Source organism: Embleya hyalina, assembly GCF_003967355.1.
GTDB classification, from domain to species: domain Bacteria; phylum Actinomycetota; class Actinomycetes; order Streptomycetales; family Streptomycetaceae; genus Embleya; species Embleya hyalina.
Window position 1 is genome coordinate 1 of sequence record NZ_BIFH01000029.1, and the last position, 56,583, is coordinate 56,583.

Here is a 56,583-nt window from a genome sequence, read left to right on the forward strand (position 1 = left end):
GGCGGCCGCCTCGACCACCCGGGCCACCGGCACGCCACGCGCCGCCACGGTCGCCGACATCCGGGGCGGCGCGCCAGGGGCGGTCCGTGCGGGCGGTCGATTCGGGTCAGGCCTGGTCGGTCGCGACCACTCGGGCGACCACCTCGACCGCTCGGGAGGCCGGTACGCCGAGTGCCACCAACGCCGCCACCGCCTGGTCCTCGGCGGTTACCACGATGTCCGTCTCGGCCGCCTGGAGGAGCGCGACGCACATCCCCTCCAGCGCGAGCGCCAGCACCGAAGCGGGCAGATGGTCCGCGAATACGCCGCTGCGCTGACCGGCCGCGATCAGCTCGATCGAGCGCTCCCGGACCGGCGCCAGCATGGCCGGGATCCCACCGTCCTCCAGGTTGCGCTGGGCGAAGCTGATCAGCAGCCGATAGCGCTCCCCGCCCTCCCACGCGGCGAGATCGAACCGCGCCACCGCCTCCTCGGGCGAGTCGCCCGCACGCCGCGCGCCCTCGACCGCGGCGAGGATGTCCCGTCGCGCCTCCTCCGCGAGTCCCGCGATCAGCGCCTCCCGGCTCGGGAAGTGCCCGTACACGGTGCGCCGCACCACTCCCGCCGCGCGGGCGATGTCGTCCATCGACGCGTCGGCGTCGCGGATCAGTTCGCTACGGGCCACCGCCAGGATCCGCTCCCGGTTCGACTGCGCGTTGCGCCGACGCGGCGGCGTACTCACGGCGGCGGCCGCCGCGGGCGCGGCCGCGGCACCGACCGCTGCGGCGTCGGCCGGACTCCGTGCGGCACCCGGTTTCGTCTCCATCGCGCGTTCCTCCCTGGGGTGACCTGGAGCCTGCCAGAGATCGGGCCCGTCGGCACCGACACTCCGCTCCGGCGCAGCGAATAGCCCGATTCACCCGACTCGTTCCCCAATATTTGCACAGCCATGTGCAATCAACTACGTTGCACATCGTTGTGCAATTACTGCGGCTGCGCCGGCCGCCTGCCCCGAAAGGCGTTCGATGTCCGTCTTCGCCACCACGCCGGTCGATCGCATGGACCGGCCGTACACCCGCCGCTGGTGGGCCCTGGGCGTGCTCTGCCTGAGCCTGCTGATCATCGTCATGGCCAACACCTCGCTGATCGTGGCGGCCCCCGACATGACCCGCGACCTGGGCCTGTCCAGCCGCGACCTGCAATGGGTGATCGACGCCTACACCGTCCCGTACGCGGCGCTGATGCTCGTGCTCGGCGCGGTCGGCGACAAGTACAGCCGCCGCGGCGCGCTCATCACCGGCCTGGTGGTGTTCGCCGCGGGCTCCGTCGCCGGTTCCCTGGTGCACTCGACCAGCGGCGTGATCATCGCCCGCGCGGTGATGGGCCTGGGCGCCGCGGTGATCATGCCCGCGACCCTGTCCCTGCTGGTCGCCTCCTTCCCGCGCAGCGAACGGGCCAAGGCGATCACCGCGTGGACCGCGACCTCGGGCCTGGCGATCGCACTCGGTCCGCTGATCGCCGGCTGGCTCCTGGAGCGCCACGCGTGGGGTTCGACCTTCCTGATCAACGTGCCCGTCGCGCTGATCGCCCTGGTCGCCGCGCTGTTCGTGGTCCCGCCGTCGAAGGCGCACGACTACGGCCGGCTCGACCTGGTCGGGGGCGCGCTGTCCATCGTCACGCTCGGCTCGCTGGTGTACGCGATCATCGAGGGCCCGCACTTCGGCTGGGGCGCGGGCCCGGTGACCGCGCTGGTCCTCTTCGTCCTGGGGCTTGGCTCGTTCATCGGCTGGGAACTGCGGCACCCGCGCCCGATCTTCGACCTGCGCAAGTTCGGCGAGCGGGTCTTCTCCGGGTCGATGCTCGCCGTACTGCTGTTCTTCCTGGGCACCTTCGGCGCGATCTACTTCCTCACCCAGCACCTCCAGTTCGTGCTCGGCTACACCCCGCTGGAGACCGGCGTACGACTGCTGCCGCTGGCCGGCGCGGTCTGCCTGGGAGCGATCGCCACCGGGCAGCTCACCCCGCGGCTCGGCATGCGGGTCACGGTGACCGGCGGGATGGCCCTCGGCACGCTCGGGGTATTGCTGATGACCCGGGTCTCGGACGGCTCCGGCTACACCGACTTCCTCGCCCCGCTGCTCCTGCTCGGCCTTGCGATCGGGCTGAGCGTGTCGCCCTGCACGGAGGCGATCATGGGCTCGTTCCCGGAGAACGAATTGGGCGCGGGAGGCGGCGTCAACGACACTGCGGTGGAACTCGGCGGCGCCCTCGGGATCGCGATCCTGGGCTCGGTACTGGCCACCTCGTACGAGTCGGAGCTGACCAAGGCCGTCGACGGCAAGCTGCCGCCGGAGGCGATGAGCGTGGCGCAGGACTCGATCGGCGGCGCCCTGGCCGCAGCGGAACAGGTCGGCCACGTCGCCGGCCCCCAACAGGCCCAGGCCCTGGTCCAAGCCGCCGATCACGCCTTCACCCAGGCGGTGGCCCACACCAGCCTGATCGGCGGAATCATCCTGGCGACAGGCACGATCCTGGTCGCCCTGATCCTCCCGAACCGCACCAGGGCAAGCCAACAGCAGGAGGCCCCTCGGGAACCCCAAACCCCCAGGCCCACCAAGCAGCCGGTGGCCTGACTCCCAGGCGACTCGCCACCGTGAGGCGGCGGCCCGGTGCGGCGGAGGAACCGGTGCGGCGGGGAACCGGTGCGGCGGGGAACCGGCTGGAAGCCGGGGTCACACGGGGAGGGGGTCGAGGAGGCCGGCACCGCAACGCGAGCGAGGTGGAGGGGCGAAGGCCCGGGCGGACGACCGGAGTCGCGAGGTGGGTCCGAGGGAGGACCGGAGTCGCGAGGCGAGCGGGGCGGGGAGGCGGGGGGTATGGCGAGCGGGGCGGGGAAGCGGAGTCGCAACGCGAGCGAAGCAGGGAAGCCGAGACGCAACGCGAGCGAAGCAGGCAAGCCGAGACGCAACGCGAGCGAAGCAGGCAAGCCGAGACGCAACGCGAGCGAAGCAGGCAAGCCGAGACGCAACGCGAGCGAAGCAGGCAAGCCGAGACGCAACGCGAGCGAAGCAGGCAAGCCGAGACGCAACGCGAGCGAAGCAGGGAGGCGGAGTCGTGTCGGCGGCGTTGCTTTTTGTTGGGCGCTCCGCGCCGGCTCGCGAGGGACCACTCTTTTCTCTCCCCCGCTTCGCTCCTCCGAGAAAAGAGCGGCCCCTCGCTCGGGGCCGGCTGTCCCTCCGCTTCGCTCCGGGCCATCCGACCCACACTTCGCGGCTCCGCCGCTCTCCGCGCTTCGCGCGTCGATCGCGTGGGCGGCCTGGGGCGGGGGCGCTGACGCGCCACGGGGGGCATGAGGTGGTCCGGGGCGTGGGTGTTGACGCGCTACGGGGTGGGGTGGTGGGGGAGTTGCTTGGCTTTGGCCGGGGGGGGTGTGCCGGTGCTTTCGAACGTCAGCGGGTTCGTCTGGGGTAACGGGTGGGGCGGGTGGGTGTGCCTGCCCGACTCGGTCCAGGCGCCGCTGCGGCGCAACCGCCCGCAACGGGCGTGCCGAAGCCCGAGTCGGACCGCGAGCCCGGTGCGCTCATGTGCGTGTCAGTGTTCTGACTGCCCGCCCGACCCATGCCTCGAAGCGTTGCCATTCGACGATCTCGTCGTTTGTTCGAGGCTCCGGCCAATCCAGTAGCGCGTCGCCCGCGTCGAGTAGGTCCCAGTACGGATGGTGTTCCTCCGGGCGGCCGGAGGCCTTCGCGTACGCGGGCAGGAACTCCTCCGCGACGGCCACGCCGTGGGTGAGTGCCAGGTTGAGCCGCATCCGGGCCAGGTCCACGCCGCGCGGACCGACACAGCCGGTGGTCCAGTCGACCACGCCGCCGATCTCCTCGCCCAGCCACAGCAGTTGCTCGGCGTGGAAGTCCCGGTGGATGAACCCGGGTACGGCCGGCGGCGGTTCCTCGGCGAGCGCGGCGAACATGCGCTGCCACACGTGCGGCCGGGTGCTCCACGCCGGTACCGTCCGCGCCCCGTCGACGGCCGGGTCGTAGTAGGTGGCGTATTCCACCGGGTCCGCTCCGCTCGCGTCGACCGCGTGGATCGCCGCCAACACCTCGGCCGCCCGGTCCAGCAGGACGGCCGGGTCCGCCGGCGGCTCCGGCGTGCCGGGCACCCGTGTGGTCAACAGCGCCGGCTCCGCGCCCGCCAAGCGCGCCGCGACCAACTCCGGTGCGGCAACCGGGGTTTCGGCGAGCAAACGCAGTGTGCGGGCCTCCTGCTCGGGGCGGTACCACGGGTCCCGGGCCAGCCGTTCCGTGTCGTGGAAGACCCGCAGGACCAGATCGCCGACCGTGTAGAGCCGGTTGGCGCCGACCCCCATGGGCTCGACCGGCAGGTCACCGACGATCTCCCGCAGCCAGGCGAGGGTTTCGGCATTCGGCTTCGGCACGGACACGAATCGCACTCCTGTTCGGCGACGGTTCGCTCACCGGCGCTCACCGGCGCGCCGCCGCCCGACGACAAGCCTGCCAGGTACGGCCGCCCCTCTTGAACTTCACACATGTTGACTTCAAGGACGTGCCTCGACAGGATGACTTAGGCAAGCCTTACTTCGCCACGATCCCGGGGGTGGCCGCATGGCCGACAACGCACGTGCGGATACCGCCGCCGGCGCCACGCGTCCGACCGACTCCGACGAAAACTCGCGACTGGTGCTGATCCTGGTCACCGTCGCCTCGGTGCTCCTGGTCGTGGACATCACCATGGTCTCGGTCGGACTGCCCCGCATCCAGGACGACCTCAACGGCTCGCTGGCCGGCCTGCAATGGGTGATCGTGGCCTACTCACTGACCTTCGGCGCGTTCCTGCAGACCGCCGGCAGCGTGTCCGACCGGATCGGCCGGCGCCCGGTGTTCCTGGCCGGCATCGCCCTGTTCACGCTGTCCTCGCTCGCCTGTGGGCTGGCCCCGAACATCCTGGTCCTGGACGGGTTTCGCGGCCTCCAGGGCATCGGCGCGGCGATGTTGCTCGCCACCGGACTGCCGTTGATCGCCCAGGCGTATCGGGGCCAACGCCGCAACATGGCCATCGCGACGTGGGGTTCCACCCTGGGCGCGTGCGCGGCGGTGGCCCCGCTGCTCGGCGGTCTGCTCGTGGACGTGGCGAACTGGCGTTGGATGTTCCTGGTCAACGTCCCGATCGGGATCGTCGCGTTCGCCCTGGCCGCGGCGAGGCTGCCCCGGGATCGGCCCGCGCCGTCGGCCGGGCCGATCGACCGGGCGGGCGCGGTCGCGCTCGTGTTCATGTGGGGGCTGCTGAACCTGACCGTCACGCGCGGCGACGCGGTGGGCTGGACGGCCCCCGCGACCCTGGGCGGTTTCGTCGGCGTCGCACTCCTGCTGACCGGGTTCGTCCTGGTCGAACGGCGGGCGGCGGCGCCGATGTTGGACCTGACCCTGTTCCGGATCCCGACCTTCGTCGGCGCGTTGTCGATCTCGTTCCTGTCCCGCTTCGTGACGGTCGGCTCGTCCGTGTACTTCCTGCTCTACTTCCAGGGCGCGCTGGACCTGTCGCCGCTGGAGTCCGGACTGCTCCTGCTGCCGATCTTCGTCCCGCAGTTGTGCCTGGGCCTGGTCGCCGGCCGGTTGCAGGGCCGCTTCGCGGCGGCGCACGTCATCGCGGCGGGCTTCGCCGGGCTCGCGCTGGGCGCGCTGCTGATGGGTCTGGCGTTCGGCCCCGACGCGTCCTGGCCCGCGCTGCTGCCGGGTCTTTTCGTCTGGGGCGTCGGCGGTGGCATCGCGTCGAGTCCGGTGATGTCGATCGCGGTGAACACGGTGCCCGTCGAGCGCGCCGGAATGGCCTCCGGGACCGCGAACGGACTGTTCCCGATCGGCGCGGCGGTGGGCATCGCGGTACTCGGCGTGCCGTTCTCGGCCCGATTCGACGCGGAGTTCGGCGCACGGGCAGGTGTGCCGGACCCGATCCGCGCCGAGATCGTGGCCGCCGCGCGCAACGGGGACACCGACCGGATCCGCGAGGCGACGCCGGCCCGAAACGGCGACGCGGTATCGACGGCGATCGACCACGCGTACGCGGCGGGCGCCTCGACGGTGATGTACACCGTGGCCGCCCTCGCCCTCACCACCGCCGCCCTCGCCCTGGTCCTGGTCCGACAGCGCGATCTGCACCCCGTCGACGACGCGCGAGAGCAACAGGAATAGCCCGCGGGGACGGGCGAGCGCCGCCGCCTATTCTGGCCCCATGTCCACCGGACCCACCCGCAAGCGCCCCACCCATCGCGGCGGGCGGCCCACCCTCACCCGCGAGGGCATCGGCCGCGCCGCGCTGGAACTGGTCGCGCGCGACGGCGGGGCCGAGTTGACCATGCGCTCGCTCGCGGCGCACCTGGGCGTGTCGCCGCGCGCGCTGTACAACTACGCCGCCGACCGCCGCGCCGTGCTCGAACTGGCCGCGCTGGCCTGGCAGTCCGACTGGCGGGTCCCGCCCCTGGACCCGGCCCGCCCCGCCGACGGCGTACGGGAGCTGTGTGCCGCGATGCGCGCGTGGTACCGCCTGCACCCGCGCGCGGTGACCATCGCCGTCGACGAGAACCTGACCGCCGCCGTGCACCCCCGCACGCTGCGCAACAACGAGGCGATCCTGACCTTCCTGGTCGCCATCGGCCTGGATCCGGCGACCGCGAACCGGATCTTCCGCGAACTGGTCCTGCGCGTCGCGGCCTTCGTCCGGCTCAACGACGCCTGGCACGACGCGCCGCCGGCCGACCTCGACCCACCGACCTGGGACGGCGCCCCCGCCGCCTGGCTCCCGACGGACCCGCCCGCCGACCTGCCCACCACCACCCGCATCGCCGCGGCGGCCCCGGTGGACTCGGTCGACGAACAGTTCGCCTTCACGATCGACCTGCTCGTACAGAACATCGAAACGTTGCTCCGCCGAGCGCGGTGAGCGGATCCTAGGCGGAAAGCGCGTCCGGATCCGGGAGCGCGCACACCGCGGCGACCTCGTCCAGCGACAGTCCCAGTTCCAGGGCCAGTGCCGCGATCGTGAAGAACGCGGGGGTCGGCGCCCGGCCGGTCTCGATCTTGCGCAGCGTCTCCGGCGACAGTCCGGCCGCGATGGCGACGTGGCCGATGCTGCGCTCGCCGCGCGCGCCGCGCAGGAGCGCGCCCAGTTGCAGGCCGCGCGCTCGTTCCAGTGGGGTCAGTGGGGTTCGCACCATGACCGTGATACTAATACCGGTATAAGAATTGGTCGAGGAGGGGACCCGTGGTCGAAATCAAGACCCGAGCCGAAATCGCCGCGATGCGCGAGGCCGGGAGAGTCGTGGGACAGGCCCTGGAGGCGACCCGCAAGGCCGCCGCCATCGGCGTGTCACTGAAGGAACTGGACGAGGTCGCGCACACGATCCTGCGCGAGGCCGGGGCCACGTCCCCGTTCCTGGGCTACCGGCCGTCGTTCGCACCCGTACCGTTCCCGGGCGTGATCTGCGCGTCGGTCAACGACGCCGTGGTGCACGGCATCCCGACCGACTACCGGCTGCGCGACGGCGACCTGGTCAGCATCGACTGCGGTGCGACCCTGCGCGGTTGGACCGGCGACGCCGCGATCACGTTCACCGTCGGCACGCCGCGCCCGCAGGACCTGACGCTGATCGCCGACACCCGGCGCGCACTCGAAGCGGGCATCGCGGCGGCCGTACCCGGCGGCCGGCTGAGCGACATCTCCGCCGCGATCGGCGCGGTCGCCCGCGGGGCCGGCTACGGCATGCCGCGCGACTGGGGCGGCCACGGCATCGGCCGCACGATGCACGAGGACCCGCACGTACAGAACGAGGGCCGTCCCGGACGCGGCATGCCGCTGCGCGCCGGCCTGACCCTGGCCCTGGAGCCGATGTTGCTCGCCGGCGGCAAGGACGCGTGCTACACCGCCCGGGACGGCTGGACGTTCCACACCGCCGACGGCTCCCGCGCCGCGCACATCGAACACACCATCGCGATCACCGAGGACGGCCCGCACATCCTGACCCTGCCCTGAACCACGCCCCGGCCGGAGCCCTCGGCCCCCGCCCGGGGGCTCCCGCCCGACCCGGGGCCTACCCCACCCGAACCGTGCGCCCCTCGCGCCGGGACACCACACACGCCTCGGCCACGGCCTGCGCCGCGAGCGCGTCGGCGCCCGGACAGGGGCTGGCGGCGCGACCGGCGGCCATCGCCACGAACGCGGCCAGTTCCGCGCGGTAGGCGTCGCCGAAGCGGGCCAGGAAGTCGCCCTCGGTGACGCCGCCGCACGCGTGGGTCCCGGCGGTGCCGGCCACCTCCAGCCGCACGTCGTAGCCCGGCTCGTGCCGCCGACCCGCGTGCGCGGTACCGAGCGTGCCGTCGGCGAGCCGGAACAGCACCGCCGACACGTCGACGTCGTCGTGCTCCCGAAACACCGCCGCGCCGCGGTTCGCCCCGATCGCGGTCACCTCGACGATCGGCACACCCGTCACCCACGGCACGATGTCGAAGTCGTGGATGTGCGTGTCCCGATAGATACCGCCCGAGGTCGGCACGAACGCGGCCGGCGGCGGCCGGCGATCCACGCTCACCGCGTGCACCCGGGTCACCGTGCCGAGTCCGCCGGCCTCGACCGCCGCCCGCGCCGCGACGTACATCGGGTCGAATCGGCGCTGGAAGCCCACCTGCAGCCCGGCGCCGCGCGCCTCCACGTACGCCACCGCCTCGCGCGCGACGATCGGGTCGAGCGCGATCGGCTTCTCGCACAGGATCGGCAACCTCGCGTCCGCCGCCGCCCGCAGCAACTCGACGTGCGCCGAGGTCGGCGCGGCGATCACCACGGCGTCCACCGCCGCGAACACCTCGTCGAGCCCGACCGCCGCGACCCCGGCCGCCCGGGCGAACTCCTCGGCCCGTCCCCGATCCACATCCGCGACCACGACCCGCTCGACCGCCGCGATCCCACCCAACGCCCGGGCGTGAAACCCCCCGATCCGCCCGACCCCGACCACTCCGACCCGCATACCGTCCCTTTCCACGCCCACACCAGCGCACCCGCGTCACCCGGCCACCCACGCCGGCCGGGCCGACCCGACCACCAAAACCCAACCACACCCGCACCACGCCCACCATCGAGTGACCCCGAACACCACGACCGAGTGGCACCCGCGAACACACCGCCCGCGCTGCCCGAATGACTCGCCCGAATGGGGTAGTCGTGGAGGAATGACCATCCCCCGCCGCTCGCTCTTCCTGACCATCCCGGCCGCACTGGCCCCCTCCGGCCCGCCCTCGGCGCGGAACGCCGCCGCCGGCGCCCCGGATTCCGCCGCGACGCCCCCGACCGCCCCGGCCCGAACCGGCGTTGCCCTCCCCGCCGCCATCGGCGCCCGCCTCGCGGCGGAAATCCCGCCCGAGACCGCCCAGTTGCTGCTGGTCGTCGGCGACGACCGGAACGCGGCCTCCGGCACCGCCTCGTTCTGGACGCGCGAGTCCGACGGCTGGCGGGCCCGCGACGTGTGGCCCGCGCACAACGGCCGGGAGGGCTGGACGTTCGACCACCACGAGAGCGACCTCCGCTCGCCGATCGGCGTGTACACCCTGACCGACGCCGGCGGTCTGCGCCCCGATCCCGGCACCCGGCTGTCCTACGACCGCTCCGACGACTTCGCCATCGACGACACCGGCTTCGCCGGCGAGCCCCTTGCCGGCACCTTCGACCACGTGATCGCGATCGACTACAACCGGGTGCCCGGGACCTCGCCACTGGACCCGGTCCGCCCGCGCGGCGACGCGTTCGGCGGCGACATCTGGCTGCACATCGACCACGGCGGCGCCACCCACGGCTGCGTGACCCTGCCCCCCGAGGCGCTGGTGTCGCTGCTGCGCGTCCTGGACCCGGCCGCGCACCCGGTCGCGGTGCTCGGCGACGGCCCGGCGCTGGCCCAGGACGGCCCCGCTTCCTGACCCCGCGGCAAGGCTCTTACCCTGTCCGGGTGACCTCCGCCAAGCTCCGTCCGCTGCCCGCCGAAGTGATCACCCTGCTGGATCAACTCACCCCCTGCCCCCGCCTGGTCGAACACCTGCGCATCGTGCACGACGTCGCGTGCCGGCTGTGCGACTGGGTCGCGGCGACCTTCCCGGACCTGGCCTTCGACCGCGACGCGGTGCTGTTCGGCGCCGCCACCCACGACATCGGCAAGACCCTGCACCCGGAGGAGTTGTCCGGGCCGGGTTCGTGTCACGAGCAGGCCGGCTACGACCTGCTCACCGCCCAGGGGGTATCCCCGTCCCGGGCCCGCTTCGCCCGCACCCACGCGGCCTGGAACCCGAACGATCCGGACGAACTCCTGGTCAGCCTGTCCGACAAGGTCTGGAAGGGAAAACGGGTGGCCGCCCTGGAACAGGACCTGATCACGCTCCTCGCGGCCGCCTCGGGCCGCCCGGAGTGGGAAATCTTCCAGGCCCTCGACGACTTCGTGACCACGATCGAAACCGACTCGCTCCCGTTCTGACCCGCCGACCCCGCCCCACCGACCCCACACCCCACCGACACGACGCTCCGCCCCCGCGCAACGCGCCACCCGCCGCTCAGCGCGGCAACCGCCGCCACAGCGCCCGAGGCAGCACCCGCATCCCGGCGAACACCGGCCGCAGCGTGCCCGGCACCCACACCTCGCCCCGGCCCCGCACCAGCGCCCGCACGGTCGCGTCCGCCACCTGCTCCGGCGTGCTGGACAGCGGCGCCGGCGACATGCCCCGGGTCATCCGACCCACCACGAACCCGGGCCGGACCAGCAACAGCCGTACCCCGCTGCCCGCGAGCGCGTCGGCCAGACCGCTCGCGAAGCCGTCCAGACCGGCCTTGGCCGAGCCGTACACGTAGTTCGCGCGCCGCACCCGGACCCCGGCCACCGACGAGAAGACCACCAACCGGCCGTACCCCTGCGCGCGCAACACGGCGGCGAGGTGGGTCAGCACGCTCACGTGCGCGGTGTAGTCGGTGTGCACCACCGCGACCGCGTGCGCCGCGTCGACCTCGGCCCGCCGCTGATCGCCCAGGATGCCGAACGCGGTGACCACGACGTCCAGGGCACCGTGCCGGGCGATCACCTCGTCCAACAGCGGCCGATGCGTGGCGAGGTCGTCCGCGTCGAACTCGACCCGGTCCACCCGCCGGGCGCCGGCCTTGAGCAGCCGCGCCTCCTCCTCGTCGAGGTCGTGACTGCGCCGCGCCGCCAGCACGACGGTTCGCGCCCCGCGGGCGATCAGCCGCTCCGCGACCGCCACCCCGATCTCACTGCGGCCTCCGAGGACCAAAACGGTTCCACTCACGGGAACAGTCTGCCGGATTCCCGGCCCGGGCCCGCTCCCCGTACTCGGCGCCGACTCAATAGCCTTGTCCGCGTGACGCCGAACCCGAACCCGAACCAGGCCGCGCGCACCGACCCGGCCCCGGACCCCCGACCCGTCGTGCTGCGCGGAGCCGAGGCCGCCGCGTCCGCGGTCGAACCGCTGCGGGCGATCCTGGCCGAGCTGATCCGCGACGGCGCCGCACTCGGCTGGGTGAATCCGCCGGACCTCGCCGAGGTGCGCGACCTGCTCGGCGGCCTCGCCGAGGCGCAGCGGTCGGGCGACGCCGCGCTGCGGTTCGCGTACATGGGCGAGGAACTGCTCGGGTTCGGCTACTGGCGGCGCTACACCCGGCCGACCCATCGGCCCAACGCCGACCTGGAGAAGCTCGCGGTGGCACTGCCCGCGCACGGTCGCGGCATCGGCCGGCTGCTCACCCGGGCGTTGCTCGACGACGCGCGGGCCGCGGCGGTCGAGATCCTCACCCTCGACGCCCGGGGCGACAACGTCGGCGCGCTGCGTCTGTATCGCTCGCTCGGCTTCGTCGAGTACGGCCGGCTGCACGACTTCGTCGCGGTCGGCGCGCGCCGCTACGACAAGTACTTCTACTCGATCGACCTGCGCGCCCCCGTCGCGTGATCGGCCGCCGACGGGGCCGCCGGGCCGAGATGAGCGCGGAACCGGGCCACCCGCGTCCGCAACCACCACCCGCCACGCCCACGACGGTGCCGGACGTCGCGGCGCCGCTGCGCGCGGACGAGCCGGCGGCGGCCTGGGTCGCGGCGTTGACCGGGGCCGAGGTCGACACCCGGATCGAAGTCGAGCTGCCGGCCGGCGACCGGCTCGCCGCGGTGCTCCTGGACCTGTCCGTCCCGCACGAGGACGTCAACGAACTGCTGTCCGCCCGGTCCGCGCTGCTCGCCGATCCGGTGCTGCGCGAGTTGTTCGAGCGGGCCGTCCGGGTGCTGGTGGCCGACATGGGCACGCCGACGCGGCGCCGCCCCGTCCCGCCGCTGCCGGCCGGGACGGGCGCGGCGGGCCGGTGGTTCCACGTGTACGTGTACATCGCCGCGCGTCCGCACGTACTGGCCTACCACCACGGACTCGGCATCCCGCCCGAGGTGTCCCGCCGCACTCTCGCCGACCTGGGCCGGCACATGGCGCTGCATCGGCGCGGGCACGGCTCCGGTGGGCTGAGCGCGCGGCATTGGCCCGGCTACCACTTCCGCGGCGAGCTGTACCAGCTCGGCCGGTTCCAGTTCCAGCGTTCGACGATGCGCGATCGGGCGGCGGCGAGCGCCACGGCGCTCGGGCTCGACCACGGGCCCGAGGATCCCGCGCTGGAGCTGCACATCCCGGATTTCCTCGGCCCGATGTCCCCGGCGACGTGCGACGAGTCGTTGGACCTCGCCCGCGCGTTCTTCCCGCGTCACTACCCGGGGGAGCACTACGCGGTCGCGGTGTGCGGTTCGTGGCTGCTCGACCCGCAGTTGCGCGACTATCTGCCGCCCGAGTCCAACATCATCCGCTTCCAACGCCGCTTCCACCTCTACCACGACCCGACCGGACCGCTCCCGGAGGACACCGCGCCGATCGGCTTCGTCTTCGGCGATCCCGGCCTGCCCGTGGCGTCCCTGCCCCGGGACACGTCCCTGCAACGCGCGATCGGCGACCACCTGCGCGCCGGCCGGCACTGGCACGTACGCACCGGCTGGTTCGAGCTGTGAACCGTCGCGCCCGGAAAAATCCGCCGGCGGGCGACCCGCCTTTCGGGTGAGGATGCCGGGATGAGGGACGATCTTCGACGTCGCTTCGCGGCGTACACCCGGGAACCGGTCACCGACGGCATGTCCGGGGCGGGGGTGTACCGGCTGCGCGGCCGTGGCGGCGAGGAGCTGTATCTCAAGATCGGCACGGCCAACGAGCACCCGGACTCCGGCTTCCACGTGTCCGCCGAGGTGGCCCGCGGCATCTGGGCGGCGAAACAGGGGCTGCCGGTCGCCGAGATCCTGGACCACGACGTGGACGACGCCGGCGGTTGGCTGCTCACCCGGGCCGTGCCCGGCCGCTCGGCCGCCGACGCGTGGCCGGCCGAGCAGCGCGACGCGGTCGTGGACGCGCTCGCCGACCTGGCCCGCGACCTGCACCGACTGCCCGTCGCCGACTGCCCGTTCGACCGCGGACTCGCGGTCACCGTGCCGGCCGCCGAGCAGGCCATCGCGGCCGGCCTGGTCGATCTCGACGACCTGGACGAGGAACGGGCGGGCCGCACCGGTCCCGAACTCCTCGCCGAGTTGCTCGCGACCGTCCCGCCCACCGAGGACCTCGTGGTCGGCCACGGCGACTACTGCCCGCCCAATGTGCTCCTCGACCCGGACACCGCGCGGGTGACCGGCCTGATCGACCTCGGCCGCCTGGGTCGCACCGACCGGCACGCCGACCCGGCCCTGCTCACCCGCAGCCTCCTCGACGACGACCACGGCCGGTACTCCGCCGAGCACGCGGCCCGCTTCCTCGCCCGCTACGACCCCGACGGCACCCTCGACCCACGACGGTTGCGGTTCTACCGCCTGCTCGACGAGTTCTGCTGATCCCGACCCCGGCCGCTCAGCCTTCGGCGCCGACCCGGAACAGCGCGGCCAGGCGCGGCAGGCGTCGGCGCATCTCCGCGTCGTCGTCGAAGTCGAAGTCCTCCCCCGCCGGATACGGCCCGACGCCGCCGGCGCGGGTCGGGGGCCGCAGCGCCCACGCCCGGTCGAACGCCTCCTCGTCACCGGTCAGTCGCTCGAACGCCCCCATGGCGCAGTAGTTGGCGTCCTCGTCGAAGATCGCCTCGTCGCCCCCGGCGCGCGCCTCGGCGAGCACGACGGGGAGCCCGGCCAGGCCGTCCGGATCGCGCGACGCGTCCTCGTACGCCTCCCGTCCCAGGGCGATCAGTCCCGCACGGAAGTCCATGAAGGCGTCGTCGGAGCAGCCGCCCCCGATCAGGTGGGCCGCGGCCCACAGATCCCATCGGTAGAGCGCGTCGCGCGCCTCGTGAAAGCGATCGTCGTAGTCGAGGATCCGCTCCGGCGGGTGCGCGGCGAGTATGTCGACCAGCGCCGGCGCGTACGGCCCGTCGGCGGCGCGAGCGGCCTCCACCAGAGCCCAAAAGTCGTCCATGTCCATGGCACGGCACCATGGCCGACGGAACCGACATCAGGTGGCGCCGTCGGGCGTGGCGGCCGGGTCGTCCCGTACGAAGACCCCGGCGCGCGCCGCCGCCTCCGCCGCGTCGGCCGCGCGTCGTGCCTGTCCGGCGTCGACCGGCTCGCGCGTGATGAACAGCCGGTAGTACAGCGCGCCGACGGCCGTGCGCACCACCTCGCCCGCATCGGTGCCCACCGGCAACTCCCCGCGCCCGACCGCCCGTTGTACCACCACCTCGGCCTGGGCGAGCCGACCGACCAAAAAGCCGTGCAGCGCCGCGCCCGTGGTCGGATCCCGTACTGCCGCCCCCACGAGCGCCCGTGCGATCGGCCCGCGCCCGGGGTCCTCGAAACCCGACACCACCATCGCGGTGATCGCCCGCAGATCGTCCCGGAGCACACCGGTGTCGGGCAGCGGCCACGGCTCCTCCGCCGCGAGGTCGAGCGCGTCGGCGGCCAGCCCGGCCGCGTTGCGCCAGCGCCGGTACACCGTCGTCTTGTGCACGCCCGAGCGCACGGCGACCGCCTCCACGGTCAGCCCGTCGAAGCCCTTGTCCGCCAACTCGGCCAGCGTCGCCCGCCGCACCGCGTCCCGGGTCCGCGCGGTGCGCCCCCCGGGCCGCGCCTCACCCACACCACTCACCCGACACCCCGAAAGCAACCCGATTGCATGAGCGATCCCCTGTCCGCCATACTCATTCTAACGCAACATTGTTGCATTTACTCACCCACAAACACTCGCCCACCCACACCCGCCCGCGTCGCCCCGAACGAGAGAAGGCCCGGATGACCACCCCCACCGCGACCACCGGATTCCCGGTCGCCGACCGCGAGTCCGGCCCGTACTCGATCGCCGTCGGCCCGGACGGCGCACTGTGGTTCACCCTGGTGCACGCCGGTCGCGTCGGCCGACTGGACCCCGCCTCCGGGCAGACCACGATCCACGATCTCGGCGACCCGTCCTGCGGCCCGACCGTGCTGGTCGCGGGCCCCGACGACGCGCTGTGGTTCACCGAGTACAGGGCCCACCGCATCGGCCGGATCGACCCGACCGGCACGGTGACCCACTTCGACCTGCCCACCGCCGATTCCGGGCCGTACGGGATCACCCGCGGCCCCGACGGCGCTCTCTGGTTCACCGAGACCGCCGCGAACCGCATCGGCCGGATCGATCCGGTCGGCGCGGTCACCACGTTCGACCTGCCGGTCCCGGCCGCGTTCCCGTCGGCGATCACCACCGGCGCCGACGGCGCGCTGTGGTTCACCCTCAACGCGGCGAACGCGCTCGGTCGGATCACCACGACCGGCGCGGTGACCGTGTACCCGCTGCCCACTCCGGGCGCGGCCCCGGTCGGGATCACGGCCGGCCCCGACGGCTCCGTGTGGTTCGCCGAGATCGGCGCGGGCGCGATCGGTCGCCGCGCGGCGTCCGGCGAGTTCACCGAATTCCCGCTGCCGGACCGGGAGTCTCGCCCGCACGCGGTGGCGCTGGACGCGACCGGCCACTGCTGGTTCACCGAATGGGCCACGAACCGGGTCGGCCGACTCGCCCGGGAGGGCACTCTGACGGAGTACGACTTGCCCGGAGTCGCCGCCGAACCGCACGGCCTCACCCAGGGCCCCGACGGCGCGATCTGGGTCGCCCAGGAAATCGGCGCACTGGCCCGCGTCGAACCCTGAGTCGTCCGAATAACCGCTGGTGAACGCCGATTCGCCGGCCCGAATCGCCGACCGACCCCGGATTCGACCCATCGGCGAACACTCCCCCGCGCGCCCCCCGAACGCGCCCGCGCGCACCACACGCACGCACAAGGAACGCCGGTCGACACCAATTGCGAAATGGTGCAAAGCTCGACAAAAAGTGCCTATGGTCGTGCCACGGGGGCGTCGTCGAGCCCGGCGATTGAAGTCACGACGAGGGAGCACCCGATGCTTACTCAACACGTTCGTCAGTCCACGCCGGTTCACGCCGGTACCGTCGCGACGCTCATGATCGAGGAGGAGACGACCATCAGCGATGCACCGCTTTACGTGCCGGAAGACTTCGGCGCGGGTGTGCTGCTCGCCGGTCTGCTCCTGTCGCCGAAGCCCCCGAAGGAACGGTGATTCGGACCAATCGTCCGTGACGGCACCGATTTCGATGGAAAGTTGATCACCACCATGCCCTTCGCCGGCACCTCGCCACACGAGGACTACACGGCGGCGGTCGAGCGAGTGGCAGGCCAGGCCCTCGGCGTCCTCATGGACGCCGGGGGCGCGGTCGTCCCCGCCGGATTCGCCGTCGCCGACCTGCACGCGGCGCAAACCCGCGACCCCGACGCCGACTTGCCCGGCCTGCGGGTCCTGGGTTCGGACGCACTCGCCCCCCACGTCCTGCGCGGCACCCCCGTACCGAGCGATCGGGCCGAGGCCGCCGCCAGGGCGTTCGCCGTTTTCCCGCCCGACGCGGTGGGCGCCTCGCCCGACACCGCGTGGATCGTCACCTGGCGCGACTGGGCGACGGCGCGCACGCTGACCCGCTGCGGCCTGGCCCTGGACGTACCGGCCCCCGGCGACGGTGCCCAGGTCGCCGACGCGACGTCCTGGCAGACCTGGTCGGTGCGGATGGCCCAGCTCTCCTCCCTGGCCCTGCCCGGCCTGGACGGTCCGATCCACGCCGCCGCGCGCGAGGGCGCCGAAGCCCTGTCCCGGGGGCTGGTCCGGTCGATGTTGCGCCGCGACTACCGCACCGCCGCCCGGATCGCCCGCTGGATCGCGTGGGTGGCGGCCGACGGCGTCGCCGTGCCGCTGGACCTCGCGCCACTGTTGCGCCACGTCCGGGTGTTCGGCGGCGGCAGCACCCGTACCGTGCTCGACACCCGCATCGCCCAACACGTGACCGGGCTGGAGGGCTCATGAACGCCGATGTGCTCAAGACTGCCCACACCATCGGCTCGCGGGCGCTGCGCTGGCTGCACGACAACGCCGATTTCGGCACCCTGCCCACGCACACCGTCGTCGACTTCAACGACCGCGACGGCGCGTACAAACCCCTCGGCGAGGCCGCGTTGGCCACCTCGCTCATGTTGCGCGAGCGGGTCGCCGGGCCGGGCGACCTGGCCATCGCGCGCGACCTGATCGACTTCGCCTGGGGGCAGTTCCAGTCCGGGAACTTCCTCTACGAGCGCCAGGTCCGGCATCCGCTGATCACCGACCCGCTGGAGACCTACGCGCACTTCACCCGGGCGGGCCTGCGGCACGAACAGATGGACCGATTGCAGGAGCACCTGGCCGAACTGCGCTCGGTGCACGGGATCGAACTGATGCCCAACCGGCGGCTCGCGGTGGCCAACGCGAGCCGGGTCGCCGGCGTGAGCCGCCGCTTCGACTGGGCCGCGCTCGCCGCCGACACCTGGTTGGGCATGACTCCCGAGCCGTGGGTGATCGACTGGATGACCGCGTACTGCATGACCCACACGGTGTTCCACGTCACCGACTGGGGCGCGCATCCCGAACTGTTGCCCGCCGACATCCGGGACTATCTGCGGATCTGGCTGCCGGTCTGGGTGGACATCTGGGCCGAGGTCGCGCAATTCGACCTGGTGGGCGAATTGTTGGCGGTCGACGCGTGCCTGCCGGAGCCGGTGTGCGACGCGCAGGGCTGGCAGCGGCTCGCGGCGGCGCAGCGCGAGGACGGACTGCTGCCGCGCGACGCGGACCCGATCGACGAGGACCCGAAGCAGGCGTTCAAGGACCACGAGCACACCGCCGTGGTCGCGATCGTGGCCGGCACCATCACGCTGGCGCGCTCCCTGGGTACCACAACGGTCTCCGTGCCCGCGTGAGCGAGTCGTCCGCACGGTTGTTGGCGCCGCTGTTGCGGACCGTGCCCTCGGCCGGCGCGCTGGTCGTGGGCACGGTCCGGGCGGGCGAGTCGTCGGTGGTGTGCCGAGGGCCCGCGGTGGACGCCGACGCCCGGTTCGAACTGGGCTCGGTGACCAAGACGTTCACGGCGCTGCTGCTGGCCGACGCGGTGGCGCGCGGTGAGGCCCGCCTCGACGATCCGCTGATCACCTACCTGCCGCCCGGCGCCCGGCCGCGCTGGTCCTCGGACGTGACCCTGCTGCATCTGGCCACGCACACCTCCGGGTTGCCCCGACTGCCGGCCGGCACGCTGCGCACGGCGTTGCCCGCCTGGTACTCGAACCCGTACGCGGGCTACACCGAACAGCGCCTGTTCGCCCTGCTCGGCCGGACCCGGCCGCACGCGCGGCCGGGCACCCGGGTGCTGTACTCCAACCTGGGTGTGGCGCTGCTCGGACACGCGCTCGCGCGCGCCGCCGGCATGCCCTATCCGGACCTGGTGGTCGCCCGGCTCGGGGTGCCGCTGGGGCTGACGATGACCACGTGCGACCCGAACGGGCCGCAGGTGACGGGGTATCTGCGCGGTCGGCCCCGGCCGCCGTGGGACATGCCGGGGCTGCCCGCCGCGGGGGCGCTGCGCAGCAGCGGGACGGACGTGACCCGGTACCTGGCCGCGCACCTGGATCCGTCCGGTGTGCGACCCGCCTCGCTCGCCCGCGCGTTGGTGGACGTCCGGCGGCCTCGGCTGATCTGTCCCGGCGGCGGTGATCGGCTGTGCCTGGTGTGGAACCTGCGGGTGCGTCGGGGGCACGATCTGATCTTCCACGGCGGCGCGACGCGCGGGTTCACCACGTTCGTGGGCTTCAGCCCGCAGACCGGGGTCGGCCTCGCCGCGCTGGTGAACCGGGCGACGGGGGATCGGGGGCCCTTCATCCAGGTCGCGTACGACACCCTGCGAGCGCTCGCGGACGACGCGGACGGCGCTTAGGGCCCACACGGGGTGCCGCGGCCGGATTCGGGCCGCGGCACCCCGTGCGGCGGTGGTGTCCTACTCGTCCTCCGCGTCCAGGGCGTCGGCGACCGCGCGGAGCCAGATCACCACCGCCTCCGCGCCCGGGTCGACCGTGCCGATCGCCCGGTCGCCGAGGTAGCTGCTGCGGCCTCGGCGGGCGCTGTGGGTCGCCGTCTCCTCGGTGCCGGCGGCGGCCGCGTCGATCGCCTCGGCCAGGCTCGCGCCGCCGACCAGGGCCTCACCGGCGGGTACCAGGGCGTCCAGCATGGTGCGGTCGCCGACCCGGGCGCCGCCGAGTTCGCCGATCGCCCGAGCGCCGGCGGCCATGGCCTCGCGCCACCCGCGCGGTGACGGGTCCGCCTCCACCGTGCCCGCCGCGCGCAGCAGGAGCACCGAGTACAGCGGCCCGGAGGTACCGCCGAGCGCGCGCCGTACGGTGTCGGCGAGCCCGCGCAGCACGGCGGCCGGGTCACCGCCGCCGTAGCCGGGCAACTCGCGCCGGATGGCCTCGGCGCCGCGCGCCAGGCTGATGCCCAGGTCGCCGTCGCCGACGATCCGGTCCAGTTCGGTCAGGTGCGGCTCGGCCTCGGTCAGCGCCGCGCACGCCGCCTCGACGGCCCGGGTGAGCGGCGTCGGCCCGGTCAGCGCGGTGCCGGCGTCGGCGGTGCCGGGAGCGGGGACGGCCGGCAGCACGGTGACCCGGCCCACCCGGCCCACCACCGGCGTCGGCCACGCGGGCGCGGAGGTCGCCGCGTCGAGGCGGGCGAGCCGGGCGTCGTCGACCCGGACTACGGACAGCGAGACGCCGGCCATCTCCAGGGCGGTCAGGAACGAGCCGCGCCAGGCCCGTTCCAGGACCAGACCCCGGCCGGCCAGGTCGCGCACGGCGCCGCGCAGCACGATGTCCAGTTCCATCGTCGGGGTGCCGCCGAGGTTGTTGACCAGCAGCGCGACCCGGTCGCCGACGCCGAGGCCCTTCTCCGTCACGATCCGGTCCAGGAGTTCGGCCACGAACGTGTCGGCGGGCGCGATCTTGTCCCGGCGCACCCCCGCCTCGCCGTGGATGCCCAGGCCCAACTCGACCTCGTCCTCGCCGAGTTCGAAGCCGGGCTGCCCGGCGGCCGGCACCGTGCACGGGCTGAGCGCGACGCCCATCGTGCCGATCGCGCGGGCCGCCGCCTCGGCCTCCGCCCGGACCTCGGCCAGCGTCGCGCCCGCCTCCGCCGCCGCTCCCGCGACCTTGTGCACGAACACGGTGCCGGCGATCCCGCGCCGACCGGCGGTGCCCTCCCCCGCGGCCAGCGCCACGTCGTCGGCGACCACCACCACCTCGACCGCGATCCCCTCGGCCCGGGCCAGCTCGGCGGCGAGGCCGAAGTTGAGCCGGTCGCCGGTGTACGACTTGACCACGAGCAGCACCCCGGCCGGGCCGGCGACGGTGCGGATCGCGGCCAGGATCGTGTCGGTGGCCGGCGAGGTGAACACGTCCCCCGACACGGCGGCGGTCAACATCCCGGGCCCGACGTATCCCGCGTGCGCGGGCTCGTGGCCGGCGCCGCCGCCGGAGATCACCGCGACCCGACCGCTCTGCGCGTACGCCCGCGCGTCCGCGCGCAACGCGACGTTCGCGCCGTCGAGCAGGGCGATGCCGGGGTTGGCCAGTGCCAGTCCCTCCAACATCTCGGGGACGACGTCGCGGGCGGAATTGATCAGCTTCTTCATGGCTGCATCTCTACCTGGCCGAGCCTCGAACGAATCCACCGGGCCGGCCCGAATCATGGGCAACCGGACGGGCGGGACACGCGTGTCGCTCATCGGGACCGATGGTCCCGGGGCGCGGTGGATCGCCGTCCGGCGGTCGTACCGCCCGGCGCGTGGCGGGAGTGGTTCCTCCTCAGGACTTCCGCCACGAGCCGGACTCCCCGGTCGGTGCGGCGGCACTCACCCGTCCGCGGGCACCGACTCGCGGATCTTGCGGCCCGCGCCCGGACGCGGTACGCCGTCCACGGACACACAGATCCCGTAGACGCGGGCGTACGAGGTCCAGCCGTTGGTCCGGCCGCGATTGTTGCTGATCTGCACGCGCGAACGGGTGACATCCAGCGCGGAGACCAGGTGCAGGTACATCTTTCCCGCGACCCTGGCCAAGACGATGTCACCGAGAGCGAGACGGGCCGGGTCCACCGGCGCGACGGTCACGAGTTGGCGACTGCGAATAAGCGGGGCCATGGAGGTCCCGCGCGGGCGAAACTCGACGGTGGCGCCGCGCGCCACCTTGGCGGCCATGCTGTCCATCATTCCCATCGCGGAACAGGATGACGGATGAACGCCGAACCGGCCACGGGTTTTTTTCCGCCCGCCGGCCGGCCCGACGATCGACCCTCGACGACCCACCCGAAAGGCCACGGATGAGCACCCGACCGCATCACTACCGATTCGCCCACGTGGTCTTCCGCTCGATCGCGCTGCGCAACGCCGCCGGGCTGCTCGCCGCGCCGCTCGACGAACTGAACACGCGGACCGCGGACCTGTGGGTCGGCGTCGGCGGCGAGCTGCCCGAGGAGCAGCGACTGCCCGCCGACGGACTGGCCCTGTCGCACGTGCCGCTGGGCGCCGGGACCGCCCTGCTGGTGCGCTTCCCGCCCGCGCTGCATCCGCCGGAGGCGCACTTCGCCCTGCTCCTGGGGCCGGATGTGGTCGGCGAACCGCGCTACTTCGTCCTGGAGGAGAGCCTCGACATGTTCACCCGCGCGCGCGTCACGGTGCTCGGCGCCTGGAACACGGACACCCACCTCAACCTCGGTCCGGGCCCGGCCCCGGAGGCGGACGCCTTCGTCGCGGCGGTCGAGGCGCGGTTGGGGTAGGGGTAGGGCGGTCGGGTCGGGGCGGTCGGCGTCGCGCGGGTCAGCGGGCCCGGCGGTCGGCGGTGGTCGCCCGCCAGGGGGCGGTCAACGTCTCCCGGTCGGCGTCGGACATCAGGTGTGGCGCGCCGAGCGCCATCGCGGCGTGCAGCAGCGGGTCCAACGCGTGCGACCACGGCTCGGCCATCACCTCCTCGCTCGTCCCGTCCTCGTCGTCGTATTCCGTCTCGAACGCCGTCGGGCCGCCGCGTTCGCGCGCGGCGGCCAGGACCGCGGCGGACACCGCGAGGAAGCCCTTGCCGATCGGCGAATCGGCCGGGCCCGCGCCGGGGACGGCGAGGGTGTCGCAGTGGTCGCGGTCGAGGTAGGGCACGGCGTTCGGCTCACCGGTGAGCCAGTGCTTCCAGGCCGCGCCGTAGCGGGCGGCGGCGCCCGGGATCGAGGCCGCGGCGAGCCGGGCGGCGAGCCTCGGGGTGAGCGCGCGGGCCGCGTCGAGGACGTCCACCACCGCCGTGCCGTGCGGTCCGAACAACGCGGACGCGGGCAGTTCGGCGAGCACGTCCACCGTGAACGCCCTGATGTACGCGGCGGGTTGGCGCAGCGCCTCGTTGGCCTCCGTCAGCGCCGCGCGCTCGGCGTCCGTCTCGGGCGGGGGCACCGCGACCCGGTACAGCCGACCCGGCCACCCGGCGACGATCACGGTCGACAACTCCCGGTCGACCACGATGCACGGCGGCTCGAAGTCCGCCTTGGCGATCCGGCGCCCGACGGCCGCGCCGGCCATCGGCCCGGGGCTCGCCTCGCGTACGAAGACGAAGCCTTCCTCGGGAGGGTCGGTGCGGATCATCCGCCCAGCGTAGTCCCGGCTTTCGGACCGCCGGCCCCGTGCCGCCGGCCGAGGCACGCCCTAGGCTTGCCGCAGACATCAGGGGGAGGGGTCCGTGACCAAGGTCGTATTCGTCCACGGCGTCGGCAAGCAGTACCTGAGCGAGGACTCGCTCGCTCGTGACGTGGTGCCCGAACTGCGGGGCGGGACCCGCTTGGCCGACGGACCGGTGCCGACGGCCGAGGAGGTCGGGGTCGCCTTCTACGGCGACCTGTTCCGACCGGCGGGGACCCGGTCGGCGGGGGACGAGCCCTTCGACGCGGCCGACGTGGTGGACGACGACGAGTTCGACCTGCTGATGGCGTGGTGGGCGGAGGCCGCGCGGGTCGATCCGGGGGTGCCGGGTCCGGACTCCGGCGGTACGCGCGGTGTGGCCGGCGCGGTCGGCGCGCGGGCGGTACGGCTGAAGACGGTGCGCGCGGCCCTGGACGCGTTGACCGGCGCGCGCTTCCTGACCGGCGTGCTGGATCGGGCGCTGATCGGCGATCTGAAGCAGATGGTCCGCTATCTCACCGACGAGGACGTCCGGGCGCGGGCCCGGGCCCGGGTCGCGGCGCGGATCACCCCGAAGACCCGGGTGGTGGTGGCCCATTCGCTCGGGTCGGTGGTGGCCTACGAAACGCTGTGCAACACCTCGCACCGGGTGGACACGCTGGTCACCCTCGGTTCGCCGCTGGGGATGCGCGCGTTGGTGCACGACCGGCTGCGACCGGCCCCGATCGAGGGCATGGGGTGGTGGCCGCAGGGCCTGCGGGCCTGGACCAACATCGCCGACTCGGGCGATGTCGTGGCCGTGGTACGCGAGTTGCGGCACACCTTCGGTGAGCGGGTGACGGACGTGGTGGTCGACAACGGCAGCCACATGCACGACGCGACGCGCTACCTGACGGCGGTGGAGACGGGGACGGCGATCGCGGCCGGGTTGCGCGCGGACGAGTCGGACCGGTTCGACGCGCGGGCCGAGGCGCTGCGGTGGGCGGCGGGCGGCACCGGGTCGGGCGAGTGAGCGGACCGCGCCGATATCTGATCGCGGCCGGAACGCGGCACTATCGCGAACTCGGCGAACTGGACGGCGTGGACGAGGATGTCGCGCGGATCGTGGCGCTGTTCGCGACGATGGGCTACGAGCGGGTGTTGACCGACGTGTCGGACGACCCGGACGCCGGCGGGTTCGAGTACGCGCTGGCGGCCTGGTGCGCGGGCGGTGGGTTGGCGGCGGGCGATGTCGTGGTGGTCTACTACGCGGGGCATGGCGACCAGCCGACCGCCGGGCCCTATCGGTTGGCCTGCGCGGGATCCACGGCGATGCATCCGCGCTCCTGGCTCTCCCTGGACAACCTGGCGGCGATCCTGGCCGAATCGCCGGTCCGGGACGTGTTGTTCATCGTCGACGCGTGCAACGCAGGTCTGGGCGCCGACGAACTCGGCGCGGTGACCGCCGCGTTCGGGAAAGCCCGGGGCGGCGAGGATCCGGCATCGGGCACCTGGGTGCTCGCCTCCGCCCGGCGTCGCGAACGTGCCTGGGACAAAGGCCACTTCACCCGGGAACTCGCCCGCGCGTACACCACGGGCGACGGCCCCTCTCAGCGCCGGTTGTCCCCAGCCGTGCTCACCGACCGCATCAACCGGGCCTTCGTCACGGCCGGGCGCGCGCAACGCGCCGTATGCTCCGTCACCGACCAGTCGGTCCAGCCCCCGTTCTTCCCGAACCCGGCCTTCGACCCGGCGGCGGAGATCGGTCCGGACGGCCGGGCGGAGGGTGAGGCCGGGGATCTGACCGCCCACTTCGAGCCGCGCGGGCGCGGAGTGGAACACGTGCACGACCCGGGCTCGTACTTCACCGGCCGCGCGCATGCCCTCGACGTGGTCCGCACCCGTCTGGCCGGCCCGGGTGGACGCGGGCCGCTGGCCGTCACCGGCGCGCCGGGCTCGGGCAAATCGGCGCTGCTCGGCCGGATCGTGCTCGAAGGCGACACCTCCGGCGGCACACCGCCGATCGACGTGTCGATCAACGCCCGGCATCAGACCATCGACGCGCTGATCGGCCGCCTGGCCGGCGCGGCGGACGTGCGCGCGTCGAGTGTGGACGCGCTGTTGGCGGCGCTGGCGGGTCGGCAGGCGCCGTATCGCGTGGTGGTCGACTCGCTGGACGAGGCGGGCCCGGGCCACGACATCGTCGAGGCGCGCCGGATCGCGTGGGAACTGCTGCGGCCACTGGGCGACGTCCCGTGTGTGCGGTTGGTGGTGGGGTCGCGGCGCGAACTGCTGAGCGACTGGTGCAAGCACGCCCCGATCGTGGATCTGGACGCCGACGCCTACGCGGACGACACGAACGTCGCCGACTACGTCGAGCGCATCCTGGCCGATGGGCGGTCGCCGTACGCGGACACCCCGGACACGGCGCGCGTCATCGCGCGGGCGGTGGCCCGACGGGCGGGACGCTGCTTCCTCGTCGCCCGGATGACGGCGAGCGCGCTGGTCCGGCAGGAGCCGGTGGACGTGACGGCGCCGGGCTGGGCCGACACACTCCCCTCCGACGTCGACGGCGCGTTCCGGGCCTACCTGGAGCGCCTGCCGTCCGCGCGCCGCGCCACGGCACTGACCCTGCTCACGACCCTGGCCTTCGCCGAGGGTCACGGCCTGCCGCGCGCGGGCGTGTGGACGGAGGCGGCGTCCCGGCTGTCGGGCGCGACGGTATGCGAGCGCGACATCGACGAGTTGGTGGACGAGGAAGGCTCCTACCTCACCTCGGTCGACGTGGGCGGCCACCGCTATTTCCGCCTCTACCACCAGGAGTTGACCGACCACCTGCGCGAACGGGCACTGGCCTCCCGGGATTTGGCGGACATCCAGGCGTGCTTCGTTGCGACGCTTCTGGGTCTGACGCCTCGCCTACCCAACGGCACGAGTCCGGACTGGGCGAGGGCGCGCCCCTACGTCCGCTACCACCTGGCCACCCACTCGGCTGCAGCGGGCACCATTGGCGAATTGCTCACCGACCCGGGCTTCGTCCTGGCGGCGGGCACCGCGGACCTGCTGCGCGCGGTACGACGCAGCGTCGGCACGTCGATGCTGCCGCTGGTGATCGAGCGCTGCGCCGAGGTGCTGCGAAACCGGGGCCCGGATCGCGCCGCGCAGTTGGCCTTCGTGGCTCGGGCGATCGGCGAACACAGGTTCGCTGACCGGGCCCTGGCGTTGTCCGCGTCCACTGAGCGGGTGTCGTTGGAAGCCCGATCGGTCACCCCGCATCGGATTGTCGGACACCACAGCGCAGGTGGGTTCTCGGTAAACGTGATCAACATGGGCTGGTGGATCGAGGAGGTGCGGTCACGGGATCGTTCCTTGGTGTTGGCGCTCCCACCGGCCGCGAGTTGCGTACACGTTTGGGTCCCGGACGACCCGGCAGCGGGCGGGATCCTGCCGCATCCGAATCCTGTACGCAGTGCTGCCGCCTTCGTGGACGCACATGGGCGACCCGTGGCGATCACGCTCGATGGCCAGGGGTGTATTCGTATGTGGGATGTTGACGACGCAACATCGACAATATGCCCCCACAATCCCCCATACGAGCGCATTCTCGACGCAGGTGTCCTGAACGACGGAACATGCGTTGTGGCCTGCACGGGATGGGACGGCGTGGATGTTCTGGAGACGACCACCGGGCGGGTGGTCCTACACGTGGAAGACCTCGCGCCCGACGACTCACACCCGATCGCGGGCCGCCTGATCCACACCCCGGGTGCCGGCCTCGGACTGGCCGTCTTCCACACGGCCTCAGGAGTCGTCGCGCTGCACAAGCTGGAGGGCGATCAGGCGGGCACTTACGAAATCCTCGTCGAAGGTGTCATCAGGCTCCTCGATATCGACATCGCCCGAAATTCGGCGGGCGAGACTTTCCTGGCGCTGTTGGAAGGACCGGCCGACATCGCAAGCGGAGTGACCCTGATCCACGTCGGTGGCCGATCGGTGTCGTTCCAACTTCACCTGGGACTCCGCGAATGGTGGGGTGGCTTCGTCCGGATCGACGATGAACCCGCTTATCTCATCGGCGACCCACACCTCATGTGCACGTTGCCACTGTCCGGCGGGCCCCTGCACATCACATCGCTCGACCCGAAGCCCGTATCGTTCCCCACCACATGGAACACAGGTCGCAGTTTCGTCGTCCGGGCTGGCTGGAAGGGCGCCGTGCATGTCGTCGACGCCGCAGACGGCATGCCGGTGGGAGCGCCCCTACTCGGTCACGAAAGCGCCGTATGTGCGCTGCGTGTGCTCTCGTCGTCCCCACTCGACGGCCTGAACATCCTCGCGGTCGGTACCGACGGCACGGTGCGACTGTGGAACTGGTGGCCACCAACAACTACCGACAACGCGCCCATCGCGGGCGTACACACCGAGGACGCCGGTTATGCCCGGCCTCGCATGGCCGAAGCGTGGACGGTGCTGAGGTGGCCCGCGCGACCGAACAAGGTGCTGGTCGCATCCCGTTACGGTGTTCACGCCCTGGATACCGACCTGTTGGAGCATCCGAACGGCTCATGGACAGGCGAAGCGGTCCCGGGCCTGCCCCAACTGGGTAACGGATTTCGGTATGAGGACGACGACGGTGTGCTCAACATCTTCACCGTCGCCAAGACAGCGAATCTCTCGGTCGGTACCGCGTGGCACCGCCTGACCCTCGACGGACGGATCGAAACCACTCGATTTCCCTTTCCGCAACACCGGTCCGACACCGCGACGCTCCATCTGATCCCGCCGTCCGATGCGCACACCCACCCACGTTTGGTCTCCGTCGATCGTGAACGAGCCACGACCGAACTCGCCCTGGCGAGCCACGGTTCGGAAACAGTCCTGCCCTTACCGGGAGCCGACGACCCCAGCCACATCTGGGGCGGCTCGACTGCGGTGGCCACCGCGACCGGGCAGGCTCTGCTGCTCATTGTCCGAGGACGCAAAAATCCGAACATCTCCGACTCTTCGATCGCAACCGAAATCCTCGTCCGCGACGCGGCGCACGGTCACGACATCCCGGATGTCCGTTTCCGAATGCCATTTCCGGTGACACACATGGCGCCGTACCACTCTCGAACCGGAACACGCTACATAGCCTGCGTGGAAGGGCGCCGTCATTGCGCCGTACTCGATCTGCTAGACGGGCACGTGCACCCCGTGACCACCCATCGCGGCTTGCCAAACGAGTGGGCAAGGACTGTGAAGGGCGATTCGGAGCACCACTACATGCGTTGGGTTCGCCTCCCTACATCCGACGCGTTGTTGCTGTGGATGCTCCCCGACCTCCCCGGCAACGAGACCAGTCCCGTTCGCACCTGGTCCTCTGCTCGCCCGGATCGCTCGGGCACGTTCCCCATATCCGTCAGGAACTTCCTCTGGAGCGGCAACTCTCCCAACGGCGAAGCCCTTGTCCTGCTCGCGGACGAACACGGCATCGTCCTTTGCCATCTCCCCGGCGGTACGCCGGTCTGGCAAACGTCCCTCCCTGCCTGGATCAACGACGCCACCGTCCTCGACGACTTCGACATCGCGCTCGCCACCCAGCAGGGGGTCGTCCTGCTCCGGCCCCGGATCTCCCCCGCCTGGCGCCGGCGGCTCGGGCTTGCTCGGGGGTGAGCCGCGCCCACGGGACAACCCGGTTGCCGGGAAAAGCCTGAAGGCGACAGAATTGCGAACCGCAAGCGACAGGCGGCCGGCGGTGCGACAGCGGGGGCACGTGTGATCGAGACAAGCGCGATAATCGGGGTCAGTGCCGTGGCACTGGGGATGGTGCTCACTCCCGGACCCAACATGATGTACGTGACCTCGCGCAGCATCACCCAGGGCCGCCGCGCCGGCATGGTGTCGCTGCTCGGCGTGGCGCTCGGGTTCATGATCTACATGTCGATGGCCAACCTCGGCCTCTCCGCGGTGTTCCTGGTCGTGCCGGAGCTCTACGTCGCGGTCAAGCTGGCCGGTGCCGCCTACCTCGGTTGGCTCGCCTGGCAGGCGCTGCGGCCCGGTGGCGTCTCGGCGTTCTCCCCGCAGGATCTGGCCCCGGACTCCAACCGGCGGCTGTTCACCATGGGACTGCTGACCAACCTGCTGAACCCCAAGGCCGCGATCATGTACCTCTCGCTGATCCCGCAGTTCGTCGACCCGAAGGCCGGGCACGTGCTGCTTCAGGGGTTCGTGCTCGGCACCATCCAGATCCTGATCAGTCTGACGGTGAACGGCGTCCTGGTCCTCGCGGCCGGCTCGATCGCGATCTTCCTGACCAAGCGGCCGTCCTGGCTGCGCATCCAGCGTTACGTCATGGGCACCGTGCTCGGCGGCCTCGCGGTCAAGCTGGCCACCGACCGGAGCCACCCCGCCACGGCCTGACGCGTCGACATCCCGAGGAGCGGAGCGGTATGCGGCTCGACGAGTACGCCCGGTACGACGCGATCGGCCTGCGTGACCTGATCCGGAGCGGCGAGGTCACCGCGGCCGAGGTCGAGCAGGCCGCCCGGGAGGCGATCGAGGTCGCGAACGCCGAGCTGAACGGGCTCGCGCTGCCCGTGTTCGAGCCGGCCCTCGACCGCTCCCCCGATCCGGACGCGCCGTTCGCCGGCGTGCCGTTCCTGATCAAGGACTCCGGACCCGTCGCGGCCGGTGTCCCGTTCTTCCTGGGCAGCCGCGCGGTGCCCGGGGTGGTCATGCCGCACGACAGCGAGCTGATGACCCGCTTCCGGGCCGCCGGTCTCGTCACCCTCGGGCTGACCACCGCACCGGAGATGGCGATCAGCTTCGCGACCGAGTCGGTCAAGTACGGCATCACCCGCAACCCGTGGAACCCGGAGCGCGGCGCCGGCGGCTCCAGCGGCGGCGCGGCGGCCCTGGTCGCCGCCGGAGCGGTCCCGATCGCGCACGCCACCGACGGCGCGGGCTCGATCCGCGTCCCCGCCTCGGCCTGCGGCCTGGTCGGGCTCAAGCCCACCCGGGGGCGCACCCCGTGCGGCCCCGATCTGGGCGAGTCGTTCTTCGGGATCTCGTACAACTTCGCGCTCACCCGTACCGTGCGCGACACCGCGCACCTGCTCGACGCGGTTTCCGGTCCGGCACCGGGCGACAAGTACGGCGCGCCCACCCCGCTGCGGCCCTATGCCGCCGAACCCGGCGCCGACGTACCGCCGTTGCGGATCGGCGTGACCACCCGAGCCTGGTCCGGCGTCGCCGTCGACCCCGAAGCGGCGGGCGCGGCCACGGCGGTCGCCGGGCTGCTGGGCGAACTCGGTCATCGGGTCGACGAGGCGAGCCCGGTGGTCGACTGGGAGAGCGTGCTGGACGGGATGGTGCCGGAGGTGGTGTCGTTCGTCGCCGCCCCGCTGCTCGGCGCGCCCCACCCGCCGGATCCGGCCAAGCTGGAGGCGGTCACCCGGCGGATCCTGCAGGACGTCCACGCGGTGACCGCGCTCGACCTGATCGCCGCGTTCGACGCGCACAACCGGGTGTCCCGTTCGGTCGGGGCGTTCTTCGCCGATCACGACCTGCTGATCACCCCGACCCTGGGGCAACTCCCGGCGCCGCACGGAACATTGGACTTCGACGACCCGAAGCACTCGGTCCGGGGATGGCTGGAGACGATCTTCGCCTACGGCCCGTTCACCGCGCTCTTCAACGTCACCGGCCAGCCCGCGATCAGCCTGCCCCTTGGGCTCGGCGCCGACGGCCTGCCGATCGGCGTGCAACTGGTCGCCCCGTTCGGCCGCGAGGACACCCTCCTTCGGGTCGCCGCGCTGCTCGAACAGGTCCGGCCCTGGCACGACCGCTTCCCGCCGACGTTCGTCGGCGGCCGTTAGCGGTCACTCGCCGTCGGAGACGAACTGCACCGGGATCACTCCGGTGCGCTTCCGGGCCACCTCGCGTGCCTCGCCCGGCAGTTCCTCGACGTCGATCAGCCGGGGCAGCAGGTCGGGCTCGATGGTCAGCGCCCGAAAGCACACCCCGACCGTGAGGTCGTGGTCGGGCCGGGCCACGACCGTGATCGGGTCCCCGGCACGTACCTCACCCGGTTCGAGCACCCGCAAGTAGGTTCCGGGCAGGGCGCGTTGGGTGAATCGGCGGACCCAGCGCCGCTCGTCCAGCCAGTGTGCGAAGGTCGAGCACGGGATGCGCGGGACGGAGACCTCCAACAGCGGACCCGTCGCGCCGCCCACCCGCCAGCGCTCGCCGATCAGGGCCGCCTCCACGTCGAGGTCGGTCGTGGTCAGGTTCTCGCCGAAGCTGCCGTTGGCGAGTTCGCGGCCCAGGTCGGCCGCCCACATGTCCAGGTTCTCCCGGGCATAGGCGTATACCGCCTGGTCGTTGCCGCCGTGGTTCTGTCGGTCGTAGATCTCGTCGCCGACCAGTCCGCTGCCGTGACCGCCGTACTTGGGCCCGGGCGGTCGCACGGCGACCGCGTGGTCGACCGGCCGCTTGTCGATTCCGGTCAGTTCGATCCCGGCCTTCACCGGGTTGGCGCGCGGGTGGGCCAGGTTCACGGAGAGGACGTGAGACATACCGGCAGGCTACCCGCTTGCTTCCGGCGGGCCTCGGCGGGCCGATTCCGCCGTTTTCCCGGGGTGTTCCGGGGGATTCGACCCGGCCGAACCGCGTATCCCGGTCCAGATCGGGGCAAACACCTGTTATCGGCGCCCTCGGGGACGCCGACGCCCGCGTTTCCGGGCATCAGGGAGGGACCACGACATGAGCGCGCTGTCGAAGACCGTGAAGAAGATCCAGGGGTACATCCGCCGCAACCCGCGCCAGGTCGAGCAGGGCAAGCGGCACCTGCGCGACCGACTCACCCGCCGTCGCGGCGGCAGCGGCCCCGGCAACCCCCCGACCACCTCGGCCTGACCCGCCGAGCCGGGGCGAACGCGTCGGTCCGCACCCGCGCACCGCTCGCGAACGCCCCGGGCGGTCACCCCTTCCGCATCCGGCCGGCGACCGCCTCGCGGCCCCCTCCGCGACACCGACCGGTCGACCGCTCAACCGATCAGCGTCGCCTTCGCCCGTACCACGCAGAACTCGTTGCCCTCCGGGTCGGCGAGCACCGTCCACGACTCGGTGCCGGTCTGTCCGACGTCGACGCGGCGGGCACCGAGCGCGAGCACCCGCTCGATCTCCGCGTCCCGCTCGCCGGGGCCGGCACCGGGGGTCAGATCGAGGTGCAGTCGGTTCTTGACCGTCTTCACGTCCGTCACCGGCATGAAGCAGATGCCGACGGGGGCTCCGGGCTCGGTGCCGATCACCACCTCGCGCTCGCGCTCGGACAGCACCTGCCAGCCCAACACTTCGGCCCAGAAGCGCGCGAGTCCCGGCAGATCGTGTGCGTCGATGACGATGTGATGCAAGGAAATGGCCATGCGCGCCATTGTGCGCGCGGCGGCTGCCCGGACCAACGGGGTTTCGGAGCGGTACGACACCACCGCGTCGCCACGCGCTCTCGCGGTCCCCGCCCACCGGCCGGCCCCACCCGACGGATCGTCGATCAGCCGTGGTCGACGACCACGTTGCCCACGAAGCCGCCCTTGCCGTAGTAGCGCAGCGCCTCCGGGATCTCGTCGAAGCCGAACTCGCGGTGGATCGTCGGCCGCACCCGCCACGCGTCCACCGCGCGGTTCATCGTCTCGAACGCCGCCCGGCTGCCCACCGCGAGCGGACGCAGCACCGCGCCCGCGTTGAAGAAGTCGGTCGGGGACGGCGTGCGACCAGGGGCGTCCGTGCCCAACCAGTGCCCGACGAAGGCGATCTCGCCGCCGAGCGCGGTCGCCGCGAGCGACTGGGACAGGTCCCCCACGACGTCGACGACCCGGTCCACCCCGCGCCCGCCGGTACGCCGCCGCACCTCCTCACCCCACCGCAGGTGCTGCCGGTGGTCGACCACCTCGTCGGCCCCGAGCGCCCGCAGTCGCTCCGCCTTGTCCGGACCGGAGGTGGTGGCGATCACCCGGGCGCCGGACCGCTTGGCGAACCGCACCGCGAACAACGACACGTTCCCGGTGCCGAGGGTGAGCACGGTCTCCCCCGGCACCGGCGCCCGGCCACCGGTCAGCGCGTTCCACGCCGTCACCGCGGTCAGCGGGAGGGCGGCGGCCTCGGTGAAGGACAGGTGCGCGGGGATGTGCACCAGCGCCCGCTCGTCCGCGAGCGCGAACTCGGTGAACAGGCCGTCGCGCGAACTGCCCAGCTGGGCCGCGTGGTCCAGGCCGAACGGCCCGTCGATCCAGTCGGGGAAGACGGTGGCGGCGACCCGGTCCCCCGGCGCCACCCGGGTCACCCCGGCGCCGACCGCGACCACCTCGCCGACCCCGGCGCAGCCCGGGACGACGTCCGGCAGCACGGGCAGCGGATAGTCGCCGGCCAGGACGAGCAGCTCGCGCAGGCTGATCGAGGTGGCCCGGACCCGGACCAGCACCCGACCCGGACCCGGCGCGGGCTCGTCGTGTTCGCGCACGGTGAGTCCGTCGATGCCGGCGCCCGGCCGCAGGTGGTAGCTCTTCATGGTGGTGCCTCTTCCGCGTGGCGACGATGGTGCGACGACCCGATGTGTCCGGCCCGCCGCTCGGCGGGCCGTGGTGACGATCCTCCGAGCGACCCGCCCGACAGGACAATTCCCGCAAGGGAATTGCCCGCGGTGCTCGCACCTGCCTAGAACTGCCCCATGAGCACGATCACCCACGGCCTGGAATTCCCCGCCGAACTGCGACGCCGGCGTCTCGCACGGCGGCTCAGCCAGTTGGAGCTCGCCGCCCGCGCGGGAACCTCCCAGCGGCACCTGAGCTTCATCGAGAGCGGTCGGTCCCGGCCCGGCCGGACCATGATCATCCGGCTCGCCGAATCCCTCGAACTGTCCCTGCGCGAGCGCAACGCGCTGTTGCACACCGCCGGCTTCGCGCCGGTGTTCCCCGAGTCCGACTGGGACGCCCCGATGATGCGGCCGGTCCAGGAGGCACTGGGCGCGGTGATCGAGGGCCATCTGCCCTATCCGGCGATGGTGTTGCGTCCGTACGGGCAGATCGTGGCGGCGAACGCGGCGATCGACGTGCTCACCGACGGCGCGGCCCCGGAACTGCTCGGGCAGCCGATGAACATGTTGCGGCTGATGCTGCATCCGCAGGGCATGGCGCCGCGCGTGGAGAACCTGGCCACGTGGGGCCATCACGTGCTGGAGAACATGCGGGCCCGGGCGCTGCGCAGCCCCGATCCGCTGCTCGACACGTTCATCGAGGAGTTGCGCGGCTACGTCCCGAGCCCGGAACCGGGTCCCGACCACCTCGGCTTCGCGGTACCGCTGCGGCTGTGGGACACGGCGAGCGGGGTCGAGTTGCGCCTGCTCACCACGCTCACCTCGTTCGCGACGGCGACCGACGTCACCGTGTCCGAACTCCACCTCGAGGCGTTCCTGCCCGCCGACGAGGCGACCGCGACCGCCCTGCGCCGTCGCGCCGCCGAACGCGCGTGAGCCCGCGCGGGCCGGCCGCCCCGAAAACGTACGAAACCGCCGTGCCGCCCCGGATTCGGGACGGCACGGCGGTGGTGTACCCGGGCACGCGGACCCGGGTCAGAAGTCCTCGTCGAAGGAGACCGATCCGGTGACCGCGACCTGGTAGGCCGACACCCGCCGCTCGAAGAAGTTCGACAACTCCTGGACGTCCTGGAGTTCCATGAAGCCGAACGGGTTCGCCGAGCCGTACACCGGCGCCATGCCCAGCTGGGCGAGCCGCCGGTCGGCGACGTGCTCGAGGTAGGAGCGCATGTCGGCGACGGTCATCCCGGACACCCCGCCCTGGAGCAGGTCCTCGGCGAACGCCGTCTCCGCGTCCACCGCCTCCGCCAGCATCCGCCGTACGTCCTCGGCGAGTTCGTCGTCGAACAGGTCGGGCTCCTCGGCCCGCACCGTCTCGACCACGGAGAACGCGAAGTCCATGTGCGCGGACTCGTCGCGGAAGACCCAGTTGGTCCCCGAGGCGAGGCCGTTGAGCAGCCCGCGCGAGCGCAGGAAGTACACGTAGGCGAAGGCGCCGTAGAAGAACAGCCCCTCGATGCACGCCGCGAAACAGATCAGGTTGAGCAGGAACTGCCGCCGGTCGTCCCGCGATTCGAGCCGGTCCAGGCCCATCGCCGAGTCGATCCAACGGAAGCAGAACTCCGCCTTGCGCCGGATCGACGGGATGTGCTCGACCGCGGCGAACGCCTGCTCGCGCTCCTCGTGGTCGGGCATGTAGGTGTCGAGCAGCGTCAGGTAGAACTGCACATGGACGGCCTCTTCGAAGAGCTGCCGCGACAGATACAGCCGCCCTTCGGGCGAGTTGATGTGCCGGTACAGGTTCAGCACCAGGTTGTTCGCCACGATCGTGTCGCCGGTCGCGAAGAACGCGACCAGGCGCTGCACGAGGTGCCGCTCCGCCGGGCTGAGCCGGTCCAGGTCGGCGAGGTCGCTGTGCAGGTCGACCTCTTCGACCGTCCAGGTGTTGCGGATCGCCGCGCGGTACTTCTCGTAGAAGTCCGGGTACCGCATCGGGCGCAGCGTGAGGTTCATTCCGGGGTCGAGCAGGCTCACGTGCACGCCTCACATGCTTCGGGGTTCTCCAGCGAGCAGGCGATGACCTCGAGGTCGGAGATCTCCTCGACCGGCGCGGCGGACGCCTGCGCGGGCACGGTCGCCTGCTGGATGCGCGTCGCGGGGCGCGAGCGCAGGTAGTACGTGGTCTTCAAACCGGTGGACCACGCGTAGCGGTACATCGAGGAAAGCTTGCCGATGGTCGGGTCGGCCATGAACAGGTTCAGCGACTGCGACTGGTCGATGTACGGCGAGCGGGCCGCCGCCAGGTCGATCAGCGCGCGCTGCGGCAGTTCCCAAGCGGTGCGGTACAACTCCCGCACGTCGTCCGGGAGTTCGGCGATGCCCTGAACCGAGCCCTCGGCGCGCTTGATCCGGTCGCGCACCTCGGGGGTCCACAGGCCGCGGGCCTTGAGCTCGCGCACCAGGTAGCCGTTGATCTGCAGGAACTCGCCGGAGAGCGTCTCGCGCTTGAACAGGTTGGACACCTGCGGCTCGATGCACTCGTAGGCGCCCGCGATGGAGGCGATGGTCGCGGTCGGCGCGATCGCCACGAGCAGCGAGTTGCGCAGCCCGTGCTCGGCCACGCGGGTGCGCAGCGCGTCCCAGCGCTTGGTCTGCGTCGGGTACACGCCCTCCCACAGGTCCGGCTGGAGCCGGCCGCGCGCGGCGTGCGTCTCGGCGTAGGCCGGGTGCGGGCCGTGTACCTCGGCGAGCGCCGAGGAGGTCTCGAGCGCGGTGAGGTAGATCTCCTCGGAGATCAGCGTGGACAACTCGCGCGCCTCGGCCGAGTCGAACGGCAGGCCGAGCGTGAAGAACACGTCCTGCAGGCCCATCAGCCCCAGGCCCACCGGGCGCCAGCGCGGGTTGGACGCGGCGGCCTGGTCGGTCGGGTAGTAGTTGATGTCGATCACGCGGTCGAGGAAGATCACCGCGGTGCGCACCGTGGCGCGCAGCTTGTCCCAGTCCACGCCCTCGCCGGCGACCACGTGCGCGCCGAGGTTGACCGAGCCGAGGTTGCACACGGCGGTCTCGCCGTCGCTGGTGACCTCCAGGATCTCGGTGCACAGGTTGGACAGGTGCACCACGTTGCCCGGCTCGGCGGCCTGGTTGCAGGTCCGGTTGGCGGCGTCCTTGAAGGTCATCCAGCCGTTGCCGGTCTGCGCGAGCGTGCGCATCATCCGGGCGTACAGGTCGCGCGCGGGCATCTGCCGGACGAACCGGCCGTCCCGCTCGGCGGCTTCGTACACCTTGTCGAACTCGGGGCCCCACAGGTCGGGCAGCTCGGGCAGCTCGTTCGGGTCGAACAGCGACCAGACGCCGTCCTCCTCGACGCGGCGCATGAACAGGTCCGGCACCCAGTTGGCCAGGTTGAGGTTGTGCGCGCGACGCGCGTCCTCGCCGGTGTTCTCCCGCAGTTCGAGGAACTCCAGGATGTCGGGGTGCCAGGTCTCCAGGTACACGCAGGCCGCGCCCTTGCGCCGGCCGCCCTGGTTGACCGCGGCCACCGACGAGTCGAGGGTCTTCAGCCACGGCACGATGCCGTTGGAGTGCCCGTTGGTGCCCCGGATCAGCGAGCCGCGCGAGCGCACCCGCGACCAGGCCACGCCGATGCCGCCGGCGAACTTCGACAGCCGGGCGATCCGCCCGTACATGTCGTAGATCGACTCCAGCTCGTCCTTGGGCGAGTCGAGCAGGTAGCACGAGGACATCTGGGTGTGCACGGTGCCCGAGTTGAACAGCGTCGGCGAGCTGGGCAGGTAGGCCAGCGAGGACATCAACCGGTAGAAGCCGATCGCCTCGCCCGGCTCCCTGGACAGACCGCACGCCACGCGCAGCAGGAAGTGCTGCGGGGTCTCGACCACCTTGCGCGAGACGGGGTGGCGCAGCAGGTAGCGGTCGTAGACGGTGCGCAGACCGAAGTACTCGAAGCGGCGGTCGCCGTCGGCGTCGACGGCGGCGTCCAGCTCGGCGGCGTGCGCGGCGACGAACGCCGCGGTCTCCGCGCCGATGACGCCCTCGCGCCGGCCGAGCGCGATGCCGGCGCTGAAGGAGGTGACGCCTGCCTCGGCGGCCTCGTCGGCGATCCGGCCGGCCAGCAGGCGCGCGGCGAGCCGCGAGTAGGCGGGCTCCTCCGCGATCAGCTCGGCGGCGGTGCGCACGGCCAGGTCGGCCGCCGCGCCGCGGTCCGCACCCTCGTTCAGACCCGCGACGACCCGGCGGACGACCCGATCCGGATCGACCTCCGGCAGATCGCGCGCCTGGGTGCGCACCAGGGTGGCAAGGCGGTCCTCGGGGCTCTCGTCGACCCGCATCCGGGTCGCGCCCACGCTGTCCACAACGGTCACGTGCTCTCTCCTCGCGAGCTCGTACGTACAGGTGACCCCACGCCCGAAGGCGCGGGCAGCCGGCAGGTATTCGGACTCGCGGGCATGCCGGGGCACCGCCGGGCACGGCGTGTGCCCGGTGGTCCGCGGAGTGCCTAAGGGTCGTCGCTTCCCGTACGCCCTTCGGCGTCCGGCGCTCCATGACGACTTTCGTTCCCGCTCACCGCTGCGGGGGCAGTTCCGGCCTCGCACCGGATTCCCTCTTGCCTCGCCTTCCCGGAAACTTTCGGTCGGGCGAACCAGCTGCGTCGCAGAGCATATATGTAGTGGCGGGGTGGTCGTCGCACCCCCAGGTGTTGTGTCACGTCCTGATTCCCGGCGTGTCACGGTTCGCCGGAGACGTGCCCTGGTGGTACGGCCGGCGAACAATGCGACGCGCGTCGAGCGCGCCGAACACCCGCTCCCCCGGCGGACGTCCGGGCCCACCGGGCCCGCGCGGGCCGCGCGAGGCGGGATCGGGGGCGGCGGGAGCGCGGCGGGACCGGACCGGACCGACGGTGGATCGCGCGTCGGCCGGTGCGCCGATCGGTCGGCGAATTCCTTCCTCGCCGGGCGTGTCGGGGGGCGCGTGACAAGAAGCACATCGTGTCGCGGGCGGTGCCGATCCGCGCCGCGCGGCCGGCTCACGGGCGACGCGTGCGCGGGCTCGGTCCGGGCGGGCGGGCGTGCCGGGGCGGGCTGCCCTGCGGTCGATCCGTCGGCCGGGGTACCTCCCGGCCCGAGTCGCGCCATTCGGCGACCAGCGCCTCGTACACGGGGGTCTCGAACGTCTCGGTGGGCCACGGCCCGAACGGTGCCCGCAGGATCTTCATGCCGATCCAACCGCACGAGTGGGCGCGAAGTAACCACCAACCGAGTGATGCCACTCGGTCGATTGACGGCCCACCTCCGGGTCGGGCCGCCCGCGCCGACGCCGGGTCGCCGACGGGTCGCCGCCGCACGGGGCGAGCGGCCCCGACGGCCCGTGCGGGTCGAAGACCACGACGCCTCGGCCGGCCGAGGCGCCCGACTCGGGTTCGGCGTTCTACTCGGCCGTTCCCGGTCGCGGGTAGGCCGCGGCGCGAAGGTCGGTGAAGGCTTCGGCGAGGGCCGCGGCCGTCCAGTGGGCGTTCAGGCCGCTGGGGTTGGGAAGTACCCAGATTCCGGTGTCGTCGATCGTCTCCGACTGGCGGCCGACCACCGCCTTGGGGCGGCCGAAGCCGGTCCGGTACGCGCCGATGCCCAGCACCGCCAACCAGGCCGGTCGGTACCGACGCACCTTCGCGGTGAGCGCCAGGCCGCCGGCCCGGTACTCCTCCTTCGTCAACTCGTCGGCGCGCGCGGTGGTTCGGGCCACCACGTTGGTGATGCCGAGGCCGAGCGCGGTCAACTCGCGCTGCGCGGCGGGCTCGATCAGGCGCGGGGTGAACCCCGAGGCGTACAGGGCCGGCCAGAACCGGTTGCCGGGACGGGCGAAGTGCCGCCCGGTGGCGCCCGACCAGAGCCCGGGGTTGATCCCGCAGAACAACACCCGCAGGTTCGGCGCGATCACGTCCGGGATGCTCCGACCGTGTGCGGCGGCCAACTCGTCGGCGGTGGGGTTGCGTCCGGGCGGGATCGGCAGCACGATCGGCGCGGCGGCATCGGTCCTCGCGCCCGCGTTGCCCGCGCCCGCCTTGCCCGCGCCGGCCCCGGCCGCCCGCGCCCGGTCCGTCCCCGCCTCGTCCCCGCGGCTCACGGCGCCTCCGCGATCAGCGCCGTCCCCACCGAGCGGAAGCCGATCCGGTCGTATATCCGCGCGACGTCCTCGTCCCCCGCGCTCAGGAACACCGTCTCGCTCCCGTCCGCCAGCGCGTGCCGGGCCAACTCCCAGGTCACCGCCGCCGCGAGGCCGCTGCGCCGGGCCGCCGGGAGGGTGGCCACGCCGACGATCTCGGTCGTGTCGTGCAGGTGCTGGTAGCTGCCCACACACAGCGGCCCGGCCGGGCTGTACGCCGCGAACATCACCGTCTCGCCGCTGCGCAACCGCTCGTTGAGGTAGGACAGCAGGCTCGGATCCTGGCCCAGCGCGGCGGTGTCCCGCTCGGCCGGCCCGTCGGAGCCGGGCGCGGTCCCGGGGTTGGCGAAGCCGACCGCCGCGACGCTGTGCACGATCGCCAGGTCGGTGGCGTCCGCGCGGATCTGCCGCAGTGTCACCAGGTCCGGCAGGCCCGGGCGGTCGACCGGGTGCTCGTCCGGGTCGAGCACCATCAGCGGATGCTCGTGTACATGCAGTTCGGCCTCGATCGCGGCCGCCCGCAGCGCGGGGGTGGTCTCGTGGACCCATTCGAACGTCTCGGGCACTTTCAACTCTCTCTGCCGCGCCCGCACCGCGCGCACGTCCGCGACGGTGGGCTCGGCGAGGCCGCCGAGCGTGGGTCGGGCATAGTAGGGCCACCCTTCGCCCTCCCGGACGAACAGCGTCAGCGCGCCGATCGCCTCGGCGCGGGTGAACCGGCGGGGCACCGCGTCGTAGAAGATCTCCAGATGCGCGCGCAGTTCCGCGGCGGACTTCGGCATGCGGGTCAGTGTGGCACGCCCGTCGGCACCGGTTCGGCCCGGTGTCCGAAGCCCGCCTGCACCCCGAAGCCCGCCTTCAACCGGCCCAGGAGTTCGGACAGTCGCTCGGCGTCCTCGTCCGGCCAGTCGGCCAGCCGCTCGGCGATCACCGCGAGCCGGCTCTCGGTGGCGCGGTCGACCACGGCGCGCCCCTCCGGGGTGAGCCCGAGCAGCACCGACCGGCCGTCGCGCGGGTCCGGGCGGCGGGCCACCCAGCCGTGTTCGACCAGGTGCGCGAGGTGTCGGCTGACCACCGACATGTCCAGGTCGAGGAGTTCGGCCACACGTCCGGCGCGCAGCGGTTCGGCGCTGCGGCCGAGGACGAACAGGACCGCGGAGCCGGGCGGCAGACTGCCGGGCGGGACGGCCTTGGCGAGGCCGCGGTGTACGCCGACGATGCCTTCGAGCTCGGCGAGCAGGTGCCGACAGGCTTCCCTGGTGGCCATGGCGGCTCGCTCCTTCCTGTGCGCGGGCGGTCGTACGCCCGCGCCGCGGCGATTTTCGTTGCCTGTCACAACCATAGAAGAAATTAGTTGCATTCGACAACTTCTCCGTTCGGCGAACCCGGCGCATCCATCCGGCGCCCGGGTACGGTATGCGGCGTTCCCGCAGCCGACGGAGGGCCCGCCGTGTCCGGATCGCCCGCTCGTCGCGTGTTCGACGCGCACCTGCACATCGTCGACCCGCGTTTCCCGCTCGTCGCCGACCACGGATACCTGCCGCCGACCTTCACCGCGGTCGACTACCTGGCCCGCGCCGTCCCGCTCGGCGTGACCGGCGGCGCGGTGGTGTCCGGCTCCTTCCAGGGCTTCGACCAGACCTACCTCCTCGACGCACTGGCCCGACTCGGCCCCGCCTTCGTCGGGGTGACCCGACTGCCGCCCGAGGTGTCCGACCGGCAAATCACCGAACTGGACGCGGCCGGCGTGCGGGCGATCCGGTTCAACGTCCGGCGTGGCGGCTCGGCGACGCTCGAGCACCTGGACCGACTCGCCCGCCGGGTCCACGAGATCGCCGGGTGGCATGCCGAGCTGTACCTCGACGCCCGCGATCTGCCCGACCTGCTGCCGGTGTTGACCGCGCTGCCGAGGGTGGGCATCGACCACCTCGGCCTGTCCCGGGAGGGCCTGCCGCATCTGCTGCGTCTGGTCGAACACGGCGCCCGGGTCAAGGCCACCGGCTTCGGCCGGGTCGACGCGGACGTAGCCGCGACGCTGCGCGCCGTCGCCGCCGTCGACCCTCGGGCCCTGCTCGCCGGCACCGACCTGCCCTCGACCCGCGCGCCCCGCCCGTTCCGGGACACCGATCTCGACCTGATCGCCGACTCGGTCGGGCCGGACCTGGCCGCCGCCGTCCTGTACGACAACGCGCACGCCCTCTACCGCCCGCGCGGCTAGCGGATCCCGGTGGGCCCCTCACTCCCGGGCCGCGAGCGCCCGGACCGTGTCCATGTCGTCCGCCTCCGCGGCCGTCTTGTCCTCCCGGTAGCGCAACACCCGCGCGAAGCGCAGTGCGAGGCCGCCCGGATACCGGGTGCTGGTCTGCAATCCGTCGAAGGCGATCTCCACGACGAGTTCGGGTCGCACCCACACGGTCCAGTCGTCCCGGCGCACCTCGAGTTCCCGCAACCGCTCGGTCTGCCACGCGAGCAGTTCGTCGGTGAGCCCCTTGAACGTCTTGCCGAGTATCACGAACCCGTCCCCGCCCGGATCCCGCGCGCCCAGGTGCAGATTGCTCAGCGTGCCGCGCCGGCGGCCGTGGCCCCACTCGGCGGCCAGCACCACCAGGTCGAGGGTGTGCCGCGGCTTGACCTTGACCCAGCCCGCGCCGCGCCGACCCGCCGTGTACGGGGTGTCCAGGGACTTCACCACCACCCCCTCGTGCCCGCGTCCGACCGCGTCGACGAAGAACGCCTCCGCCGCCGCCGCGTCCCCGGTGACCAGCCGGGGCACCAGGAGTTCGGGCGGCGCCAGGTTCGCGAGCGCGGCCCAGCGGTCCGCGCCGGGGCGGTCGATCAGGTCCTCGCCGTCCACGTGCAACACGTCGAACAGGTACACCGTCAGCGGCGTCCCGGCCCGCAGCCTCCCGGCGTCGCGGGTCCCGGTCCGGGAGGCGGTGATCTGGAACGGGTGCGGCCGAGCGTCCGGGCGCAGCGCGATCGCCTCGCCGTCGAACACCGCGGTACGCACCGGCAACGCCCGTACCGCCTCCACCAGTTCGGGCACGCGCGGGGTGATGTCGTCCAGGCTGCGGGTGAACACCGCGACACGATCGCCGTCGCGGTGGATCTGCGCCCGGATGCCGTCGATCTTCCACTCCAACGCGACCTCGGCGGTCGGATCCTCGGCCCGCAGCCTGGCCAGCGCGCCGGCCACGTCCGGCGCGGCGGCGGCGAGCATCGGGCGCACCGGGCGGCCGACGTCGAGGGTGAGCGCGTCGAGCGCGGCCCGGCCGCCGCGCAGCGCGGCGGCGGCCACCGGTCCGGCGGCACCGCGCAACATCAGCGCCCGCCGGACCGCGGCGGCCGGGACCTCGGCCGCGCGGGCGATCGCGTCCGCCATCACCCCGTCCAGTGCGCCCTGGCGTACCTCACCGACCAACAGCCCGATCAGGAAGCGTTGTTCGACCGCGGTCGCGCGGGCGAACAGCGCGTCGAGCGCGGCCCGGCGGGCGGCCTGCGAGCCGGTGCCGGTGGTGGCCCCGATCGCGGCCAGCGCGGCGTCCACCTCCAGGAGGGTCAACGACGGCTCGGCGGCCGGCGGCGGCACGGCACGCAGCATGGCGGGCCCCACACCGATCTGCCGCTGGGTGAGCGTCCCCGCGAGATAGGCGACCACCACGGTCGCCTCGGCCGGATCCGCCCGCCGCAGGCAGCCGGCCACCAGCTCCGCCTTCGCGGTCCGCCCGGACTCCTCCGCGACCTCCCCGGACACGACGGCCACCTCACGAAACGACAGCGACCCCACGCCCACCACTCCTCCCGACGACTCCCCCCACCATGACCGCCGAGACCACGTTTCAATCCCCGGCCCCGGGTCGCCTGCCCGACGGGCGACCGAAGGCGAGGTGGCGCCGCCCGGCCGCCACCTCGCCGCGACGGGGCCGGCACCGTGCGACGCGACTCGACCCCCACAGCGGGGACGCGGCATCGACACGGCTCGACCGCCGACACGAGCGCGGCCCGAGAACCCCGGAGGCCGGACGCCGAACGGGCCGGGGCATGCGGGGGATTGCCCCGCATGCCCCGGCCCGTTCGGCGACAGGTCCGATTCCGCCTAGAGGATCGCGCCCGGGCGGTACTTCGCCGCCTCCGGGTGCTTCTCCGCGACCGCCTCCACCCGGCGGACCACCTCGGCCACCTGGGCCGCCGCGGCGCCGGTGAACGAGAGCCGGTCGGCGAGCAGCGTGTCGAGCGCGGCGCGGTCCAGCGGCAGCCGCTCGTCGGCGGCCAGGCGGTCGAGCAGTTCGTTGCGCTCGACGCCCTCCCGCAGCGCCAGCGCCGAGGCGACCGCGTGCTCCTTGATCACCTCGTGCCCGGCCTCGCGCCCCACCCCGCCGCGGATCGCGGCCATCAGCACCTTGGTCGTGGCCAGGAACGGCAGGTAGCGGTCGAGTTCGCGCGCGACCACCGCCGGGAACGCGCCGAACTCCTCCAGCACGGTCAGGAACGTCTCGACCAGCCCGTCGAACGCGAAGAACGCGTCCGGCAGCGCCACCCGCCGCACCACCGAGCAGGACACGTCGCCCTCGTTCCACTGGTCGCCCGCCAACTCGCCGACCATCGACGCGTAGCCGCGCAGGATCACCGTGAAGCCGTTGACCCGCTCGCACGAACGCGTGTTCATCTTGTGCGGCATCGCGGACGACCCGACCTGGCCGGGCTGGAAGCCCTCGGTGACCAGCTCGTGCCCGGCCATCAGCCGGATCGTCTTGGCCAACGACGACGGCGCGGCGGCCAGCTGGACCAGCGCGGTCACCACGTCGTAGTCGAGCGAGCGCGGGTAGACCTGACCGACCGAGACGAACGCGTGCTCGAAGCCCAGGTGCGCCGCGACCCGCCCCTCCAGCTCGGCCAGCCTGTCCTCGTCGCCGCCGAGCAGGTCGAGCATGTCCTGCGCGGTGCCGACCGGGCCCTTGATCCCACGCAGCGGGTAGCGGGCGATCAGGTCCTCGAGGCGGTGGTAGGCCACCAGCAGCTCGTCGGTCGCCGACGCGAACCGCTTGCCCAGCGTGGTCGCCTGCGCGGCGACGTTGTGCGAGCGGCCGGCCATGACCAGCTCGGCGTGTTGCGCGGACAGCTCGGCCAGCCGTACCAGCAGCGCCACCACCCGGTCGCGGACCAGTTCGAGCGACGAGCGGATCTGCAACTGCTCGACGTTCTCGGTCAGATCGCGCGAGGTCATGCCCTTGTGCACGTGCTCGTGGCCGGCGAGGGCGTTGAACTCCTCGATCCGGGCCTTGACGTCGTGCCGGGTGACCCGCTCGCGCTCGGCGATCGAGGCCAGGTCGACCTGCTCCACCACCCGCTCGTAGTCGGCGACCGCGCCCTCGGGCACGTCGATGCCCAGGTCGGCCTGGGCACGCAGCACCGCGAGCCACAGGCGGCGCTCGAGCACCACCTTGTACTCGGGGGACCACAGCGTGGCCAGCGCCGGGGAGGCGTAGCGGTTGGCCAGAACGTTCGGAATGCGGGGCTTGCGCACAGGCTGGGACGTCACGACCGGGGAGTTTACCGAGCCGCCGACCCCGCTCTCACCGGCCGTCCACGATCGTGGCCGCCCGGCGGGTCCGGTGCGCGTGCGCCGGGTGTTCGGCCGCGCCGCGCCGCGCCCCTACGGTACGTCCATGATCGTCGCGCGCTCCATGGTCCTGTTCGCCCTCGCCGCGCTCGCCGAGATCGGCGGCGCGTGGCTGGTCTGGCAGTCCGTACGCGAACACCGGCCGTGGTGGATGGCGGGCCTCGGGGTGATCGCGCTGGGCGTGTACGGGTTCGTCGCGACCCTCCAGCCCGACGCCGATTTCGGTCGAATCCTGGCCGCCTACGGCGGGGTGTTCGTCGCGGGCTCGCTGGCCTGGGGCATGGTCGTGGACGGCTTCCGCCCGGATCGCTGGGACGTGGCCGGCGCGTGCGTCTGCCTGGTCGGCGTGGCGCTGATCATGTACGCGCCGCGCCGCTGACGCCGCTCACCACCGGTGCGGCCGACGGCACGGATGGCGGCCGGGGGAGAATCGACGGCATGGACAAGATCCGGCCCGCCTACGAGGAACTGGGCGCCGAGGGTTTCTACGTCCGCCACGGGGCGGAGTACCGCAACCCGCACGAGCCGCGGGTGCGGGCGGTGCTGGCCGAGGTGCTGACCGGGCCGTTCGCGGCCGAGCCCGGGTTGTCGGCCTCGGTGTTGGACCTGGCCTGCGGCAGCGGCGAGGCCACCCTGGCGCTGCGCGATCTGGGCGCGCGGGAGGTGGCCGGTGTCGATCCGTACACCGGCGACGCCTACCTGGAGCGGACCGGGCGGCCGGCCGAACCGTTGCGGTTCGAGCAGATCGCGGCGGGCGCGCTGGCCGGGCGCACATATTCGCTCGTGGTGTGCAGTTATGCGCTGCACCTGCTCGCCGAGTCGCGGCTGCCGGCGCTGGCCTACGCACTGACCGAGGTCACGACGGCGTTCGTTGTGGTGACTCCGCACAAGCGTCCGGTATTGCGGCCGGAGTGGGGGTGGCACCTGCATCGGGAGTCGGTCGTGGATCGGGCCCGGGCCCGGGTGTATCGCACGTTCCCGCGGTCGACCGGGTCCGCCGAGCCCGCGCGGTCTCCCGAGTCCGCCGGGTCTCCCGCGGCGACTGGGCGAGGGTGACGCCCGCACTGGCGACCACCACCAGCGCGATGCCCGCGATCTGCACGAGCACCAGCGACTGGTGCAGCACCAGGAAGCCGGCCACCCCGGCCACCGCCGGTTCCAGACTGGCCAGCAGCCCGAACGTGGCCGGCGGCAGGTGCTTCATCGCCAGCATCTCGAAGCTGTACGGCAGCGCCGAGGACAGCAGCGCGACACACGCGCCCAGCCCCAGCATCCTCGGCTCGACCAGCGCGGAGCCGGCCGTCGCCACACCCAGCGGCGTCACCAGCACCGCGGCCACCACGAAGCCCAGGGCCAGGCCCTCGATGCCGTCGAAGCGCGCGGAGATCTTCGAGGCGACCACGATGTAGCCCGCCCAGCAGGCCGCCGCGGCCAGGATGAACACGACCCCGACCGGATCGAGGCCGCCGAATCCGCCGCCGCCCAGGAGCAGCACGCCGCCGGCCGCGAGCACGATCCACACCATGTCGCGCAGTCGGCGGGACAACACCACGGCCAGGCCGAGCGGGCCCAGGAACTCCAGCGTGACCGCGGGGCCCAGCGGAAGCCGATCGATGGCCTCGTAGAAGCACATGTTCATGCCCGCGAACATCACGCCCAGGCCGCCCACCACCAGCCAGTCGCCCCGCGAACGCCCGCGCACCCGCGGCCGGGAGAAGGCGAGCAGCAGCGCGGCGGCGATGACCAGGCGCAGCGTGACCGCACCCGCCGGCCCCACCTGTGGGAAGAGCCGCGCGGCGAACGCGGCGCCGAACTGGATCGAACACGCGCTCGCCAACACCAACGACACCGCACGCCCCCGCGGTCCCGGCAGCAACCGGTCGGCGAGGGCGTGCCGCGCGCGCGAGGGCACGCCGGTGGTGGTGCGGGAGGTCATTCTCCGACACTACGGACATCGTCAAGCCGGTTCAGCCGGCGGCCCCGGATTTCGCGTCCCGTACCACCACACGCAGTGCGTCGGGGACCGGGCCGAGACGGGCCGACAACTCGCCGATCCGACCCTTCGCCGCCCGGCGTTCCCGGCCGCCGAGCACCACGCGCAGTTCGCCGTGGTAGGCGAGTGCGGCCAGCGCCGCGTCCGGGGCGGGCACGTCGGCCGCCCGACCCTTGAGCGCGCCCCACATCGCCTTCGTCGCCGCGCCGCGCAGCAACGTCTGGCGCAGCACGATCCGTCGGCGCGGGACGAGGCCGAGGACCCGGTGCCGCTCGTACCGGATCACCCGCGCCCGCTCCAACGCCGCGCCGACCCGGTCGACGGCCTGCCGGTCGCGCTTCTTGACCCAGTGGCGCCAGCGGTGCGCCCGGTCGGCCTCGCCGATCCTGGCCAGCAGGTCGGCGGCCAGCTCACACCGGGGAGCCGCGCCCGGGTGCGAGGCGCCCCTGCGGTGCGCGGTCACCCGGACCTTGCCGCCCTCGTCGTGGATCAGGCCCTGTTCGTGGAGTTCGTACAGCGCCGCCGCCTGGAGCGTCGCACCCAGATGGGTCCGGCTCACCAGGCGCCGCCGCTCGGGACTGTAGGCGAGCAGGAACACTCGTTGGGGTAGGGACGGGTTCACGTCGACCTCCTCGGCGCCAGGGCGTCACATCGTCTTCGGGTTCGTCATCACGGCGCGGCCTCGAGGTCGCCACCGTCGCCGCTGCCGCCACGACGCCGACCAGAACCGCCAGGGTCGCCTCGATCGCCACCGTCGCCTCCCCCGGGCTCGGCATCGAAATCGGTCCCGGAGCCGGAACCGACCTCGGGGTCGGAACCGGAGTCGGTCCCGGGGTCACTGTCGGGATCGGGGTCGCCGTCGGGATCGGGGGCCGCAGCCGCCGTCGGAGTCGGCTTGGGTGGTCGGCCCCGTCGGGCCGGTCGTCCGGCATTGCCGGGCATCCGACCCGCGTCGCCCAGCGCACGGCGCAGCAGGAACTCGATCTGGGCGTTGGTGCTGCGCAGTTCGTCGGCCGCCCACTTGGCGATCGCGTCGTGCACGGCCGGGTCCAGTCGGAGCAGGATCTTCTTGCGTTCGGTCACGGGGACCGACTACGCGTAGAGGGAACCCGTGTTGACCACGGGCTGCGTGGCCTGTTCGCTGCACAGGACGACGAGCAGGTTGCTGACCATGGCCGCCCGACGGTCGTCGTCGAGTTCCACCAGGTCGCCTTCCTCGAGCCGGCTCAGCGCCAGTTCGACCATGCCCACGGCGCCCTCGACGATCCGCTGCCGGGCCGCGACCACGGCGCCCGCCTGCTGGCGACGCAACATCGCCTGGGCGATCTCCGGCGCGTAGGCGAGCCGGGTGATCCGCGACTCGACCACGCTGACCCCGGCCGAGGCGACCCGGGCACCGATCTCGGCGGACAACTTGCCGGTGATCTCGTCGGCGTTGTCGCGCAGGGACATGCCGCCCTGGCCGTGGTCGTCGTACGGGTAGCTGTTGGCGATGTGCCGCACGGCGGTCTCGGTCTGGATGGCGACGAACTCCTCGAAGTCGTCCACCTCGAACTTGGCCTGCGCGGTGTCCTCGACCTGCCAGACCACGACCGCGGCGATCTCGATCGGATTGCCGTCGTTGTCGTTGACCTTGGCGGTCTGCGTCTCGTGGTTGCGGATCCGGGTGGAGACCTTGGTGCGGTCGGTGAACGGGTTCACCCATCGCAGCCCGTCCTTGCGCAACGTGCCCTTGTAGTGCCCGAACAGCTGAAGCACCCGCGCCTCGCCGGGCGCGACGGTGGTCAGCCCGCACAGCCCGAACAGCGCGAGGACGATGATCACGATCCCGCTCGTGATCGCGGCCACCTTCTGCCCGTCGTCCAGGAGCGCACCGACCACGGTCGCCACGATCCCCCCGGCGACGAACAGCACCCCGACAACCAACGCGGGCAACCCGGCCGCGCCGGTCACCACCCGCTCCCGCACCTGAGGCGCCGGCATCTCCACGACGGCCCCGGACCCGAAATCACTCACAACGCCACTCCTCACTCGACCAGCTTGCCATCACTACCATAGCAAAGTGATATCACTTTTACGCAAGCCCCCGAACCCCGGAATCGCGCCCGCGAGCCGAAACCCCGACCGCCGACCACCGTTCCGGAGCGGCACGTGGGTCGGGATTGAACGGCGGTCGGGCGTCGGGGCGGTCGCCTCCGGATCAGGTGAGGGGCTTGATGGTGCTTCCGGACTTGAGGGTGGCCACCAGTTGGGGGCGGGCCGCGGTATTCGGGGCGGCGCCGGGGGACTTGAGGATCAGCCGGCGGGCGTCCGCCGAGCCGGCGAGGGGGGCGGAGGCGGTCAGCTTGACCACGTCCCGGCTGCCGGCCGCGACCAGGTACCAGGTGCCGGATCGGGCGCGCCACCACGTGCCGGCGACGATGTCGTTGGCCGAGCGGCTGCACGCGGGCGAGTCGGCGACCCGCTCGACGGTCTGCGCGCCGTCCGCTCCGGCCCCGGGCGGCAGGAACTGGACCACGACGTCGCCACCACCCCGACGGTCGAACGCGTGCACGCACGACCACATGCCGTCCCCGGCCGCCTCCGGCAGGTCGAAGTGGGCGAACTCCCAGTTGTCCACCAGCCGCAGCCCCCGCCCGCGCAGCGTCTCCAGCACGCATGCCGTACGCGACCAGACGGTCAGCGCGCGCTCGGTCGAGGCCGCCTCCGCCGGCCGGCCGGTGTGCGCGAACTCCGGCGGCGGCATGTAGGTGAGATGGGTCGCGGACATCTCACCCAGGTCCGCGAGCAGGTACGGCCGACCGTCGGCCGCGCGCCCGGACACCAGTTCGAGCACGGGCACCGTCGCACAGCCCTCGGCCGCCGTGCCGGGATCCGGCATCGGAGCGGTCGTTCCGTCGGTGACCGGCAGCGGCCTGCTCCTGTCGTCGGGTCGGCGCAGATCCCGGATCGCCGCCTCGTCCACCCACGGCGCGAGCAACATCCGCACACCCTCCACACCCCGGTGCAACACCACGGCCGAGGCCGAGCGGGCGTCCGAGTCGTCGGCCGCGGCCACGTCGAGACGGCGACCACCCTGCTCCTCGGTGTAGCGGGCCAGGCGCGTGCCGTCGGTGAGCAGGACCACCGCGGCCCCCGCGACGTCGCCCGCGTACAGCAGGCGCGGCAGGTCGCCCGGCGGGCCGGCGGCGGCGCCCGGGCCGAGCGCGACGACGGTGCCGGCCTCGGGCTCGACCCAGGCCCGGACCGCGCGCCCGGTCAACGCCTGGTCGCCGGCGCGCGGCCCCCGGGTGGACCAGACGTCGAAGTCCAGCCGGGTGGTGGTGGTCCAGGCGTCGGCCGGAACCACCCGGGGCGCCCCGACCACGACCCGGGCGGCGGGCGCGACCGGGGTGGCGGGTGCGACCCCGGTCGCGGGTGCGACCCGGGTGTCGGACTCGGTCGCGTCGCCGGCGTACGGAACGAGGGCCGCCAGCACCGCCACGACCGCGATCGCGACCGGCGCGGTACGCCTGCGGCGCCGTCGGCGCAGCAGGTCCGACGGGGTGGCCCGGAGCGTGCACGGGTCGAAGAGGGCGGCGTGCAGCAGTCGGCCCGCCGCCGATCCGGGCCCGCCGGCGAGTCCCACCGGGTCGGCCGCGAGTGCGTCGGCCTCGGCCTCCGCGCTCGCGACGTCCTCGACGCCGGCGATCGACAACAGCTCGACCACTGCGGCCGGATCGAGACCTTCGAGCACCCGCAACACGTAGGCGGCCCGCCCCGGCCCCGACAGTCGGCCCAGCGCCTGCTCGATCGCCGGCTCGTCGGCGCCGCCGGTCGGCGGGAACAGGCGCAGTCCCCAGACCTGCGGCAGGGCCGCCGGCCGGGCCGCCCACCGCCGGGTGGACCGACACCGCAGCAGCGCGCCGCGCACGATCCGCAGCCGGACGAGTTCCGCGTCGCCCATCCCCGCCGCGCCCGGCCGACGCCGGAGGTCGCGCCATCGACCGGGCAGCGCGTTCTGCACCAGGGCATGGGCCGTGAGCACCCGGCGGTGCCGCTCCAGGCCGGTTGGCAGGATCAGGTAGGCGAGCCGCACCAGTTCGGGGTAGCGGCCGACCACCAAAGCCTCGGTACGGCGCACCGCGCGCCCGTCGAGCCGCCGCCGACACAGATCGGCCGGCTCCGCTCGGACCCGTCGCGCCCGACCCCCGATGCCCGGGTCGCTCCCGAGGTCCCGGACGGGCTCGGCCGCCGGTTCCGACGCGCTCTCGTGACCGCCTGGCATGTGATGGGTCCCCTCTCGCCGCGCCGTGGTCGGCTCCCGCGACCGGGTGCGGGGCCGTGATGGCCAACGAGCGCCCTCGAAAGGGGTCACACATAGTACGAAAATCTCTATTGTAGGGCGCTTTTCGATCGGCTCGGGTGCCTCTCGAGTCGCGATCGGCCACTTCCCGACCCGCTGCCCGACGGCCCCTCCCCGGGGTCAGCCCGGCGCGACGAACCCCGACTCGTAGGCCGCGATCACCGCCTGGGTGCGATCACGCGCGCTCAACTTGGCCAGCAGCGCGCTCACATGGCTCTTGACCGTCTCGGTGCCCAGGTACAGCTCCGCCGCGATCTCGGCGTTGTTCAATCCGCGGGCCATCGCCCGCAACACGTCGGCCTCGCGATCGGTCAGCTTGGCCCGGGCCACCGCGTCGCTGCGCACGGTCTTCCCGAAACGCTCGGCCAACGCGCGCAGTTTCGCCGGGAAGAGCAGCGAATCCCCCGTGGCCAGCGCCCGCACCGCACCGGTGATCTCCGCCGGACGGGCCCGCTTGAGCAGGAAGCCGTGCGCGCCGACCCGAAGCGCCTCGTAGACGTATTCGTCGTTCTCGAACGTGGTGATGATCAGGATCTTCGGCGGCTGATCGAGGTGCGCGAGGAGGTCGCGGGTGGCCTGGATGCCGTCCACCCGGGGCATCCGCACATCCATCGCGACCACGTCCGGGCGCAGCGACCGGACCAGCGCGAGCACCCCCGCGCCGTCGTCGGCCTCGCCGACCACCTCGAAGTCGGGCTGTGCGGCCAGGACGGCCCGCAGGCCGGCCCGCACCAGTTCGTTGTCGTCCACCAGCAGAATCCGGATCGTCACGACGCCCACCGTAGGGGCAGCCGGGCGTGCACCCGCCAGTAGCCGTCGTGCGGCCCCGCGGTGGCCTCGCCGCCGAGCAGCGCGGCCCGCTCGCGGATGCCCCGCAGCCCACTGCCGCTGCCCCCGCCGGTCCCCCGCCGCCCCGCCTCCGCCGAGGGTGTGCCGTTGCGCACGGTCAGCTCGACCTCGTGGTCGTGCACCGCCACGGTGACCTCGACCGGTACCGGACCCGCGTGCCGCAGCACGTTGGTCAGCGATTCCTGCACGATCCGGTAGCCCTCGCGCGAGATCACCGCCGGCACCGCGTCGAGCGAGCCCAGCACCCGCACCTCGACCGAGGCGCCCGCGCCGCGTGTGGTGTCGGCGAGCACCTTCAGCTCGGCCAGCCCCGGCCGGGGCGCGGCCGGCTCCGGCGCGTCGCGCAACAGCAGCAGCATGCGCTCCAGGTCCTCCAGCGCCTGCCGCCCGGTCACCTCGATCGCGTCCAGTGCCCGGTCGGCGAAGGCCGGGTCGGTGGCGAGCAGTTGCCGTGCCGCGCCCGCTTGCAGCACGGTCACAGACAACGCGTGGCCGATCGAGTCGTGCAGTTCGCGCGCGAGCCGGTTGTGTTCGAGCAGTTGCTCGGTACGCCGTTCGAGGGCGGCCAGCTTCTCGCTCGCGGACGGCCCGAGCAGCCGCTTGGCCAGCACGGTGAGCAGCAGGCCCGCACCGACCAGGTAGGCCAGCGCCGCGACGATGACGGCCAGGCCCAGCGGGACCAGCCACCAGTGCGCGGCGCCGCCCGGGAAGCTCGCCCCGTCGAACGCCAGACCGTCACCGGTCGCGGGCGACCCGATCATCGCCACGGCGGTGAAGATCGCGGACGCCGCCGGCGCGAGCCCGAGCCAGCCCAGTTCGACCCGCAGCACCAGCCACAGTGCCGTGCGCCAGCGGTCGGGCCAGGTCTGCGATCGGGTGACCGCGATGTCGCTCTCGTCGCCGGGGCGCAGCAGCAGCCGGGCCTGGAACCCCTCGAACCGGCGCGCCTCGGCGATCAGCCCGAACGCGGTCAGGATCGGGACGGGCACGGCCAGCAGCGCGACGCCGTGGCCGAGCCCGCCGTCGCCCTCCAGGCCGGGATAGACCATGGCTGTCGCGACGCCCAGGAGCAGGCCCGTGAACAGGTGGAAGCCACGCGTGTAGGTGGCGGCCGTGACCAGGGGCCGGGCGAGGCGACGGAGCCGGGCGCGCGGCGAGCTGCGGGACGAAACGATGCGGAACACCCCGCCATCCTGGCGGGTCGCCCCGGCGGCGACCTCCCCCGCCCGGGGGAGACCGTCCCCACGGTTGGGGGATCCGGCCCGGGGTCCCCGGATCGCAGTCTTGAGGCACCGCAGCAACCGGGCGGCGACCACCGGGTGTCGACGAGGTCTTCGGGCCCACACCCTCCGCATCGACTCGGCCGAACCGGCCCGGGGAGCACCACAGATGATCCGCATCCGAAGCCTGACGAAGCGCTACGGCGACGTCCTCGCCGTCGACGACCTCGACGTCGAGATCGCGGCCGGCACCGTGACCGGCTTCCTCGGCCCCAACGGCTCGGGCAAGTCGACGACCATGCGGATCGCCCTGGGCCTGGACCGCCCGACCTCGGGCGGGATCACCATCGACGGCCGGGCCTACGGCGAGCTGCCCGACCCGCTGCGCCACGTGGGCGCCCTGCTGGACGCGGGGGCGGTACACCGGCGCCGACGCGGCTACGACCACCTGCTCTTCCTGGCCCGGTCCAACCGCATACCGAGGTCGCGGGTCGACGAGGTGCTGGCGCAGGTGGGGATGACCGACGCGGCCCACCGCCGCGCCGGCACCTACTCGCTGGGGATGCGTCAGCGCCTGGGCATCGCCGCCGCGCTGCTCGGTGACCCCGGCGTGCTGATCTTCGACGAGCCGGTCAACGGCCTGGATCCGGAGGGCATCCGGTGGATCCGCGAGCTGATCCGCTCGCTGGCCGCCGAGGGCCGCACGGTGTTCGTGTCCAGCCATCTGATGAGCGAGATGGCGCTGACCGCCGACCACCTGGTGGTGATCGCCGGCGGGCGACTGCTGGCCGACACCGGGTTGACCGACTTCGTCGGCGACGGCCCGTCCCTGGAAGACGTCTATCTCCGGCTGACCGCCGGACACGAGCAATACGCGGGAGGTGGCCGGTGATGACCACGGCAATGCAGGAGACCACGACAACGCGGCGGACCGGGGCGACGCGCGTGCCCGGGACGAGCTTCGCGGCGGCCCTGGAGGCCGAGTGGATCAAGCTCCGCTCGGTGCCCTCGACCCGCTGGCTGCCCCTGGCCACGGTGCTCTCGATCGCCGGCGTCGGCGCCCTGGTCGACGCGTTCGTCGCCGAGGGCCAACGCCGCGAGGACGGTGCCGAATACGACGCCTTCACCCTCGTGCACTACGGCGTCAACTTCGGCCAACTGGCCCTGGTGGCCTTCGCGGTGCTGGCGGTGGCGGGCGAATACGGCGCGGGCACCATCCGTGCCTCGCTGGCCGCGGTGCCCGACCGGCGGCTCTTCGCCGTCGCCAAGCTGACCGTGATCACCGCCGTGGCCCTGGTCACGGCGATCGTCTCGAGTCTGACCTGCACCCTGACGGCCCGGTTGCTGCTGCCCGCCGGCGACATCTCGTTGACCGCCGCGGCCACCTGGCGCACGGCGTTCGGTCAGGTGGTCTATCTGGTGCTGCTCGCGGTGATCTGTGCGGGCGTCACCTTCGTGCTGCGCACGCCGATGGCCTCGATGGGTCTGCTGATCCCGTTGATCTTCCTCGGCACGGCCGCGCTCACCGCGATACCCGGGGTGCGCGAGGTGGCCAGGTTCCTGCCGGACAAGGCCGGTCAACGCGTCATGCGGCTGCGCGAGTTCAACGCCTACGAGTTGGCCCCGTGGCCGGGCGTCGCGGTGATGGCGCTGTGGGCGATCGCGGCGGTGGTCGCGGCGCTGACGGTGTTCCGCCGGCGCGACGTGTAACCACCGCTACGCTCCGGTTACCCACGGTCACTTCTGGGAACTCCAGAGCGCATGTCCAGATGGCGGCGGCGCGAGACGGCGGCAGGCGAGCCCCTGCCGCCGACGCGGCGCAACACCGAATTCCTGTTGCTCGTGTTCGCGGTCCTGGTCCCGGTCTTCGCCTACGCGAACGTCGGCCTGGCCAGGCACGGCTCGATTCCCCCGGACACCGCGAAATACGGCCTGGGGCTGGGCCTGCTGGTCCTGATCGCGCACATCCTGGTCCGCTTCTTCGCGCCCTACGCCGATCCGGTGCTGCTGCCGATCGCCGCCCTGCTCAACGGTCTGGGGCTGGTGTTGATCTACCGACTCGACCTGGAGACGCCGAACGTGCAGGCCGCGTCCTCGCAACTGATGTGGTCGGCCATCGGGGTGATCCTGTTCGCGGCCGTGATGATCGCCGTGCGCGATCACCGCTCCCTCGGCAAGTACGCCTATCTCGCCGCCGCCGTCGCGCTGTTCCTGATGATCGTCCCGGTCTTCTTCCCCGCCATCAACGGCGCGAAGGTGTGGATCCGGCTGGGCTCGTTCTCGTTGCAGCCCGGCGAGTTCGCGAAGATCATCCTGGTCGTCTTCTTCGCGTCCTACCTCGCCGGCACGCGCGAGACGCTGATGATGATCGGGCGCCGGTTCTGCGGCGTGAACCTGCCCCGCGGCCGCGACCTGGGACCGGTGCTCGCCGTGTGGCTGACCTCGGTCGGCATCCTGGTCCTGGAACGCGATCTGGGCACGTCCGTCCTCTACTTCGGCGCGTTCGTGGTGATGCTCTACGTGGCCACCGCCCGGATCGGCTGGATCCTGGTCGGCCTGATCCTGATCGCCCTCGGCGCGTTCGTGGTCGGCTCCGCCGAACCGCACGTCCACAGCCGCGTACAGAACTGGATGGACCCGTTCGCGAGCATCCACGCGGGCCTGGGCCCGGGGCAACTCGCCCAGTCGCTGTTCTGTTTCGCCG

At 72.7% G+C, this 56,583-nt stretch carries 53 protein-coding genes, 1 pseudogene and 1 riboswitch (1 of these 55 only partly in view); of the genes and pseudogenes, 26 read left to right on the forward strand and 28 right to left on the reverse strand.

Translation table 11 applies throughout. The features are described 5' to 3' along the window. Nucleotides 1-106: 106 nt before the first annotated feature. Entirely contained in the window at nt 107-805 is a 699-nt protein-coding gene (locus EMA17_RS31245) for a TetR/AcrR family transcriptional regulator (RefSeq protein ID WP_126640527.1), read from the reverse strand. Between the two features lie 199 nt (nt 806-1,004). Between EMA17_RS31245 and EMA17_RS31250 the strand changes: the two genes are divergently transcribed. After that, entirely contained in the window at nt 1,005-2,612 is a 1,608-nt protein-coding gene (locus EMA17_RS31250; RefSeq protein WP_126640528.1) for an MFS transporter, read from the forward strand. 947 nt (nt 2,613-3,559) lie between these two features. Here the strand turns inward: EMA17_RS31250 and EMA17_RS31255 are convergent. Then, entirely contained in the window at nt 3,560-4,423 is an 864-nt protein-coding gene (locus tag EMA17_RS31255; protein ID WP_126640529.1) for a phosphotransferase family protein, read from the reverse strand. Between the two features lie 181 nt (nt 4,424-4,604). On the opposite strand from EMA17_RS31255, the gene EMA17_RS31260 reads away from it, so the two are divergent. Together EMA17_RS31260 and EMA17_RS31265 are read left to right on the forward strand one after the other, a co-directional pair. Then, nucleotides 4,605-6,188: an MFS transporter gene (locus EMA17_RS31260; RefSeq protein WP_126640530.1), complete on the forward strand. Its 1,584-nt coding sequence runs from the start codon at nt 4,605-4,607 to the stop codon at nt 6,186-6,188. A 40-nt stretch (nt 6,189-6,228) separates the two neighbouring features. Beyond that, the gene (locus EMA17_RS31265) at nt 6,229-6,936 is read left to right on the forward strand and encodes a TetR/AcrR family transcriptional regulator (RefSeq protein ID WP_126640531.1); all 708 of its coding nucleotides are present in this window, start codon (nt 6,229-6,231) and stop codon (nt 6,934-6,936) included. Between the two features lie 7 nt (nt 6,937-6,943). On the opposite strand, the gene EMA17_RS31270 is transcribed toward EMA17_RS31265, so the two are convergent. Then, a complete protein-coding gene (locus EMA17_RS31270; RefSeq protein ID WP_126640532.1) occupies nt 6,944-7,210 on the reverse strand; it encodes a helix-turn-helix domain-containing protein in 267 nt (88 codons plus the stop codon). A 47-nt stretch (nt 7,211-7,257) separates the two neighbouring features. Between EMA17_RS31270 and map the strand changes: the two genes are divergently transcribed. Further along, complete coding sequence (gene map / locus EMA17_RS31275; RefSeq protein ID WP_126640533.1) at nt 7,258-8,025, forward strand: type I methionyl aminopeptidase; 768 nt, start codon at nt 7,258-7,260, stop codon at nt 8,023-8,025. A 58-nt stretch (nt 8,026-8,083) separates the two neighbouring features. Here the strand turns inward: map and EMA17_RS31280 are convergent, their stop codons facing one another. After that, nucleotides 8,084-9,028, reverse strand: a complete 945-nt coding sequence (locus EMA17_RS31280) for a Gfo/Idh/MocA family protein (protein WP_281290551.1) — start codon at nt 9,026-9,028, stop codon at nt 8,084-8,086. Nucleotides 9,029-9,215: 187 nt separating this feature from the next. Here EMA17_RS31280 and EMA17_RS31285 point away from each other — a divergent pair, with 187 nt between their 5' ends. Further along, nucleotides 9,216-9,956 (forward strand): L,D-transpeptidase family protein, encoded by a 741-nt coding sequence (locus EMA17_RS31285; protein ID WP_126640534.1) that lies wholly within the window; start codon nt 9,216-9,218, stop codon nt 9,954-9,956. A 29-nt stretch (nt 9,957-9,985) separates the two neighbouring features. Then, nucleotides 9,986-10,504 carry an HD domain-containing protein gene (locus tag EMA17_RS31290; protein ID WP_246127018.1) on the forward strand — a complete coding sequence of 173 codons (519 nt, stop codon included), beginning with the start codon at nt 9,986-9,988 and terminating at the stop codon, nt 10,502-10,504. 76 nt (nt 10,505-10,580) lie between these two features. Here EMA17_RS31290 and dprE2 read toward each other — a convergent pair whose 3' ends face one another. Then, a complete protein-coding gene (gene dprE2, locus EMA17_RS31295; RefSeq protein ID WP_126640535.1) occupies nt 10,581-11,324 on the reverse strand; it encodes a decaprenylphospho-beta-D-erythro-pentofuranosid-2-ulose 2-reductase in 744 nt (247 codons plus the stop codon). A 138-nt stretch (nt 11,325-11,462) separates the two neighbouring features. Here dprE2 and EMA17_RS31300 point away from each other — a divergent pair, with 138 nt between their 5' ends. The 3 genes from EMA17_RS31300 to EMA17_RS31310 are packed head-to-tail and all read left to right on the forward strand — an operon-like array spanning nt 11,463 to nt 13,933. After that, nucleotides 11,463-11,981, forward strand: coding sequence for a GNAT family N-acetyltransferase (locus EMA17_RS31300; RefSeq protein ID WP_246127036.1), 519 nt, complete (start codon nt 11,463-11,465; stop codon nt 11,979-11,981). A 29-nt stretch (nt 11,982-12,010) separates the two neighbouring features. Then, entirely contained in the window at nt 12,011-13,069 is a 1,059-nt protein-coding gene (locus EMA17_RS31305) for an acyltransferase domain-containing protein (RefSeq protein WP_160161630.1), read from the forward strand. A gap of 60 nt (nt 13,070-13,129) precedes the next feature. After that, nucleotides 13,130-13,933: an APH(3') family aminoglycoside O-phosphotransferase gene (locus tag EMA17_RS31310; protein WP_126640537.1), complete on the forward strand. Its 804-nt coding sequence runs from the start codon at nt 13,130-13,132 to the stop codon at nt 13,931-13,933. 16 nt (nt 13,934-13,949) lie between these two features. Here the strand turns inward: EMA17_RS31310 and EMA17_RS31315 are convergent, their stop codons facing one another. Next, nucleotides 13,950-14,510, reverse strand: coding sequence for a DUF4240 domain-containing protein (locus EMA17_RS31315; RefSeq protein ID WP_126640538.1), 561 nt, complete (start codon nt 14,508-14,510; stop codon nt 13,950-13,952). Between the two features lie 30 nt (nt 14,511-14,540). Then, nucleotides 14,541-15,173 (reverse strand): TetR/AcrR family transcriptional regulator, encoded by a 633-nt coding sequence (locus EMA17_RS31320; RefSeq protein WP_246127019.1) that lies wholly within the window; start codon nt 15,171-15,173, stop codon nt 14,541-14,543. A 143-nt stretch (nt 15,174-15,316) separates the two neighbouring features. On the opposite strand from EMA17_RS31320, the gene EMA17_RS31325 reads away from it, so the two are divergent. The 4 genes from EMA17_RS31325 (at nt 15,317) to EMA17_RS31345 (ending at nt 19,361) form a co-directional block, all read left to right on the forward strand. Further along, nucleotides 15,317-16,210: a Vgb family protein gene (locus EMA17_RS31325; RefSeq protein ID WP_126640539.1), complete on the forward strand. Its 894-nt coding sequence runs from the start codon at nt 15,317-15,319 to the stop codon at nt 16,208-16,210. 468 nt (nt 16,211-16,678) lie between these two features. Further along, nucleotides 16,679-17,428 (forward strand): hypothetical protein, encoded by a 750-nt coding sequence (locus tag EMA17_RS31335; protein WP_126640541.1) that lies wholly within the window; start codon nt 16,679-16,681, stop codon nt 17,426-17,428. Further along, nucleotides 17,425-18,354 carry a DUF6895 family protein gene (locus EMA17_RS31340; RefSeq protein WP_126640542.1) on the forward strand — a complete coding sequence of 310 codons (930 nt, stop codon included), beginning with the start codon at nt 17,425-17,427 and terminating at the stop codon, nt 18,352-18,354. Before EMA17_RS31335 ends, EMA17_RS31340 begins: the two co-directional genes overlap by 4 nt. Beyond that, nucleotides 18,351-19,361 (forward strand): serine hydrolase domain-containing protein, encoded by a 1,011-nt coding sequence (locus EMA17_RS31345; RefSeq protein ID WP_126640543.1) that lies wholly within the window; start codon nt 18,351-18,353, stop codon nt 19,359-19,361. Before EMA17_RS31340 ends, EMA17_RS31345 begins: the two co-directional genes overlap by 4 nt. A 60-nt stretch (nt 19,362-19,421) precedes the next feature. On the opposite strand, the gene EMA17_RS31350 is transcribed toward EMA17_RS31345, so the two are convergent. Continuing rightward, on the reverse strand, nt 19,422-21,107 hold the full coding sequence (locus tag EMA17_RS31350; RefSeq protein WP_126640544.1) for a dihydroxyacetone kinase family protein: 1,686 nt from the start codon (nt 21,105-21,107) through the stop codon (nt 19,422-19,424). 219 nt (nt 21,108-21,326) lie between these two features. Further along, complete coding sequence (locus tag EMA17_RS31355; RefSeq protein WP_246127020.1) at nt 21,327-21,671, reverse strand: S24/S26 family peptidase; 345 nt, start codon at nt 21,669-21,671, stop codon at nt 21,327-21,329. 122 nt (nt 21,672-21,793) lie between these two features. Between EMA17_RS31355 and EMA17_RS31360 the strand changes: the two genes are divergently transcribed. After that, a complete protein-coding gene (locus tag EMA17_RS31360) occupies nt 21,794-22,249 on the forward strand; it encodes a hypothetical protein (RefSeq protein ID WP_126640546.1) in 456 nt (151 codons plus the stop codon). A gap of 40 nt (nt 22,250-22,289) precedes the next feature. Here the strand turns inward: EMA17_RS31360 and EMA17_RS31365 are convergent, their stop codons facing one another. Beyond that, complete coding sequence (locus EMA17_RS31365; protein WP_126640547.1) at nt 22,290-23,093, reverse strand: hypothetical protein; 804 nt, start codon at nt 23,091-23,093, stop codon at nt 22,290-22,292. A 94-nt stretch (nt 23,094-23,187) separates the two neighbouring features. Here EMA17_RS31365 and EMA17_RS31370 point away from each other — a divergent pair, with 94 nt between their 5' ends. From EMA17_RS31370 to EMA17_RS31385, 5 genes and pseudogenes are all read left to right on the forward strand, one after another. Next, nucleotides 23,188-24,138, forward strand: coding sequence for an antibiotic ABC transporter ATP-binding protein (locus tag EMA17_RS31370; RefSeq protein ID WP_174861460.1), 951 nt, complete (start codon nt 23,188-23,190; stop codon nt 24,136-24,138). Continuing rightward, nucleotides 24,135-24,686: pseudogene (locus tag EMA17_RS56085) on the forward strand (caspase family protein); the annotation flags it as partial. The gene EMA17_RS31370 and the pseudogene EMA17_RS56085, both read left to right, overlap by 4 nt. A gap of 51 nt (nt 24,687-24,737) precedes the next feature. Continuing rightward, the gene (locus tag EMA17_RS31375) at nt 24,738-28,760 is read left to right on the forward strand and encodes a hypothetical protein (protein ID WP_246127021.1); all 4,023 of its coding nucleotides are present in this window, start codon (nt 24,738-24,740) and stop codon (nt 28,758-28,760) included. A 150-nt stretch (nt 28,761-28,910) separates the two neighbouring features. Continuing rightward, nucleotides 28,911-29,507 (forward strand): LysE family translocator, encoded by a 597-nt coding sequence (locus tag EMA17_RS31380; protein WP_126640704.1) that lies wholly within the window; start codon nt 28,911-28,913, stop codon nt 29,505-29,507. A 29-nt stretch (nt 29,508-29,536) separates the two neighbouring features. Beyond that, on the forward strand, nt 29,537-30,964 hold the full coding sequence (locus EMA17_RS31385) for an amidase (RefSeq protein WP_126640549.1): 1,428 nt from the start codon (nt 29,537-29,539) through the stop codon (nt 30,962-30,964). A gap of 3 nt (nt 30,965-30,967) precedes the next feature. Here EMA17_RS31385 and EMA17_RS31390 read toward each other — a convergent pair whose 3' ends face one another. Beyond that, nucleotides 30,968-31,663, reverse strand: coding sequence for an MOSC domain-containing protein (locus EMA17_RS31390; protein ID WP_126640550.1), 696 nt, complete (start codon nt 31,661-31,663; stop codon nt 30,968-30,970). Nucleotides 31,664-31,850: 187 nt separating this feature from the next. Between EMA17_RS31390 and EMA17_RS52040 the strand changes: the two genes are divergently transcribed. Next, nucleotides 31,851-32,003: a hypothetical protein gene (locus EMA17_RS52040; RefSeq protein ID WP_160161632.1), complete on the forward strand. Its 153-nt coding sequence runs from the start codon at nt 31,851-31,853 to the stop codon at nt 32,001-32,003. Between the two features lie 131 nt (nt 32,004-32,134). On the opposite strand, the gene EMA17_RS31395 is transcribed toward EMA17_RS52040, so the two are convergent. Continuing rightward, nucleotides 32,135-32,512 (reverse strand): VOC family protein, encoded by a 378-nt coding sequence (locus tag EMA17_RS31395; protein ID WP_126640551.1) that lies wholly within the window; start codon nt 32,510-32,512, stop codon nt 32,135-32,137. A 125-nt stretch (nt 32,513-32,637) separates the two neighbouring features. Then, nucleotides 32,638-33,651, reverse strand: coding sequence for a zinc-dependent alcohol dehydrogenase family protein (locus EMA17_RS31400; protein ID WP_126640552.1), 1,014 nt, complete (start codon nt 33,649-33,651; stop codon nt 32,638-32,640). Between the two features lie 159 nt (nt 33,652-33,810). Here EMA17_RS31400 and EMA17_RS31405 point away from each other — a divergent pair, with 159 nt between their 5' ends. Further along, nucleotides 33,811-34,611 (forward strand): helix-turn-helix domain-containing protein, encoded by an 801-nt coding sequence (locus tag EMA17_RS31405; protein WP_126640553.1) that lies wholly within the window; start codon nt 33,811-33,813, stop codon nt 34,609-34,611. A gap of 99 nt (nt 34,612-34,710) precedes the next feature. Here the strand turns inward: EMA17_RS31405 and EMA17_RS31410 are convergent, their stop codons facing one another. The 6 genes from EMA17_RS31410 to EMA17_RS31435 form a co-directional block, all read right to left on the reverse strand. Next, nucleotides 34,711-35,688 (reverse strand): ribonucleotide-diphosphate reductase subunit beta, encoded by a 978-nt coding sequence (locus tag EMA17_RS31410; protein WP_126640706.1) that lies wholly within the window; start codon nt 35,686-35,688, stop codon nt 34,711-34,713. Between the two features lie 17 nt (nt 35,689-35,705). Further along, nucleotides 35,706-38,024, reverse strand: coding sequence for a ribonucleoside-diphosphate reductase subunit alpha (locus EMA17_RS31415; RefSeq protein ID WP_246127037.1), 2,319 nt, complete (start codon nt 38,022-38,024; stop codon nt 35,706-35,708). A 77-nt stretch (nt 38,025-38,101) separates the two neighbouring features. After that, nucleotides 38,102-38,356: riboswitch (cobalamin riboswitch) on the reverse strand. A gap of 363 nt (nt 38,357-38,719) precedes the next feature. Further along, nucleotides 38,720-38,908 carry a hypothetical protein gene (locus tag EMA17_RS31420; RefSeq protein WP_126640554.1) on the reverse strand — a complete coding sequence of 63 codons (189 nt, stop codon included), beginning with the start codon at nt 38,906-38,908 and terminating at the stop codon, nt 38,720-38,722. A gap of 212 nt (nt 38,909-39,120) precedes the next feature. Continuing rightward, nucleotides 39,121-39,693: a G/U mismatch-specific DNA glycosylase gene (mug, locus tag EMA17_RS31425; protein ID WP_170222283.1), complete on the reverse strand. Its 573-nt coding sequence runs from the start codon at nt 39,691-39,693 to the stop codon at nt 39,121-39,123. Between the two features lie 116 nt (nt 39,694-39,809). After that, on the reverse strand, nt 39,810-40,634 hold the full coding sequence (locus EMA17_RS31430) for a GNAT family N-acetyltransferase (protein WP_126640555.1): 825 nt from the start codon (nt 40,632-40,634) through the stop codon (nt 39,810-39,812). Between the two features lie 5 nt (nt 40,635-40,639). Continuing rightward, nucleotides 40,640-41,119 (reverse strand): MarR family winged helix-turn-helix transcriptional regulator, encoded by a 480-nt coding sequence (locus tag EMA17_RS31435; protein ID WP_126640556.1) that lies wholly within the window; start codon nt 41,117-41,119, stop codon nt 40,640-40,642. Nucleotides 41,120-41,302: 183 nt separating this feature from the next. Here EMA17_RS31435 and EMA17_RS31440 point away from each other — a divergent pair, with 183 nt between their 5' ends. Continuing rightward, entirely contained in the window at nt 41,303-42,070 is a 768-nt protein-coding gene (locus EMA17_RS31440) for an amidohydrolase family protein (protein WP_126640557.1), read from the forward strand. A gap of 18 nt (nt 42,071-42,088) precedes the next feature. On the opposite strand, the gene EMA17_RS31445 is transcribed toward EMA17_RS31440, so the two are convergent. Then, entirely contained in the window at nt 42,089-43,630 is a 1,542-nt protein-coding gene (locus EMA17_RS31445) for an ATP-dependent DNA ligase (RefSeq protein ID WP_170222284.1), read from the reverse strand. A 318-nt stretch (nt 43,631-43,948) separates the two neighbouring features. After that, nucleotides 43,949-45,391 (reverse strand): adenylosuccinate lyase, encoded by a 1,443-nt coding sequence (gene purB / locus EMA17_RS31450; protein ID WP_126640559.1) that lies wholly within the window; start codon nt 45,389-45,391, stop codon nt 43,949-43,951. A 127-nt stretch (nt 45,392-45,518) separates the two neighbouring features. On the opposite strand from purB, the gene EMA17_RS31455 reads away from it, so the two are divergent. Further along, nucleotides 45,519-45,851 (forward strand): YnfA family protein, encoded by a 333-nt coding sequence (locus EMA17_RS31455; RefSeq protein WP_126640560.1) that lies wholly within the window; start codon nt 45,519-45,521, stop codon nt 45,849-45,851. Nucleotides 45,852-46,328: 477 nt separating this feature from the next. Here the strand turns inward: EMA17_RS31455 and EMA17_RS31460 are convergent, their stop codons facing one another. The 7 genes from EMA17_RS31460 to EMA17_RS31490 form a co-directional block, all read right to left on the reverse strand. Then, nucleotides 46,329-47,408: an EamA family transporter gene (locus EMA17_RS31460; protein WP_126640561.1), complete on the reverse strand. Its 1,080-nt coding sequence runs from the start codon at nt 47,406-47,408 to the stop codon at nt 46,329-46,331. Nucleotides 47,409-47,439: 31 nt separating this feature from the next. Then, nucleotides 47,440-48,087: a GOLPH3/VPS74 family protein gene (locus tag EMA17_RS31465; protein WP_126640562.1), complete on the reverse strand. Its 648-nt coding sequence runs from the start codon at nt 48,085-48,087 to the stop codon at nt 47,440-47,442. A 47-nt stretch (nt 48,088-48,134) separates the two neighbouring features. Further along, nucleotides 48,135-48,548, reverse strand: a complete 414-nt coding sequence (locus EMA17_RS56090; RefSeq protein ID WP_371863066.1) for a type II toxin-antitoxin system antitoxin — start codon at nt 48,546-48,548, stop codon at nt 48,135-48,137. A 9-nt stretch (nt 48,549-48,557) separates the two neighbouring features. Further along, nucleotides 48,558-49,448 (reverse strand): SPFH domain-containing protein, encoded by an 891-nt coding sequence (locus EMA17_RS31475; RefSeq protein ID WP_170222285.1) that lies wholly within the window; start codon nt 49,446-49,448, stop codon nt 48,558-48,560. A 217-nt stretch (nt 49,449-49,665) separates the two neighbouring features. Continuing rightward, a complete protein-coding gene (locus tag EMA17_RS31480) occupies nt 49,666-51,732 on the reverse strand; it encodes a hypothetical protein (protein WP_126640564.1) in 2,067 nt (688 codons plus the stop codon). Between the two features lie 198 nt (nt 51,733-51,930). Then, complete coding sequence (locus EMA17_RS31485) at nt 51,931-52,590, reverse strand: response regulator transcription factor (RefSeq protein ID WP_371863067.1); 660 nt, start codon at nt 52,588-52,590, stop codon at nt 51,931-51,933. Beyond that, the gene (locus tag EMA17_RS31490) at nt 52,578-53,843 is read right to left on the reverse strand and encodes a sensor histidine kinase (protein WP_246127022.1); all 1,266 of its coding nucleotides are present in this window, start codon (nt 53,841-53,843) and stop codon (nt 52,578-52,580) included. The genes EMA17_RS31485 and EMA17_RS31490 overlap by 13 nt, the downstream gene beginning before the upstream one ends. Before the next feature lie 205 nt (nt 53,844-54,048). Here EMA17_RS31490 and EMA17_RS31495 point away from each other — a divergent pair, with 205 nt between their 5' ends. The 3 genes in view from EMA17_RS31495 to EMA17_RS31505 are tightly spaced (at most 51 nt apart) and all read left to right on the forward strand, a layout consistent with a single transcriptional unit that may run on beyond the window. Then, complete coding sequence (locus EMA17_RS31495) at nt 54,049-54,771, forward strand: ABC transporter ATP-binding protein (protein ID WP_126640567.1); 723 nt, start codon at nt 54,049-54,051, stop codon at nt 54,769-54,771. After that, on the forward strand, nt 54,771-55,589 hold the full coding sequence (locus EMA17_RS31500) for an ABC transporter permease (RefSeq protein WP_126640568.1): 819 nt from the start codon (nt 54,771-54,773) through the stop codon (nt 55,587-55,589). Before EMA17_RS31495 ends, EMA17_RS31500 begins: the two co-directional genes overlap by 1 nt. Nucleotides 55,590-55,640: 51 nt before the next feature. Beyond that, a protein-coding gene (locus EMA17_RS31505) for an FtsW/RodA/SpoVE family cell cycle protein (RefSeq protein ID WP_126640569.1) crosses the window boundary here: on the forward strand, nt 55,641-56,583 show its 5' portion. Its footprint extends 434 nt past the window's final position; 943 of the gene's 1,377 nt are visible here — the first part of the coding sequence; it begins with the start codon at nt 55,641-55,643; its stop codon lies beyond the right edge, outside the window.

Bases quoted from the DNA above. Each gene is read 5' to 3' on its own strand.
- EMA17_RS31245 (WP_126640527.1), bottom strand. From the start codon at position 805: ATGGAGACGAAACCGGGTGCCGCACGGAGTCCGGCCGACGCCGCAGCG.
- EMA17_RS31250 (WP_126640528.1), top strand. From the start codon at position 1,005: ATGTCCGTCTTCGCCACCACGCCGGTCGATCGCATGGACCGGCCGTAC.
- EMA17_RS31260 (WP_126640530.1), top strand. From the start codon at position 4,605: ATGGCCGACAACGCACGTGCGGATACCGCCGCCGGCGCCACGCGTCCG.
- EMA17_RS31265 (WP_126640531.1), top strand. From the start codon at position 6,229: ATGTCCACCGGACCCACCCGCAAGCGCCCCACCCATCGCGGCGGGCGG.
- EMA17_RS31270 (WP_126640532.1), bottom strand. From the start codon at position 7,210: ATGGTGCGAACCCCACTGACCCCACTGGAACGAGCGCGCGGCCTGCAA.
- EMA17_RS31285 (WP_126640534.1), top strand. From the start codon at position 9,216: ATGACCATCCCCCGCCGCTCGCTCTTCCTGACCATCCCGGCCGCACTG.
- EMA17_RS31305 (WP_160161630.1), top strand. From the start codon at position 12,011: ATGAGCGCGGAACCGGGCCACCCGCGTCCGCAACCACCACCCGCCACG.
- EMA17_RS31310 (WP_126640537.1), top strand. From the start codon at position 13,130: ATGAGGGACGATCTTCGACGTCGCTTCGCGGCGTACACCCGGGAACCG.
- EMA17_RS31315 (WP_126640538.1), bottom strand. From the start codon at position 14,510: ATGGACATGGACGACTTTTGGGCTCTGGTGGAGGCCGCTCGCGCCGCC.
- EMA17_RS31325 (WP_126640539.1), top strand. From the start codon at position 15,317: ATGACCACCCCCACCGCGACCACCGGATTCCCGGTCGCCGACCGCGAG.
- EMA17_RS31340 (WP_126640542.1), top strand. From the start codon at position 17,425: ATGAACGCCGATGTGCTCAAGACTGCCCACACCATCGGCTCGCGGGCG.
- EMA17_RS31350 (WP_126640544.1), bottom strand. From the start codon at position 21,107: ATGAAGAAGCTGATCAATTCCGCCCGCGACGTCGTCCCCGAGATGTTG.
- EMA17_RS31355 (WP_246127020.1), bottom strand. From the start codon at position 21,671: ATGGCCGCCAAGGTGGCGCGCGGCGCCACCGTCGAGTTTCGCCCGCGC.
- EMA17_RS31360 (WP_126640546.1), top strand. From the start codon at position 21,794: ATGAGCACCCGACCGCATCACTACCGATTCGCCCACGTGGTCTTCCGC.
- EMA17_RS31365 (WP_126640547.1), bottom strand. From the start codon at position 23,093: ATGATCCGCACCGACCCTCCCGAGGAAGGCTTCGTCTTCGTACGCGAG.
- EMA17_RS31380 (WP_126640704.1), top strand. From the start codon at position 28,911: ATGGTGCTCACTCCCGGACCCAACATGATGTACGTGACCTCGCGCAGC.
- EMA17_RS31385 (WP_126640549.1), top strand. From the start codon at position 29,537: ATGCGGCTCGACGAGTACGCCCGGTACGACGCGATCGGCCTGCGTGAC.
- EMA17_RS31390 (WP_126640550.1), bottom strand. From the start codon at position 31,663: ATGTCTCACGTCCTCTCCGTGAACCTGGCCCACCCGCGCGCCAACCCG.
- EMA17_RS52040 (WP_160161632.1), top strand. From the start codon at position 31,851: ATGAGCGCGCTGTCGAAGACCGTGAAGAAGATCCAGGGGTACATCCGC.
- EMA17_RS31395 (WP_126640551.1), bottom strand. From the start codon at position 32,512: ATGGCCATTTCCTTGCATCACATCGTCATCGACGCACACGATCTGCCG.
- EMA17_RS31400 (WP_126640552.1), bottom strand. From the start codon at position 33,651: ATGAAGAGCTACCACCTGCGGCCGGGCGCCGGCATCGACGGACTCACC.
- EMA17_RS31405 (WP_126640553.1), top strand. From the start codon at position 33,811: ATGAGCACGATCACCCACGGCCTGGAATTCCCCGCCGAACTGCGACGC.
- EMA17_RS31410 (WP_126640706.1), bottom strand. From the start codon at position 35,688: ATGAACCTCACGCTGCGCCCGATGCGGTACCCGGACTTCTACGAGAAG.
- EMA17_RS31415 (WP_246127037.1), bottom strand. From the start codon at position 38,024: ATGCGGGTCGACGAGAGCCCCGAGGACCGCCTTGCCACCCTGGTGCGC.
- EMA17_RS31420 (WP_126640554.1), bottom strand. From the start codon at position 38,908: ATGAAGATCCTGCGGGCACCGTTCGGGCCGTGGCCCACCGAGACGTTC.
- EMA17_RS31430 (WP_126640555.1), bottom strand. From the start codon at position 40,634: ATGCCGAAGTCCGCCGCGGAACTGCGCGCGCATCTGGAGATCTTCTAC.
- EMA17_RS31435 (WP_126640556.1), bottom strand. From the start codon at position 41,119: ATGGCCACCAGGGAAGCCTGTCGGCACCTGCTCGCCGAGCTCGAAGGC.
- EMA17_RS31455 (WP_126640560.1), top strand. From the start codon at position 45,519: ATGATCGTCGCGCGCTCCATGGTCCTGTTCGCCCTCGCCGCGCTCGCC.
- EMA17_RS31460 (WP_126640561.1), bottom strand. From the start codon at position 47,408: ATGACCTCCCGCACCACCACCGGCGTGCCCTCGCGCGCGCGGCACGCC.
- EMA17_RS31475 (WP_170222285.1), bottom strand. From the start codon at position 49,448: ATGCCGGCGCCTCAGGTGCGGGAGCGGGTGGTGACCGGCGCGGCCGGG.
- EMA17_RS31480 (WP_126640564.1), bottom strand. From the start codon at position 51,732: ATGCCAGGCGGTCACGAGAGCGCGTCGGAACCGGCGGCCGAGCCCGTC.
- EMA17_RS31495 (WP_126640567.1), top strand. From the start codon at position 54,049: ATGATCCGCATCCGAAGCCTGACGAAGCGCTACGGCGACGTCCTCGCC.
- EMA17_RS31500 (WP_126640568.1), top strand. From the start codon at position 54,771: ATGACCACGGCAATGCAGGAGACCACGACAACGCGGCGGACCGGGGCG.